Raw genomic sequence first — 57,671 nt, forward strand, 5'->3', positions numbered from 1 at the left:
AGTAATTAGACAGGCGGGTGTGAGTGACGCGGCCTTTTTTATAGGCACGATACAAAGATAACAATGCCTGAACGCCTTCCACCATAGCCCAGCGATCGCGCCGGAAACGCCAGCGTATCCACAAGCTGTTGGCATCTTTATTGATCAGGCTGTCATCAAGGTCAAAGAAAACGACCGGGACATCATAGACCTTCATTCTGTCCTCCTTTGACACAAAGACTACCATACAGCGGCTATGACCATAGCGTCCCGATTGTAAAGGCACGAGCACAAAGAGACTTCATAAATGTGACAAATTACATTTTGCCACGTTTCGAGGATTGACCTGAATCACCACAGGCGTAGTGTAAATAGTCCATCCTTAATCAAGACGGTGCATTAAAGCGACGTCTCGCCACTGTGAAAAGGAGCGACTATGAAAGGTTTGGAAATTTCTTTCCGTGATATCGAACACTCTGACGCTATTGAGTACCAGATCCGCGAAAAAGCCAGCAAGCTGGCATCCCGCTACGATGAAATTACAGGAATTCGAGCCGTTGTTGGCTTACCCCACAATCATAGCCACAAAGGGAATATTGCCCATATCTCTCTAGAGGTCGGACTGCCGGGTGAAACCGTCGCCATCACTCACGACCATCATGACAAGTCCGAACACGAAAATATGTATGTTGCACTGCGCGATGCCTTTGATAAAGCGCAGAGAAAAATCGGCAAGATTCACAATAAGCGCATCGATAATAAACGCAGGGTTCATTAATTCGCCAACAAAAAAGGGGCCTCACGGCCCCTTTTTGTTTCACCAGCCGCCTTTTACAGCTTACCGCTAAGCAGTACCTGAAGCAGACCCGGCCGTGAAAGATCGGCATAGAGAGAGGCTAGCTCTTCCGGGCTTTCGTTAAAGTCTTCACGAATCCAGCGGACAATAACCGCAAATGACGCACCCGCCAGATAATCGATGACGTAGTGAATACGACTGTTGCTGGCAATATTGAGCTTGTGTGCCTCAATGTAGCGTTCGATAGTACGACCCACATAGGTTTTGAACTCGTTCAACAGGATCGCTTCGACATCTTCAGCCACCAAGAGCTTGGCTACTTCAGAGTGCAACTGCCATTGACGGAACATCAGCACCGCGATCTCAGGGTCGACGTTCGGAGAGCGGGTCAGAATCGGGTCAATCTGTTCAGCAAACTCAAGAAACATCTGCTCAATGTAATAACGCAGCAAGTCGTCCTTCGAGCGGAAGTGCAGATAGAATGTCGGCCGGGCTACACCTGAGTGCTCACAGATGTTTGCTACCGATAGCTTCGAGTATGGTTTCTCTGCCATCAGCTTAAGCAATGTATTAACTAACAGGCGGCGAGATCGTTCTACCCGTTTATCCAGTTCCTTCGCAGCGGCCACAGCGCCCCCTACAGATTGGTGAGTTTTTCTTATAAATATACAGATTGGCGTAAGTGTACATGAACTTATCAATGGGAAGAAGATGGCCTGACACTTCGGGCACAAAAAAACCGCCCGAAGGCGGTTTCTTTACGCTCATACTGACAATGTCAGTATCAGGCAGTCTCGAACATCTCGTCGTCCAGACCATAAAGTGACTCAGCACCACCCTTAACAGTTGCAGACAGACCAATGTAACGAGGCAGCAGACGCTTAACGTAGAAACGTGCAGTCTCCACTTTCGCCTTATAGAAGCTGTCGTCCTGCTTAGGCAGAGCAACAACCGCCATCTTCGCCCACATGTAAGCGTACGCCGCGTAGCCAAAGACGTGCAGGTATTCAACAGACGCCGCACCGATCTCGTTCGGATTGCTCTGAGCCTGATCGATAACCCACTGAGTCAGGTCAGACAGATTTTCCATCGCTGCCTTCAGAGGCTCGATGAACTCAGCCGCCGCTTCGTTACCCGCCTGTGACGCAACAAAGTCGTTAACGTCCTGCTCGAACACTTTGTACAGAGAGCCGTTAGTACCGACAATCTTACGACCCATCAGGTCAAGCGCCTGAATGCCGTTTGTACCTTCGTAGATCTGAGTGATACGCAGGTCACGAACGTGCTGCTCCTGACCCCACTCACGGATGAAGCCGTGACCACCGAAGATTTGCTGACCCGCAATCGCGCTCTCCAGAGCTACGTCTGTCATGAACGCTTTCGCAACTGGCGTCAGCAGAGCAACCATCTGCTCAGCGTGCTTCGCCTGATCTGCATTGTCGCTGTACTTAGAAGTATCCAGCCACGCACCTACGTAAGTAGAAAACGCACGCCCCGCTTCGTTGAAGGCACGCATGGTCATCAGCATGCGACGAACATCAGGGTGTACGATGATCGGGTCAGCGGCTTTGTCTTTTGCCACAGCACCAGTTGGAGCACGGCTCTGAATACGGTCACGAGCATACGCCACGGCGTTCTGGTAAGAGTTCTCGGCAACGCCCAGACCTTGGATACCCACACCCAGACGCTCGTAGTTCATCATGGTGAACATGCACGCCAGACCTTTGTTTTCTTCGCCTACGAGCCAACCTTTCGCACCGTCGTAGTTCATTACACAGGTCGCCGAACCTTTAATACCCATCTTGTGCTCAATCGAACCACAAGAAGCAGCGTTACGCTCGCCCAGAGAACCATCTTCGTTCACCATGAACTTAGGTACCAGGAACAGAGAGATACCTTTAGGGCCAGCTGGAGCATCCGGCAGCTTCGCCAGCACGAGGTGGATGATGTTTTCCGCCATGTCGTGCTCACCCCAAGTGATAAAGATCTTGGTGCCAGTAATATCGTAAGAACCGTCAGCGTTTGGCTCAGCCTTGGTACGGATAATACCCAGGTCAGTACCGGCGTGAGGTTCGGTCAGGTCCATCGCACCAGACCATACGCCTGAGTACATGTTTGGCAGGTACTTCTCTTTCAGTTCCTGAGAGCCGTGAGCATTCAGAGACAGGCATGCGCCAGCAGTCAGCATAGGTGCCAGACCGAACGCCATGTTAGAGCCCTGAACCATCTCTTCAACCTGAGCCACCAGCGTCTTAGGCATACCCATACCGCCGAAGTCAGGGTTACCACCCAGACCGTTCAGGCCCGCTTCAACGTAGGTCTGATAAGCATCTTTGAAACCTGGAGCAGCTGTAACTTCGCCGTCGTTCCAGGTTGATGAATTTTCATCACCATCACGGTTGATCGGTGCAAGAACCTGGCTTGCGATCTTGCCGCACTCTTCCAGGATGGCTTCTGCGGTTTCCATATCTACAGCACCCTGCAGACCAGCGAGAGATTCCCACATTGAACCCGCATCAAAAACTTCATTCAGAACAAAGCGCATATCGCGTAACGGAGCTTTATATTCTGGCATGACTCACCTCATTTAAATTGGTACGGAACGCACATCCGGAGCGTTCAGAGAATTCGATCAAAATAGCTTCGTATATAACACAGAAAAACCGCGCCGTGGCGCGGTTCTTCTTAGTCAGACAAATCAGAACGCGAAGTGTTCAGCGTCCAGATCCATCATGCTGTCAGCGCCGGCAACCATAGCTGCTGCGTGACCTTTGGCGCGTGGCAGTACACGTGCGAAGTAGAACTTAGCGGTCTGAATTTTCGCTTTGTAGAAGTCTTCTTCACTGGTGCCTGCTGCGATAGCATCCTGAGCAACCTTAGCCATACGCGCCCACAGGAACGCCAGGGTCGCGTAGCCAGAGTACATCAGGTAATCAACCGACGCAGCACCGACTTCTTCGCGGTTCTTCATCGCTGTCATACCAATCTTCATAGTCAGGTCGCCCCACTCTTTGTTCACTTCTGCCAGAGGCGCTGCGAACTGAGCCATCTGCTCGTCACCTTCAACAGACTGACAGAACTTGTGGACGATCTTAGTGAAGTTACGCAGAGACGCACCCTGAGTCATCAGTACTTTACGGCCCAGCAGGTCGAGTGCCTGGATGCCAGTAGTACCTTCATAGATACAAGCGATCTTGGTATCACGTACCAGTTGCTCCATACCCCACTCAGCGATGAAGCCGTGACCACCGAATACCTGAACACCCAGGTTAGTCGCTTCGTAACCCGCTTCAGTCAGGAAGGCTTTAGCGATAGGCGTCAGGAAGCCCAGCAGCTCGTCTGCAGCTTTGCGCTCTTCTTCGCTTTCCGCTTTCTTAACGATGTCGTTCTGTTGCGCAGCCAGATACACCAGCGCACGACCACCTTCTGCGAAACACTTCTGAGTCAGCAGCATGCGACGCACGTCTGGGTGAACAATGATTGGGTCAGCTGCTTTCTCAGGCGCCTTAGCACCCGTCAGAGAGCGCATAGCCAGACGGTCTTTCGCGTACGCCAGTGCGCCCTGGAAAGACGCTTCAGCCGCAGATGCACCCTGCAGAGCAGTACCGATACGAGCCGTGTTCATGAAGGTGAACATGCAGTTCAGACCTTTGTTTTCAGGTCCGATCAACCAGCCTTTCGCACCGTCGAAGTTCATCACACAGGTCGCGTTGCCATGGATACCCATTTTGTGTTCGATAGAACCACAGACAACACCGTTGCGCTCGCCCGGAGTACCGTCTTCGTTCGGCAGGAACTTAGGCACAACAAACAGAGAGATACCCTTAGTACCTTCTGGAGCGCCTGGCAGACGAGCCAGTACGATATGTACGATGTTCTCTGCCATGTCGTGTTCGCCAGCAGAGATAAAGATTTTAGAACCAGTGATGGCGTAAGAACCGTCAGCGTTTGCTTCCGCTTTGGTCTTCAGGATACCCAGGTCAGAACCACAGTGTGATTCAGTCAGACACATGGTACCGGTCCACTCACCTGAAACCAGCTTGCTCAGGTAGGTGTGCTTCTGTTCTGGCGTACCGTGCAGGTCCAGAGTGTTCATCGCACCGTGAGACAGACCCGGGTACATGCCCCATGACCAGTTAGATGAACCCACCATCTCAGAGATAACAGTACCCAGAGATTCTGGCAGGCCCTGGCCGCCGTGATCTTCTTCGTGCGCCAGTGAAGGCCAGCCGCCTTCAACGTACTTAGCGTAAGCTTCTTTAAAGCCAGTTGGCGTGGTAACAGAACCGTCATCGTGGCGGGTACAACCTTCGGTATCGCCCACGCGGTTCAGAGGAGCCAGCTCCTGCTCACAGAATTTTGCGCCTTCAGTCAGGATGGCGTCGATCATGTCAGGCGTTGCAACCTCAGCGTAAGCCGGGATGTTTGCGTAATGACCTGGCATATCCAGCAGTTCGTTCATTACAAACTGAATGTCACGGAGGGGAGCTTTATACTCTGGCATAGGGATGACCTCGTTGCCGTTATTTGTTAGCGCAGCTGGGCTGCCTGATTATTATCTTGCGGGCCAAAAGCCCACTAAGACGCAATTTCGATCAGGATATACAATCCAGATTCAAACAAGTGTTTGAAACATACGTTCGCACAATGCAATTGTCAAGCCTGTGAGTGGCGCAACAGAAGGGATTGAGCGCATAGAAATTGAAAAGAAAGGGTTATGACTGATTAAGCCAATCAGGCTTCTTCGTCGAAGAGCGTCCCGGAAGTAGGGAGGCTCGGGGAGCTTATACGCAGGAGTGTTTCATTAATCTGACGCAGCCTGGCGTTGTATTCTGCAAAGCGCTCAGCGACCGAAACAAAGCCTGCATCCTCTTCGTCGCTTTCACTGCCTGACTGCGCTTCACGTGCAGATTCAATCTCTGCACGCATATCATCGCGTTTCTGGTCTCGGAGCTCAGCTTCACTGCTCAACGCCTCCCGCTGCTGTTGCGCAATATCGGCCTGAGCTTCAGCCATTTTCTGCGCAGCCATGACGGCAACCTGACGATCCTGGGCAGACGGTTCCGCAGGTGCCAGCGCAGCGCGGCGAACTCTGGCCATCTTTTCGTAGGTAGCAGACGGGTCACCCGGAACATCTGAGACATCAATACTGACTTCCCCCGATACCGCATACCTCTGACCATCCGGCCCCTTGGTAAAGCTATATGTCGGCGCACTCGCTAACTGACCACCAATGGCCTGATGGGCTCTTTCGTGATTCCGGACTTCGATATCGCGACTTTGCAGCTGACGGATTACATCAGCTTCGTTCTGCTGCTGACGAACATCCGCATCGGATTGCGCAACAGGTGATGGTGCGCGCTCACCCGCCGCTACACCTTCTTGAGTCTCACCCGGTGAAGGGGCTTTACTCTGAGGCAGGGCAATACCTGTACCTGTAGAAGAACCAGCTACGACTTGGGCAGAGCCTTCGTTGCTTTCATTTGGGGGGCTTCTCTCAGCCCGCGAAGAAAACGCGGGCTCAGGAGCGGTGAAGAGTACACCTGACGCTATCTGCATATAACGCCCTCAGGGGATTACGCCTGAGTATCGATAAGAGAACCCAGCTGACGGTCCGCTGCCTGCAATACTTTCGCGTTTGCGTCAGTTGCTTGCTGACCCTGCTTCATGTCTGTCATTGCAGACGCAAGATCTCCGGTACCCTCAACGGGACGTTCAGTGGTCGTCTCAACGACGGTCTGGGCAGCCTTGGCAACCTGCTCGGTTCCTTGACTGACGCCGTATGCTGCGGTGGCGAACGTCGAACCTGCTGTTGATCCTATATTCATAACAACCTCTGCTGAACAAATGTTTCTGATCATTATTTAATCAAACCACAAACAAAAACGCCATCCTGAACAGGATGGCGTTTAGACTGATTTCTTATATAAATCAGTGAGTTTGTGCTGACCGCTGAGAAGCGTCATAAAAAAGATCAGCATTTTGCTCTGGCTGCGCCAATATCTCGTCAAGCTCCTGCGGCGCTTTGGTTACGCGATGCTCTGAATTGATCCCAAGTTTACGGAATAGATCCTGATCCTTGTTAGCCGCCGGGTTAGGGGTCGTCAGTAAGCACTCACCGTAGAAGATGGAGTTAGCCCCCGCAAAGAAGCACATTGCCTGCATTTCTTCAGACATTTCTTCTCGTCCAGCACTCAGACGAACGTGAGACGCTGGCATCATGATACGAGCAACCGCAATCGTGCGGATAAAATCCAATGGATCAAGATCACCTTGAGTTTCCAGCGGAGTACCTGCAACCTTCACCAGCTGGTTAATCGGCACCGAATCAGGGTGTGCCGGGAGGTTAGCCAGCTGAACAAGGAGGCCCGCCCGGTCCTTGTGAGACTCACCCATCCCCAGAATCCCGCCAGAGCAGACTTTCATGCCGGCGTTACGCACGTTTGAAAGTGTGTTCAGACGATCTGAATATGAGCGCGTTGTGATGATCTCGCCATAAAACTCAGGCGAAGTATCAAGATTGTGGTTGTAATAGTCGAGGCCAGCTTCCGCCAAGGCATCCGCCTTTTTGTCATCCAGCATGCCGAGCGTCATACAGGTTTCGAGGCCCAGTTCTTTTACACCCTTAACCATCGCGAGTACGTAAGGCATATCTTTGTCGCGCGGCGAACGCCACGCAGCGCCCATGCAAAAACGGTCTGAACCCGCAGCCTTAGCCGCCTTGGCCTTCTCAATAACCGCCTCAACTTCCATCAGGCGTTCACGCTCCAGCCCGGTGTCGTAGCGTGCGCTCTGAGGACAATACGCACAGTCTTCCGGGCAGGCACCGGTCTTAATCGACAGCAGTGTGCTTACCTGCACTGCGTTCGGGTCATGATACTCACGATGAACGGTCTGAGCCTGAAAAAGCAGATCGTTAAACGGCGTATTCAGTAGCTGCTCGACTTCTTCAACAGTCCAGTCGTGGCGAACAGTGCTCATCATGGTACCCTCAGGTTGGTGTCAGTATCACGGATGATAAAGATGAGGCATAACTGGTCAACCCTGATGAAAATCCGGGGTAACCTCAGTACATTTTTTAATCAGATCTTCGAGTGTGAACTCTGTCTTGAACCCGACGGCAGCAGCACAGGAATTTGCGAGGAGTGTCTGAACCGCCTGCCTTATATGGGGCTGGCCTGCCCTCAGTGCAGCGAAACTGTTCTGACGGAGGGAATGTGCGGTCGTTGCCAACGACGCACCCCGGCCTACGACTACAGCTATTGCTCTCTCAGTTACGAACACCCGCTCCCCCACTGGCTACATCGTTGCAAAGACAAACGCGATACTCGCCAGATCAGCCGCATTCAAACACTTATGCTGATGGCGCATCCTGCCTTTGACCACGAGCCTGACGGCTACCCAGATATCGTCACCTGCATACCGACCACCCACCGACGAAGGTTCTGGCGTGGATTTAATCTGAGTGAAGAACTGGCCAGAGCGGTCGCGAATGATCTCGGCCTTCCATTCCACCCTCTTCTGAAGAAAACGAAGCACCAGGAGCAACGTGGACGTACTGCCAGACAACGAGCCAGCGGTCAGACGGATATGAGCATCGAGACCAATCTCGATCTGGCCGGCAAACACATCCTGATCGTTGATGATGTTATGACCACCGGCAGCACACTGCACGCTGCGGCTGCACTTCTGAAAGAATCCAATGCGCAGAGGGTCGGTGCATGGTGTTTTGCCAGAACACCGAAAACCCGATAAACCCAGCTCACCTTCAGGCATAATACCTTCCAAATTCATGTTCCGGATTCCGCTATGCACGCCTACGCCGACTTAAGCCACGACCTGGTCATGGACGCTATAGAATCACTAGGATACCTCTGCGATGCCCGCGTAATGGCATTAAACAGCTATGAAAACCGTGTATTTCAGGTTGGCATTGAAGATGAGCAACCTTTAATCGCCAAGTTCTATCGCCCGGCTCGCTGGACCGACGAGAGCATCCGCGAGGAGCATCAGTTCCTTCTTTCGCTAGCCGCAGAAGATGTACCGGTGATTGCTCCGATCGAAATAAACAACGAAACCTTATTCACCTACGGCGGATTCCGTTTTGCGCTGTTCCCTCGTCGTGGCGGACACGCCCCGGAGTTAAGTAATGATGACGACCTGGAGCTGATTGGACGCTGGCTTGCACGCCTGCATAATATCGGTGAAACCACACCGTTTATTCACCGTCCGCATATCAACGGCAGTGAAGATATCTCCGCTGCAGCGGAAGCCGTACTCGCAAGCGGTTTAATGCCTGAGGATTATCATGCTGCATACACCTCACTCATCAGAGATATCTGTGCCCATACAGATCAGATCAAGCTTTCAAATCACTCACAGATTCGACTGCACGGCGACATGCACACAGGCAATCTGATTATTCGGGATGAAGATCTCTACCTGGTCGACTTCGATGACTGCGCTCAAGGGCCCGCAATGCAGGATATCTGGATGTTACTCAGTGGCAGCCGTGAGGAACATCGTCAACAAATTATGGTCATAGCAGAAGGCTACAGCATGTTTCGCAGGTTTCCTGCAGAGGAACTCCCTCTGATTGAGACACTGTGTACACGACGAATTGTTCGACATGCCGCCTGGCTGAGCCAGCGCTGGGACGACCCAGCCTTTCCGGTGGCATTCCCCTGGTTTGCATCACACCGCTACTGGTCAGAGCATTTACTGGCACTGCGTGAGCAACTGTCCGCACTGCAAGAAGAACCACTGGCATTACCCGTATTTTAAAGAGGATGTTATGAAAAAGTACCTGATCGCTACCGCCATTTCTGCCGCAACTATTACGACCGTTTCTGCGGAGGAAAATACCCTGCGCAACGCGTTCTATGTTGGTGGCGCCGTGAACCACAACGTCATTGATTCACCCTTCGGCGGAGACGAATTAGACGCCAATGGTTACTCACTGTTTGGTGGTTATAAGTTCGACAACTCGGTTGCCGATTTAATGACATCGGTAGAATTCGGCTACAGCGACACGGGTGATTTTTACAACAGCAATGGTAACGGCGATGAAGATATCAATGGCGTATGGGTAGCTGCCGTTGCAGAAAAATACCTGCCTGAAATTGATCCACGCCTCAGTGTTATTGGCCGTGGCGGATTGGACTTAGGTGACGACGACGGTATTTTCCTCGGCGCCGGCGCTGGCTTCAAAGTTAACGAACAGGTTGGTCTACGTGCAGAGTTTATTAACAAAGATGCATCGTCTGTTTATCAAGTTGGAGCCCTGTTTCATTTCTGAATGACAGATGATCCAGCATAAACAAAAATGCCCGGCACGAACCTTGTTCATGCCGGGCATTTTTTCTGAAAGGACACCGCTTAGGTGAATAAAAAAACTCCCCACCCGCAATGGATGAGGAGCTTTCTTAAATCAGGGAGATAAACCTCCCCGTCAGGTTCGCAGTCGGAGTATCAGCGAACACCGCCACGGCGCAGAGCCGCTGGAGTGTAGTCAGAATAAGTACGCTCAAATTCGTACTGGTAGCCTGATTCTTCTTCGTTATCCAGACCAAGGGCCAGATAGCGGCCTGAGTTCAGGTCGTACAGAGTTTCAATCGCGTACCATGGAACCTTGCGATCGAAGTAGTACATGTTGTGTGACTCAGCCACACGCCACAGTTCGCCACGGCCGTCGTAATGATCGATTTCAGTCGCCTGCCAGGTATCTTCATCGATATAGAAGACACGCTTAGCGTATACATGACGCTGACCATCTTTCAGAGTCGCTGTTACTTTCCACACACGGTGCAGTTCGTAACGAGTCAGATCCTGATTAATGTGACCAGCTTTGACGATGTCGTCATACTTCAGGCTGGTGTCTTTCAGCTGATATGAGTTGTACGGAATGTACACTTCCTGCTTACCTTCTAACTTCCACTCGTAGCGGTCCGGAGAGCCGTTGAACATATCGAAGTTATCTGCAGTACGCAGACCGTCAGACGCGGTACCTGGGCCGTCGTAAGCAACCTGCGGCGCACGACGTACACGACGCTGACCAGCGTTATATACCCATGCCTTACGTGGCTCTTTTACCTGGTCCAGTGTTTCGTGAACCAAAAGAACGTTACCCGCCAGACGCGCTGGAGACAGAACATCCTGCTTAAAGTAAAAGAGAACGTTGTCATCTTTATCCGCCTGGAAATCGACCAGGTTATTACGGAAGGTGAACTCGTCTTTAAAACGAACGACGGTGTAATCACCGTTCACCTGCGGCGTCACCTGACCGATGATACGGCTGACCGAACCACCGCGATATCGCGTAATGTGGTTCCAGATCACTTCAACACCTGTCTGCGGGAATGGGAAAGGCACGCCGAACGTGAAGTTCGCGATACCATTACCGTCATTCAGCAGAGAGGTGTTCACTGCGTTCTTCTTAGTCTCGTCGTAGACGTCCTGAGGGTAAGCCGCTGAACGCACAGTTTTGTACACGGGCATACGGTAGGTATCAGGATACTTCTCGAACATCGCTTTCTGACCGTCGGTCAGATTTGCGGCGTAGTCTTTGTAGTTCTCTGCGGTGATCACGAACTCCGGCTTGTCTCCCGCAAATGGGTTACCAAGACGACCATTCTTATCAACGCTGGCTGCGTCTGTTGCCAGACCGCCCGTCCATGCAGGGATATTACCCTGAGCTTCTTTCACTGCGCCCACTGGAGTCAGTTCTGTACCCAGCTTGGCAGCCTGATCAGCGCTCACACCTGCGTGTGCAGAACCCACCAGCATGGAGAGGGCCGCAGCCGCTCCCCAGGTTTTAAATTGTTTCTTCAACATATTCGGAACCTCTGTGTAACTTGTTCAACTGCTCAGAATGAATATTTAGCAGAAAGACTGATGTTGTCGCGGTCTTTCAACTGGTTATATTTGCCACCCGAGAAGTTAGTGTATGACACGTCTACGGATGTCTGGTTCAGATACAGGAATGACACACCCAGACCTACGGTCAGACGATCATCAATAAACTGAGAACCTGGCTCTGGACCGTAACCCTTGTCGTAAGCAATCGACAGGTTAGGCGTCATATTTACACCCGCGAAGGCGTTGTTGTACGTCAGGCCAGAGCGCAGACGGATACCACCTGACAGCTTGGTGGTGTAACCATCGTCGGTACAGTAGTCCGAGTTCACGTTTGCTGACGTGCCACCAAAGATACAATAGTTAGTATCACCGCCAGGTTCATAGACCCCATCGTTGTTACCAATACCGTAGGCACCTGAGCGGCCATAACGGGCATCATCAGTGTCCGGAAGATCCGGGATGTAGGTCGCGCCGACTTCACCAACGAGCGCCAGACGGTCTGCACCTAACACACGATCAAAGAACATGATGTAGGTTGACTGTGCCTGCCAGATATCAAACTCGTCGTAGCCCTTACCAACTTCACCGTACAGGTCAGCAGCATTACCTGCTTCTTCAGCACGTTGCTGATACAGGCGACTCCACGGAGCACCGTTACCCGCCAGAATCAGCTCAAATGCGTTCCACTGAACTGGCATATCTGGCTTATAACTGATCTCACCCGAGATAGATGCACCACTTGCGGTACTACGCGCAAACGAGACACCCGCAATTTTGATGTCTTCTGGATAAGCGATCTGATACAGCGGACGATACGTGTTATATGAAGCATCTTCATTCACTTCCATATCCGGCGTACCGGTCAGAACACCAAGGCGGTCCTGGTTCGTGATAACACCGTTGATGTATGGAAGGCGGCTATGAATGTTCATGTAGTAGAAACCGAATTCGGTATCACCCAGCGCTTCTGAATACCAACGAACAGCCATACCGTACTGACCACTGTCGCTCGGTTCTTCATCTTCGATCCGCTCTGTTACTGGTGCCACGCGGTTTGCCAGCGGCACACCCGTGTCCACTTCCAGATCGCGCAACGCGAGGATATCGCGTTCATCAGCCGTACCACCCAGAATAACCGGGCCACAACCGTCGGCTACGAAATCAACCGTTGAGAAGAATGTACCGCACGGGTCACTGCGTGTGTGATCCCACTCCAACTGATAGAAAGCTTCCAGAGTGATCTCACCCGTCAGGCCAATCGAGGTATAGAACATGTTGACCGGAAGAAGTCCCTCTTTCAGCTCGGCACCCGGCTTACGGAATGCGGAGGCATCCACTGGGTTAACGCTGTTGATGCCACCCTGAATGAAGGTACTTTCACCCCAGCTAAGAACCTGACGACCAAGACGGAAGGTCACAGGCACGTAGTTGATGTCATAGTCTGCCCAGACAAAAGCATCCAAAAGTTCAGCACCACGACCGGCGGCGTTTTCAGTTTCTTCGTTCAACTGTTTGAACTCAGTGTCCTGATCCATAATCGCGTGATCATAGTAAGCACGGGCACGGAAGAAACCACCGTAGTTGCGGTAGCTCATTTCGAGATCGCCGCTCCACTTGAAGACATTTGTATAAATGTCTCCCTGATCGTAGTTAAGCGTACCGTCGTCGTAGTTGTACGATGCACCGGAGGTGTTCTCTCCAATCGCATTCCCATTACCTGGCATAATCTGAGAGCGGTCACGCTCATCAACACGCCAGCCAATACCATAGGACACTGTGTTTGCCAGCTGAATATTTAACTCGCCAACGTTGTACTCAATTGCTTGAGCTGACGTGACTGCTCCCGCCATGGCCAGAGCCAGCGGAGTCTTTTTAAACATCTGATAAATTGCTTTATTCATGATTTTTATTCTCCGCAACTCAATTACCGGTGCTTTCAAGGACAGCCGTATTTTCAATGATCAGACCTTGCTGATCACCCGCAAGACCAGATAGTTTGGTCGCGCCATAAGGGTCAAAGAAAGATCCGATCTGTTGATAGATCTCAGCAAATACCGCCTGAGGGTCTGCCGAAGAGAAAGTCGCGTGTGTACCTTGAGCAACACGTACATTCGCCCTAACGATTGCGTCGTTAGTAGTGCTTGGGTAGTAGTACTGAGGATCAGGACTGATCACACTTCCGGTTTCCGCCTCTTCCTTCGTAATAAGAGTGTCGATACCCATCTCAGCTACCAGAGGATCTGTACCAGCCAGGAAGGATACTGAGGTTGCAAGCGTCGCTGTTTCTGCATTATTCGGCACAACCTGATCCGACGGTTCATCAGCATCACCCGTTACACCTACGTCTTCATAAACAAGCACTGGCACATCTGCAGTACCGGCAGCGAAGTTAATCGGATCAGCTGAGTCCAGCATGGCCTGGAAAACCCCAAAGAAGCTTTCGATGCTGTCCGAACCCTGCTCAACACCACTAGCTGCCAGACCAGCAATGATACGTGGACCAATCTGAGCACTGTTTTCCAGCAACTTCACGACACCACCACCTGGATTACCCAGAGCAGCCGCTTTGATCTGCGGAATGTTTGAGTTGTACGCACGAACGCTAGTGTCGTTAGCAACAGACAGGAAGGTCGCACCGACAATACCGCCCAGAGAGTGACCTACGAAGTACACATTGGCAGGATCAAGATCATCCGCTGTACCATCTGAGTTCACATCCATATCGTCAATGGATGCGGCAACATTCAGCATGTCCAGCACCGTCTGACGAATTGCATCGCGGGTACGCGCAAATTCGTTCAGGTTGATATACAGGTCACCGGATTCACCGACCGAGGCTGCAGTCACTGGGTTACCCTGAGCGTCCAGAGCACCCTGGAAAACCATGCTTACATTACTCTGATCGGCGGCCTTACCTACGTTATTGTGACGCTCAGCCAGAGCAGCGAGGCCAGGAACGTTTTCAGCGCCAACCGCCTGGATAACACCTGCACGTGCTGCAGCAAATGGGCTATTGGTGGCGGCATCAGATGCAGCAACCTGCTCGACGTTAAACAGACGCAGGCTGTTCGCCTCACCGTCGTTCAGTGGAGCAATACCGTGCATTACGTGGTCAATCGCGATGGTAGCGATACATGCCGAAGCCAGAGCGTTACCCACCAGAAGACCTGCAGTACGGTCAACGGTAATGCCGTGCTGATAGATAACTACTGGCCAGCCATCAGCAGGCTTACCAGAAGCCGGCCCCGGACCATCAGGATCACAGGAAGCATCTGGTATCATAGCCAATACAGGGACAGTCACATCGCCCTGTTTGTCTGCGTACGGGAAACGCCAGGTAACGTTGATGCTACCGTCGGCGTCGGCAGGAGCACTTTCGAGCCCAAGTGCCAGGGCAGCATTGTTGCTACCAGACCAGCTACCAAGGTCCGCATCCGCTGTACCTGCTTCAGGAAGAGGCAGGAAGTTAGGTATCGTCAGACCACCCTGAAGAATCGAGCCGCCAGATGAAATTGCTGACACCTGACCTGCGACAATAGCGTCAACAGTTGACTCATCTGCGTCCGGGTTCGCTTCTTCAACGCCCGGGCGCAGTGCCACTGTAAGGAAAGCATCGTAAGAGATCTCTACCGCTGTAGAACCATCCGCCGTAATCGGCGTATAAGTACGGGACGCAGGCTTATCAACAATCGTATCTACGCCTGCTCCGCTACCATCAGCGATCGTAGTAATCAGGCCCTGATAGTAGTTTGGAGAGAAAGTCTCGCTGGCTTTAAGAGCATCACGAGTATTACTGTCTACAGGAATAACCGTCATGCCCGCCTGGGTATTAATGGCAGTTGCCACGCCCTGTGCAATCGTCAGGAGTGTTCCCTCAGCTATTGCTTCAGCTGTTGTTTGATCTGCACCATCTTTAATCTCTTTAGCAATTACAGACGCAGAGATAGTCGCCTCAGCAGCGGCAATACTTGTAATCTGAGTAGTCAGGAAGGTCGCCGGAGCAGCCATCGCATGCAGCACGTCCGTGGTACCAGTCGTTGTGAACGCGTAACTAAGGATGATGTTATCCTGGGTCACCTGGCCAGAGGTCGCGCCATTCAGGAAAGCACCTGCCAGAGATTCCCATGCCTGAACCGCGTCACGAACTGGCTGCAAACTAGGCGCAGGCAGCTCCAGATCGCTTGTAACCAGGTCGTATTCAGCAGACGGACCAACATCTACCCCGCTTGCTGACTCAAGTGCATCAGTCAGAACCACCAGATACTTAGTTTTTGGATCAAGAGGCGTTTTAGGGAGAATCTGAATCGCTGGCGTAGAGCCACCATCCATTGTAATGAACCGTGCTTCGTAATCGGTACCAGCCACCGGCTGATCTGCTGCAAACGGGTTATCACCTTCGTTTTCAACAATAGTACTGATGTCCAGTGGATCAATCGCAGCGTTATCTTCACTGTTTTTCAGTTTCACCAGCAGGACAGTCTGTCCCGCGGCAACAGTGTCTGCATCCAGCTCGGCATTGAACTTAACGTAAATGGCAGCAGAAGTGGAAAAGCCATCAAGTTTGTTCAGTGCGGTAGTTACTGGTGGAGTTGTATCACTGGTATTCGCTGTGCCATCGGTCTCAGCGGCATCCGCGAACAGAAAATCGTTAGCCAGAGGAAGGTTCGCGCCACCCGCAGAGAAAATAGGAGAAACACGCGATACCTCCGACCCCGGAGAACCGGCAGTCACTGCCCCGGTATCAACTTTATAATCACCGCCAGTCTTACAGCCCGCAAGACCTGCGGCTGTGGCTGCGATGGCCAGACTGAGTAAAGTCTTCTTCACCATACATGTACCTGTAATGTGTTGTTATGGTTATTCAAATGCGCTGGTACACACATCCCTTGCGGATATCAGCAATCACCTGACTATAATCCCGTCGACTCATACCCTCATCACTCGAAAGTATGATTCGCCTCCTTAAACCGGGGCATTTTGTATCTGATCGTAATCAACCATAGTCCAGATCGGCCAACCTACCAAACCGGGGGATAGGATTTACGCACCCCTTTGTCATAGAATAGGCGCCCTTTTAAACCAACCCTCATTCCCGAACAGGAGATCCCTATGTCGTCCAATCAGGATTCCGTTGTAATTGTTGCTGGTGCCCGTACCCCAATGGGCGGCTTTATGGGCAGCCTCAGTTCAGTCTCTGCACCCGAGCTTGGTGCTATCGCAATTGAAGAAGCAGTGAAGCGCTCTGGCCTGCAACCAGCTGATGTTCAGGAAGTTATCATGGGTAACGTACTGTCTGCTGGTCTGCGTCAGGGTCCTGCACGTCAGGCGATGCGCAAGGCAGGTCTGCCGGATAACACTGGCGCAACCACCATCAACAAACTTTGTGGCTCTGGCATGAAAGCCACCATGATGGCTCATGATGCAATCAAAGCCGGTTCTGTTGATATCGCGGTATCCGGCGGCATGGAGTCCATGTCTAAGGCGCCTTACATTCTCGAGAACGCGCGCGGTGGCTACCGTATGGGTCACGGTGATCAGGCCAAAGACCACATGTTCTTCGACGGTCTTGAAGACGCTGAGACTGGCAAGCTGATGGGCGCTTTCGCTCAGGACATGTCAGACAAGAAAGAATATACCCGTGAGCAGATGGATGAATACGCGATCCGCTCTCTGAACCGCGCGAAAGCAGCGATCGAAGCTGGTCACAATACGGCTGAAATCGTGCCGGTAACCGTAAAAAGCCGCCGCGGCGAAACAGTCGTTGATCAGGATGAGCAGCCATTCAATGCCAACATTGAGAAGATCCCTTCACTGCGCCCTGCGTTCGCCAAAGACGGCACCATCACCGCAGCAAATGCGTCTTCTATCTCTGACGGTGCATCAGCACTGGTACTGGCGCGTGAATCCGTTGCTGCTGAAAAAGGCCTGACGCCGGTTGCTCGTATCGTTGCGCACAGCACGCACTCTCAGCACCCATCTGAGTTCACGGCCGCACCTTGTGGTGCCATTGAAACTCTGCTGGCCAAAACCGGCTGGAGCAAGGACGACGTTGATCTGTGGGAAATCAACGAAGCCTTCGCGATGGTTGCCATGATGCCAATCGACGCATTCGGGCTGGATGCTGAGAAAGTAAACATCTACGGCGGTGCCTGTGCACAGGGCCACCCGGTTGGCTCTACTGGCTCACGCCTGATCGTGACCCTGATGAATGCCCTGAAAAACACTGGCGGCAAAAAAGGTATTGCAGCGCTGTGTATCGGTGGCGGTGAAGCAGTTGCCGTTGCGATCGAAATGATCTGATAGCAGCTCAAACGAAGAAGCCGGCTTAACGCCGGCTTTTTTGTATCTCGCAGTTCGGGAAGATTATTAACACCGCTGAGACAACGCAGCTATCCAACGGGTTAAAGCGTCAGCGAGGCCGTCACAGCAAGGCAAAAATCTTCGATAAAGCGTAGCTAGCTTCAAAGCTGAGCCGTCGCCGAAGAAGTCAGAGCGCGTCAAAAACGGGCCAAAGAAACGGAGCACTTGTACCAGTTAAAGCGTCAGCGAGGCCGTCACAGCAAGGCAAAAATCTTCGAGAAAGCGGAGTTTACTTTAGTAAATGAGCATTTCGAGAAGGCTTTTAACACCGCTGTGACAACGCAGCTAGCTTTAAAACACAATGGTTTTGTTGCCGTGAAGTAATACTCTATCTTCTAAGTGACTCCGCACCCCTCTCGCCAGCACTGATTTCTCAACGTCTTTTCCTAAACGCACCATGTCTTCAACCGTATCGTTATGACTGATGCGGATTACGTCCTGATCAATGATAGGCCCGGCGTCCAGTTCCTGTGTCACGTAATGACAGGTCGCACCAATCAGTTTTACACCGCGTTCTGCGGCCTGGTGGTAGGGCTTAGCGCCAACAAACGACGGAAGAAAGCTGTGGTGAATGTTGATTACCTGACCGACGTACTGCTCGCAGATTTCTGGCGGCAGAATCTGCATGTAGCGCGCAAGCACAATGGTGTCGGCCTTATGTTCTTCGATAATCGCCGTCACGCGACGGAAGTGCTCCGCCTTGTTGTCTTTATCAACCGGTACATGAAAGTACGGAATACCATGCCACTCGACCAGTGAGCGCAGATCGTCATGATTTGAGATCACACAAGGGATATCACACTCAAGTTCACCACTGTGCCAGCGATGCAAGAGGTCCACCAGGCAATGGCTTTGCTTGCTGGCCATGAGGATGACTTTCTTCGGCGAGCCGCTGTCGCTCAGCTGCCAGTCCATCTCAAATTCGTCGGATATCGGGGCAAAAGCTTCCTTCAGCCCATCAGCGTCAAACGGCAGGGAGTCTGCGCGGATACAGTGACGCATAAAGAAGCGCCCACTAACCGGGTCTGAATAGTGGTTTGCCTGAACAATCCAACCACCATGCCCTGAAAAAAACTGGCCAACTTTAGCCACGATGCCGACCCTGTCAGGACAGGAGATGGTCAGCCTGAATACTCTTTCCATAATGTGATACATCACTCAATAACGATAGCCACCAGCTTGCATCCAGAGGCCTTTCATGGTCAACTCTTTGACGCTCTAATGACTGTTCAGAACTAAACAGAGACGGATCTATGTTACTCCTAAGGACACTTTTACTCAGCCTTTTTTTTAGCTTACCTGCCCATGCTTCAACGCTGGCAGACGAGCTAAGCGTTTTCAAACTGAGTACCAGTGCTAAGATTTTGCTTCTTAAGTATTATCACGTCCAGGCAGATGAGGGGAATCCTCAACTTGTTGAGGAAGTATTGCGTCATCGTGAAGAAGTCCTTCATCAAAAGAATCTGCTGCTGGAAGACTTAGGTGCCAACTACCCTGCCAGAACGCAAGGCATCCAGAGCCACTGGGATGAATTCAATAGCCTGCTCGACGAGAACATCACTGAAATCCGCGAAAGCAATTACCCTGAGCTTCAAGTAGTCACGCTCATGCGCAAAGCCCAACGCGCCATGCTGCAAGAACTTGAACTGCTTTCTGACCAGATATTGGCGGAAAATGAGCTCAGCCTATCAGAGCTCACGCTCTGGCAACGTCAGCAGAAAAACCTGCTGCTCGAGGTGGTTGAACGTTACATCGAACGCGCTGCCTCCTCCATGGGTGCACCACTGACGATTGATAACGTTGATATCCGAGTACTCTGCCAGCAATTTGAACGCGGCATCGCCGACATGAAGAGCCGTGTCTCGGCTGACGAAGCTAAGCGCCAACTTAGCAAAATTCATAGTCAGTGGCTGTTCATCGAAACAGCAGCAACCGATACCAATGCGCGCCTGGTTCCGTTTCTCGTGATGCGCTATGCCGATGGGATTCTTGGCCGTCTGGATGATGTCGCTCACCACATCTGAGACCTGAGTAAGAGGTTTTACCCATCGGACGCGCTATACTTTAAGTTCAGAAGCCTGAAAAAGCAGCCGATGGGATTAATCGTTTTCGACATGGGGCGTCGAGTTGAAACGCCCATTCACAGTCCGCGCCGACGCGTATCTCCTGTAGAGAAAGCGGGCGCAGTTTCCCGGATTGAGCACGAACCCGAGCAGCCAACGTCGTCCGACGATCTGATTTACTCCCCCGAAGGTACCACCGAACGTCAGGAGCACGCTCCCCAGACCGTCGCTTTCGCCGCTGACATCATGAACCGGCATGTTATTACCATTCGTCAGGAAACAACGATCGGTGACGCATACCAACTGATGCGGGAACACGATATCCATCATCTTCCGATCATCGACGCACACGAGAATCTTCAGGCATTGATTTCAGACCGCCGCATACTAAGGGCTCTCGCCGAACAGCGCTCTGTAGAAAAGGACTCTGTAATGACAGTGGCGGTCAGACCCGTGTATTGCACAGCCGAAAGCACCGACATACGACAGACAGCACGACTTCTGACGGAATATCATATCGGTGCTCTCCCTGTGCTCAACAATGAAGAGCAACTGACAGGTATCATCACCCGCAGTGATTTACTGCACCTGCTCAGTGAATATGGCCCGCTTGAACTGTGGGCCTGATATGCCCTTTTGAGGGTATTAAGGAGAATTGACTTGGCTAAACAATATGAGCTGATCCACCCGAAAACGCACCTGCGCGTACTCTCACAGTATGAAATCCAACAACTCAAGGACGTCAGCAGTGGCGCACATGAACTGCTTCGCCGCTGCTCATTTGCTGTGCTTTCAGCAGGTAGCCTTGAGGATGACTACACGCGACTGGAAGAAAGCTATAAGAGCTTCAACATTACCGTAGAGCAGGAAGAGCGCGGCATTGTGTTACAACTCAGTGGTGCGCCAACCAGCGCGTTTGTTGATGATCAAATTATCCGGGGTGTCCGTGAACAGCTTTTTTCTGTACTTCGGGACATCCTTTATGCGGAAGAAAACATCCTGAAAGCCCACCGTTTTGATCTCGATAAAAGCGAAGATATTACTAATGCTGTCTTCCATGTGCTGCGTAATGCCAACCTGCTTCAACCCGATGTAGAACCTAAACTGGTCGTCTGTTGGGGCGGCCACTCTATCCCGCCTAACGAATACCAATACACCAAAGAAGTCGGGTATGAACTTGGGCTTCGCGGCCTTCATATAGGCACGGGGTGCGGCCCGGGTGCCATGAAGGGGCCAATGAAAGGTGCAACGATTGGCCATGCGAAACAACACATTCGTGACGGTCGTTACATCGGTATCACAGAGCCAGGCATTATCGCAGCCGAATCACCTAACCCGATCGTCAATGAATTGGTGATCCTGCCCGATATTGAGAAAAGGCTGGAAGCTTTTGTGCGTATGGCACACGGGATTATTATTTTCCCTGGTGGCCCAGGTACCGCCGAAGAAATTCTCTATATTCTGGGTGTTCTATCGCACCCGGCTAATAAGGATATCCCCTTCCCTCTGATCATTACCGGCCCAGAAGAAACCCGTGCCTACCTTGAAGACATCAACCGCTTTATTGGCGACACTCTAGGTAAAGAGGCTCAGGCTCGCTATGAGCTGGTGATCAACGACCCGGTCACTGTTGCGAGAAAAATGAAAGCCGGGATGGAAGCTGTCCGACAGTATCGCCGTGATAACAACGACGCCTACTTTTTCAACTGGACCTTAAAAATCGATCATGATTTTCAGGTGCCTTTTGAACCGACCCACGCCAACATGAAAACCCTTCGTTTAACGCACGATGCTCCGTTCCATGAGCTGGCCGCAGATCTGCGCAGAGCATTTTCAGGTATCGTGGCCGGTAACGTGAAGGCCGATGGCGTTAAGCTGGTGCGTAAGCATGGGCCTTATGAAATTCACGGCGACGCAGATATTCTCGACGGTATGGACCGTTTACTGCGAGCCATGGTTGACCATGGCCGAATGAAAATCAGTGGAAAATATGATCCGTGCTACCGGATCGTAAAATCCTGAAGGTTATTGTTTTGCGCTGAGGCGTGCTGCTGCCTTTCCGGATAGGTTGGCAGCACGATCCATGACATGGAAAATGACGTTCTGCTCGTTCACGCCAGACACCATTGCGGCCCCCGGACCTGTTGCATAAATCGCCACATCTTCACCGCCATGCGTTTCTGAATCACGTGGAATCAGAGCCTCCTGATGATAACCAGCGGCCTCCGTATTCATACCGGTAATATCTTTACGTCCTGCATTAATTGGCTCTTCGTATACAAGTTCGGCGTCTGTTTCACCACCCAGGTGATGATGTCCGCGACCGTTCATATAACCCAACGTAGTATACGGCAGGCCATCACCGGCCATGGTGGGTTCTGTCTCACCGGGCGCAACGACTTTACCAAGAATAGGATTACCGCGCTTAGGATACCCTGCAATGGTAAATACATGACTGTGATCAGCAGTAACGATAATCAAAGTATCTTCCGGAGAAGTCATAGACTCGGCGAGAGCAACAGCATCAGAAAACTCTCGGGTCTCATTGAGCGCATTAAACGCATTTCCGGCGTGGTGCGCATGGTCAATACGACCGGATTCCACCATGAGAAAGAACCCCTCCTCACTGCCTGACAACAACTTAATCGCTTTTTCTGTCATCTGGCTAAGTGATGGCTCCCCTAATGTGTCCTGGTTGCGATCTGCCTCAAACCGCATATGCGCCTCTTCAAACAACCCCAACACAGGAGTACTGCTCAACTGATTAAACCCCTCTTCATCGATAACCAGTTGACCTTGCGGATTCTGGGCTTTCCATTCTTCCATCAGATTACGGCCATCAGTACGATCACCTTCTACCGTACTTCTGGCATCGGGGGTATTAGACTGAACATCATCAGGAAGAAAATGTCGACGACCGCCACCAAAAGCGAGTTCGATGCCATCTACCGCGACACCATAGTCTTGCAAAGTACGTTGCCTGAAACTCAGAAACTGCGAAGCAATATCCTCGCAGCCTGCTTCAACTGCAGCTTCCGGCATATCCGAAATATCTTCCCAGTTGCGTTCAGAAGAATATGCGTAAGTAGCCGCCGGAGTCGCATGGGTTAAGCGAGCTGTCGTGACTATCCCAGTTTTCTTACCGGCTAACTCAGCGAGAAGCAGAGCCGAAGGGACTTCATCCTCCACACGGTGACAAAGACCACGTTCTGCGCTCTCAGCCAGACCAATAACACCGGCGTCCGTCTTAACACCAGACATCATTGCGGTCATAGTGCCTGCTGAATCAGGAGTCTGAGCATCAACATTGTAGGTTTTACTTAAACCAGTAAAAGGAAATTTCTCAAAACTGAGCAGATTCTCCTCACCACTCATGCCCTGTTGCTGTCCTGCGTAGATTCGGGCGGCTGTGACTGTTGATATTCCCATGCCGTCACCAACAAACAAGATCACGTTCTTGGCAGGTGTAGTCTCTCGTAAAACTTCGCGTTTACTTTTTATGGCAGACCGCCCCTCGACAAACCAGGCGTTATCCTGAGGTAAGAAGTCCAGTGGTGCTTCGTTTTTAGTCTCATAGAGACACCCAGTCATTGAAATAACAAGAGAGATTAGAGTACCAACGTAAACACTGCGCATCGTTATTTCCATTACTAAAAACCTTAGAACATTAACCTTTGGATTTTACATATTTATTAATACCCATGCCTTTTTATCCGCATTTTTTGTAATAAATAATTCACCACCTGGGTTACAGAAGTTAAACATTTCTGTCACAGACCACACTTAGCCAGAGCGCTCCTGAAACCTATAACGAAGCAATATTGGGGAACCGTGATGAAACTGAAATTATTAGCAATCGCTGTAGCATCAGCGTCACTGCTGACTGCTTGTGGTGGAGAAGATGGTGACGATGGTCGCGACGGTCTGAATGGACTGAATGGCCAGAACGGAGTTTCGCCTGACGCAGCTCCGGGCGCACCAGGCTCAGATGGTGCCAACGGTGAAGATGGCCAGGATGGCGCCGACGGTAAAGATGGTGCGAATGCTGACGCCGGTGCAGGTACTCTGACGCGCATCGCGACTGTACCTTCCGGTGCTGAAGTAACGGGGCTGTTTCTGACCGAAGACGGTGATCTGTTCTTCAATGCGCAACACCCAGCAGGTAGCAACATGGAAACTGATAACAACGGTGTCGCTTACAACACAGGTACCGTTGGTGTGATAGAGGGTGTTAGCTTTAATAATCTGCCAAACACACTGATTTCAGTAGCGGTTCCTGAGTCTGACTACGAGCGCCAGACGATTCAGACAGCTTACGGTTCTTACCGTGTTATTGGTCAGACTGGCGACCAATACGAGGGTGAGCTCAGCGAAGGGCTGGGTCATATTTATAATCTCGCTGGTGACGCTCTGATCCTTGAAAACGACATGCCAGACTTCAATGGCTTCGTATCTACAGGTGCAAACACTGGCTACCTCTTCACTAACTGGGAAGAGTATCCGGGTGGTATGAGCCGTATCGGGCTGAGCAAATCCGCTTCTGGCGAATGGTCTGTAGAAGATGCCATGATGGTGAACTTTGCAAACGTAAAAGGTACGGGTGCTAACTGTTTCGGCTCTGTTTCACCTTGGAATACACCACTGACATCTGAAGAGTGGATCGTGAACTCTGATGTTAACTCGACCACTTACGCTAGCTGGAACGACCCTGAAGAAGTGGCCAACAACGATCGTCTGAATCGCTTCTGGCAGCTGATGGATGAGCCTGTTAACCCGTACGATTACGGCTACATCGTTGAGATCACCAACGCTGTTTCACCAACGCCTGTACCGGTTAAACACTTCACCATTGGCCGCTACGAGCATGAAAACTCGGTCGTTATGCCAGACCGTCGCACTGTTTACTCTTCACAGGATGACACGGGTGGCGTTCTGTTTAAGTTCGTTGCTGACACAGCTGAAGACTTGAGCTCTGGTACGCTATACGGCGCTAAGCTGACTCAGGATGCGGGCGTAAATGATCCAGCGGTTACAGGCTTTGATGTTGACTGGGTAGAGCTTGCGACTTCTGACAACTCAACCATCGAAGCTTGGGTTGATGAGTTTGATGGTATCAGCACTGAAGACTATGTCGATGGCGAAACCAGCTATATGACGGTTGCAGACGTTGAAGCCTGGGCAGCCTGGGTAGTTTCAGGTCGCCCTGCGAACACTACTTACCCAACCGTAGAAAACGGTGGCGGCAAAGTCACTGCGGGTCAGCCAATGGATGACCGTGCAGCCTTCCTCGAATCACGTCAGGCCGCTAAGCAATTGGGTGCAACGGCAGAATGGCGCAAGCTGGAAGGTATCAGCATTCATGCTGGTCGAGTTCAGGAAGCCATTGAAGGCATCGACCTGATTCCGGGTGAAGAAGTCGAGAACGCATACATGTACATGGGTATCGCTGATATTGATAACACCATGATCGACGGAGAAGGCGACATCCAACTTTCTGGTCGCGTGAAAGATTGTGGTGGTGTATTCCGTGCATTGATCGATTCAGATTACAGCCTGAGCCGTATTGAACCAGTTGTGATGGGTGCGACCTACCGCAGTTCACTGGATGGTGCAGAGCGTTGTGATGTGGACAACCTGTCTCAACCTGACAACGTTATCGTTATGCAGGACGGTCGTATTCTGATCGGTGAAGATGGCTTCCAGGAAAACAACACTCTGTGGATGTACGAGCCACACCATAAGTAAGACAAAGTATTAGTACAAATATGTAAGACCTTTCAGGGGGAGAGCTTTCTCCCCCTATTTTCTTTCCGGATGTAAGTATGAAAAACCTGATTAGAATCCTGGTACTACTGCCATTACTAAGCGCGTGTAATCAAGACGTAGATACTCATTTCAAAGCCCATTCAGATACCAAAACAATAAAAAAATCTGAAACAGCTTTATCAGACGAAGTTCAGCCTGCCTATCAGCCTGGGGATGACATCCCTGCAACGGCGTACATTGAGCACGATGAAATTTATAACCCTGAGGCCGTCATCCCACCTCAGTGCTATACCCGTACCGATGGTAAGAATAACCCTTGTTATGTCTGTCACCAGACGTACACCGATGATCGTCCGAATGTAATGAAAGACGTTTATCTGCAAGGCCTTTACGATTTCTCAGATGCGGGGATGACAAACAGCTGGAAGAATCTCTTTAAAGACAGAAGCGAAGAAATCAAAAATATTCCCGATGATCAGATTCTCAATTGGGTAAATACAGACAACTACTCTGATTGGATAGAGCGCGAGAGTCAGCGCGAAGAGTCTGCTGCTCCCCCTATGTTCCTGGAGAACCTGGCAGATCCGGTGAAAGCATTTGATGAACGAGGGGTCGCTCGCGACGGTAGTCACTGGATCGCATTTAACTACAAACCATTCCCTAGCGCCTTCTGGCCAACAAATGGTTCTACTGACGATGTCATGATTCGTTTACCCGCAGAATTCCGCGAAATAGACGGAAAATACTCTGAGGCTCTGTACTTCGCGAACCTATCACTTCTGGAGCTGACAATGAAACGGCTCAGTGGTATTTCAATTCCTACGGTGAACGAACGTGACATCGGCTCTGATGTTAATGGCGACGGTGTTCTGACCGAGAATGTCTCTGAGTTGGTTCGTTCAGGTAACTATCTCGGTGATGCCTCAGATATTCCGGTCGAAGATATGCTTTACCCTGAAGGAACAGAGTTTCTGCACACTGTTCGTTATGTCGGTGTAAACAATGATGGTGATATCTTCGTACCCAAGCGTATGAAAGAAGTACGCTACATGAAGAAGCATCAACTCAAGTCTGCTGTTGCGCTCCGCAGTGCTTACTTTCTCGAAGCCAAGGAAAAGCACCTGGGTAACCTTCCGCTGACCGTTCACATTGGTGAACGAGGCATAGATAACCGCTTTGGCTGGACACTGAATGCCTACATCGAAGATCAACATGGTGAACTCCGTAAGCAGAACAAACAGGAAATGGCATTCTGCAATGGCTGCCATAAAACGGTCGGTAGTACGATTGATCAGACATTCTCTTTTGCCCGTAAAGTGGAAGGCGAAGACGGCTGGGGTTACATCGACCTGAAAGCGATGAAAGATGTCCCTACCATCAATGAAACTCAGGGTGAGTACCTGACCTACTTTGAACGTGTGGGCGGTGGTGATGAATTCCGACAGAACAAAGAGATGCAGAAGAAATACTTTGAGAACGGAACGGTTAACAAGGAAAAAGTTAAGTCGGCAGATTCAGTGTATGAGCTGATCACTCCGAGTCGCGACCGGGCGCTGGCTCTGAATAAAGCATACAAGCGTATTGTTGAAGAGCAGAGCTACATCTTTGGTCGAGATGTTGTACTTTCCCCTGCCAGCAACGTCATAGAGAATATCGATGCCGAAATAGCTCCTTTAAAAAATGAATTTCGCTACAGCTATGACATACGGCTGAACTGGGATGAGGTGCAGGAAGTTAATGGGCTGGTCAGTCATTATCACTGACCATCCATAAACAGTTTGCGTGCTGCAGCGTATCCGGACGTTGCAGCACGCTTTTTATTTTCATCAATGTAATCAGTGAGCGTGACCATGCCCTTCAATTGCATGACCGTGCTCGTCGTAGAACCCACTGGCACCATGTTCCACAAAGCCCCAATTGATCATCTTCTTCACAAATGGATTCTCCTCAGAGTCACCGATATCAGCAAAATCTATGAGAGTGTAATCGTCTCTCGAAACCAAACGCTGCTGAAGCCCAGAATCACCTTGCTCAGTCAACGACCATGCGAGAACCGGATTTTCATAGCTTACAACGATCTGCTGGGCAGGTAGCCAGACAAGCTTTTCTTTCTGCGCCTCTGATTCCCAAGTTTCTACCAGCTCACAACCGCTGCCCTGCTTGGATACCAGTGTCATGCTGTCACGAACATCCGCAGGTACTGCCAGAGATATTTCCTGCCAGACCCGATCCTCATTCCCTCTGAAGTCTTCGGCCTGATATTCAATACCATGCTTTTCAGAATCAACGTAGCGAATCAACTTAAGGCGGCCTGCAGGGGAGTGATACCAATACTCAACAACGCCGGTTGTCAGATCTTCACGGACAACTTCCCTGCCAGCTCTGTGAATAGCGATCTCTTTAGTATTTCCTTGTGACGTTACCTGATATTCCAACGAAACTGGAGAAACACAGTCGCTTGCAGTAACTGCAGCTGAGGCCGAAGCGGCTATGGCCGTGAGACTCAAAGTAATAAGTGTTTTCATAATCTTCAATCTGTATTTATTTAAACGGAAAAAGGGGCCAGTAAGGCCCCTTGAACTATTGAGCAGTGTTAAGGCTGATTTACAACAGCATCGGCACGATTAGCCAGATCTCCAGCGAAGTTCATCACGTGGAAAATAATGCTCTGCTCATTCGTACCTGAAACCAGGTGAGCACCAGGTCCTTTCGCATAGATACCGACATCTTCACCTGAATGCGTTTCTGAACTCATTGGAATCAGAGCTTCCTGGTGGAAGCCTGGAGCAGTTGTGTCGACACCAGACAGATCGACACGACCTGTGTTAATGGCAGCACCGTACCCCGCATCCGCATCCGTTTCAGATGGATCAACAGCAACGTGACCGCGACCATTCATATAGTTCAGAGTGGTATATGGCATGTCATCAGATGCGAGGCTTGGCTCGTCAGCACCAACGGCGACTACTTTACCCAGAATTGGGTTACCACGTTTCGGATAGCCTGCAATAGTAAATACATGGCCGTGGTCGGCAGTGACAATAATCAGCGTATCGCGATTACTGGTCAGCTCATCTGCGATAGCCACCGCTTCAGACAGCTCAATCGTATCCTGAAGTGCGTTGTAGGCGTTGCCTGCGTGATGAGCGTGGTCAATACGACCCGACTCAACCATCAGGAAAAAGCCTTCTTCGTTATTATCCAGGATTTTAATGGCTTTCTCGGTCATCTCTGCCAAAGATGGCTCGCCAGCGACGTCGTTTGCACGGTCTGCTTCATACTGCATATGTGACTCGTTGAACAAACCAAAAAGGTGGGTAGTTAGTTCTGGGTCGATAGAGTCAAAGCCAGCCTGATCATAAACGTAGAAGTCTCCCGGAGCATTGTACTGAGCAGACCATTCATTCGTCAGGTTACGACCATCAGTACGATCGCCCTCAACTGCACTGACAGCATCCGGGCTGTTAGCCTCGGCCTGTTTTGGCAGGAAGTGACGACGACCACCACCCATCACAACTTCGATACCATCGATATCGAGCATAGAATCAGCGTGACGCGCTTCCAGATTTCCCTCAAATTCGACGAGCTGCAAAGCGATGTCGGCGCAACCCTCTGCGCCTGTCTCTGGCATATCAGAGTTATCTTCCCAGTTACGGTCAGCAGACTTCGCGTATGTTGCAGCAGGTGTTGCATGCGTAATACGAGCGGTAGAAATGATCCCGGTCGACATACCTGCAATCTCGGCCAGCTCAAGTGCCGTCGCCAGCTCATTACCTGCAACAGATGAGCAATCACCACGTGCGATATCTTCGTCTACACCGATGGTACCAACATCCGTTTTTGCACCCGACATCATTGCAGTCATTGTACCTGCGGAGTCTGGAGTCTGAGCGTCGACGTTATAAGTTTTGGATAAACCACTGAACGGAAAATTACCGAAGCTCAGGCTATTTTCTTCACCCGACATTCCTTTCATCTGTCCTTCCAGAATCCGGGATGCAGTGACGGTTGAAACACCCATACCATCACCAACGAAAAGAATAATATTTTTCGCTTCGCCAGCCTCTTCGATAATTGTATTCACCGCACTCTGAGTGCTTGCTACTTTCTGAGACGCCTGAATGTACCAGTCATTGTTTTTGGTATTTGCCAGAACATCGGAAAGTTTAAACGGCAAATCTTCTACCAGACCAGGTGCACCATCTGCACCCGGTGCACCATCAACACCATTTGAACCATTCACTCCATTCTGACCGTCGACACCATCACGACCATCATTTCCATCTTCACCGGCACAACCAACAAGCGTCATTGCTGCGGCAACGATCGCTGTGTGTAATAAATTAAGTTTCATCATTTTCTCCTCAGTCTCAGTCAGCCAGCAGATTTAAAGAGCGGCCAATAATCTGGAAGACCAGATTCTGTTCAACAACGCCCTGCACCAAGTGAGAGCCTGGGCCTGTCGCGTGCAATGTAATATCTTCACCAGCGTGGGTCTCAGAAGACATTGGAACCAGAGCTTCCTGGTGATAACCCGGCGTTGCTGTATCGATTGCGCTCAGGTCCTGACGACCCGCATTAATTGCTTCGCTATAACCCGCATCCGAATCAGTTTCCTGCCCGAGATCCATCATGCCGCGACCATTGGTGTAGCCGAGCGTTGTGTATGGAAGTCCATCAGATGCCAGCGCAGGGGATTCACCACCTACCGGTACGACTTTGCCCAGAATCGGGTTACCGCGTTTTGGATAGCCTGCGATAGTGAATACATGGCTGTGGTCAGCAGTAACGAGAATCAAAGTTTCTTCTGGGTCAGTGCTGTCAACCGCAGCCTGAACAGCGTCAGCGAACGCCAGTGTATCTTCGAGTGCACCGGCGGCATTTCCTGCGTGGTGTGCGTGATCAATACGTCCCGACTCAACCATCAGGAAGAATCCTTTGTCGTTGTTATCTAGAATATTGATGGCAGCTTCTGTCATCTCAGCAATTGACGGCTCACCGGCGACATCGTTCTCGCGGTCTGCTTCGTACTGCATGTGGGATTCATTGAACAAACCAAGAACACGTTCAGTAGACTCAGTATCAAGCGCGTCAAAACCAGACTGATCGATTACGTAGGTACCGTTCGGATACGCTTCTTGCCATTCAGAGGTCAGATCACGACCATCAGTACGATCACCTTCCGTTGAGCTGACTGCGTCTGCAGAGTTGAATGCAGCGTCCTTAGGCAAGAAGTGACGACGTCCGCCGCCCATCGCGACTTCGATACCATCAACATCTACCCCTGGGTAGCGCTCTTCAAGATTGTCTTCAAAATTGACCAGCTGCGATGCAATATCTTCACAAGCGAACGCTGCAGAAGGCATATCTGAATTATCTTCCCAGTTTCGGTCAGCAGAGTGCGCATAAGTCGCTGCAGGAGTCGCGTGTGTAATTCGGGCTGTTGATACAACACCGGTAGACAGCCCTTTTATTTCAGCAAGTTCCAACGCAGTTACGACTTCGTTTCCGGCAACGCTGTAGCAATCACTACGGATGACATCTTCGTCCACACCGATTGTACCGACGTCAGTCTTAACGCCAGAAACCATGGCCGTCATAGTGCCAGCGGAGTCAGGCGTCTGTGCATCGACGTTGTAGGTTTTAACCAGCGCAGAATATGGGAAGCTTTCAAATGATAGATAGCCTTCCTCTCCATCCTGACCTTCTTTCTGCCCCTTAAGAATACGGGCAGCAGTCAGTGTAGAAATACCCATGCCGTCGCCAACGAAAAGAATCACATTCTTGGCATTAGCAGAAGGTAGATCCATTGAAGATTTAGTCATTACAGAGGATTCTGCATCACTGAACCAGGCATTTTCGGCCTGATGGGCAGGCACTGCGGGCGCCGCCTGGGCTACTGAGCTGACTGCGGAAGCAGCAATTACAGCAGCGAGTAATTTCATTTTAGTGGTCATAACTCACCTGTTCTCAAGTTCAAATCGGACTATCCGAAAATTAAAAGCGAGGTGAGCTTAGGAAGCGTAAATGACGATTTTCTTACGAATAAAAGTTATTCACGACAATTTATGTTATATCATAACCAACAACATATCAGATAAAGACTACAGATTTCTTACGTATTTACTAATTGTGCTACAACCAGTTTTTCTTCGACCAGGCCAGAGTTTACGGGGGCCTCAGCACATCCCCTGATGCAACCAAACGATTCTTGACGTTATACAACCCGGCAAAAACAACAATCAGGACAATTACCAGAAATTAGTCAGTACCGCCGTATAGAGACTACAACACGACGGTTGGCCTTTCGCTGCTCGTTCAGTGGCAGGTCATCCAGCCCCTCCTTTGGGCGGCTGTCAGCATATCCGGATGCTTTCAGTCGCTCTTTCTCGATGCCACTTTCAAGCAGGTACTTCACAACACCGGTTGCACGGGCTGACGATAATTCCCAATTAGAGGGAAACTGCTCATTCGAGATAGGCAAATCGTCGGTGTGCCCTTCGACTTCGATCATGTGTGAACCATGGCTGACATCACGAATAACGCGACTCAGCTCCTGCAGCAGTGGTGTTGCCGCAGGCTTTAATGATGCAGCGCCAGAGTCATATAACGCAACATTCGCAAATTCTACCTGTACCCCACGAGGATCAAGCGTGACCGACACCTGATCCTGCAGACCGTTCTGCTCAATATAGTCATCAATACCCTGGCGAATGTCGGTAAAGGGAGTCGTGGTGGTTTCTGATGAGATAACTTCAGCTAACCCTTCCTTTAACGATTCAATCTTTCCTTCATTGAGATCGGATACCGCGAGAATCATGACGAAAAAAGCCAACAAGAGCGTAATTGCATCCGAGTAGGTCACCAACCAGGAACTGGATGAATCGTCAAAGTTAGGGCGGCGCCGGCGCAACCCCCGCTGGCGGCTGGCGTGACTCATTACAACTCTCCCGAGAGTGCCTGATCACGCACGGAAGGTTTGATAAAGGCGTTCAGGCGATCCTGCATATAGAGCGCAGTCCGCTTTTCACTCAGCAAGACAAAACCCTCAGAGATCAACTGATGGCGGAAATACATGGTTTCCTGCTTTTCAGTGACCTGATTCGCTGCAGGCTTAAAGAATAAATTCGACAGCAGCACACCGTACAGGGTCGTAATCAGCGCCAGCGCTAATCCCTTGCCCAGCCCCGCCATATCGCCGTTCAGGTTATCAAGCATGATAATCAGACCGACAATCGTACCGACCATACCAAAACCCGGTGAGTAAACGGCCATCGTGTTGAGCACTTTGCCTTCCAGAGTTTGGCGCTGCCAGGTGGCATCCATCTGATCAGTGAGCATGGTCCGGATATCATGGTTCGCGTATCCGGCGCCCATCAGATCAATGCCCGCACGAATAAACTCGTCGTTATTTTCCTGCTTCGTCAGTGATTGTTCGAGCGCAACAATGCCCCCCTGACGGTAGATACTGCTCCACTCAACAAATCGTCTCGTTACTTGCTTCAGGTGCTTCTGCGACGTCGGTGGGTGAAAGAAGGTATGGAGCATACTGCGCATCGCATGCAGCACATCGGCCGTCGAATAACTTATCAGCGCGGCCGCCATCGTGCTACCAAACACAAGTCCAAAACTCGACAGACTAATGAAGATAACGTGATTATCAGTGGCACTGGCAACAGCAAAAGCCAGCAGGCCGATACCTGCGCAGAAACCAATGAGCGTACTGAATGAAAATCGAAACACTGACGTTGCCCCTGTTGTTGTCTCTTGATCTGCAGATTTCTGAATCGATTACTGTGCTGGTTTCACATCCGCTAGCTCATCCATAGAGAAACGGCCTTCACGAATGATTTCCCGCATCTTCTGAACCACCTGTCGACGCGCTGACTCGACTTGTTCCTGTGCAGTGTCAGACTCAGATACTTTCAATTCATTAATAATCCCCGCCCGTAACTTTGCTGGCAGCGCAGCCAGTACGTGGCGCTTAAATTCAATGGATGTATTACATAATGACGCGGTCAGGACTCCGGCATCGATAGAGCGCAGCTCATTCGAAATAATGCGATCAGGTGTGCGCGACAGGTCGGCGTATGTGAAGTACACCTGACGCAGCCTGTAATAGGTTTCCGGCTTTTCTGACTTCAGTGTTTTGAGCATGCGTGTCTCTTCACTGGTCGTCATACGATCCAGCATACCGATAAGAACAGACAGGCCATCGGCAGTGATATTCTCGAATGAAGGAACAGTGAGAGAGGCTTTAGCCAAGCGGTCGGCAACATCTTTAAATGCCGACACAGGTAAGCTTTCAAACTGACCAAGCTCAAAGGCAATGGCAGCGAGCTCGCGCTCATCGAGGCGTAAAATAATATCGGCGGAGCGCTGCGCAGGTAGCTGTGACATCACCAGCGCTTTGATGCGGATATCTTCATCCTTAATGAGATACAGAACCTGCGAGTCATTCAGTTTATTCAGAAAAGCAAACGGCTGGGTATTTGACGCATCATCCTGCTGACGCTCAAGCCGCTGAGAAAACTGTTCCATGCCTTCAGAGAGTTGCTCTTCACTCCACTCTCCTTCTTGAAGCAACTCATCAATCTGCTTCCAGTTCGCTGGCGTTAAATGAGGCGCTAAACTGGCAAACAGACTCTTACCCATGGTCGCCGACAAAGAAGCGACCTCGAACGCCTGAGCACTGCCAAGCGCCTGAGACACCGCCTGCTGAAAGCGATGTGGCTGAGACAGGCCCTGGCTGACCAGGCGCTGGCGAGATTCGTTAATCCGGTATCTGAGTGCCGCGGTTTCGCCCTCTGACTGACGCGCTACGGAATGTTGGCTTGCAGATTCGTTTCCACTGGCTCCATTTATCGGTGCTGTGGACACAGGCTGATTAAGCCGACGCCACAATGCCGCAAACGCCAGTACCAACAACAAGCCGATAACCAGCAAGGTCGCCAGCCAGATCCAGGGGTTGTAAGACTCCCAGAATGTGAGGGGTGTTTCTTCTTTCTTCAGGTGACTGAACGCTGTTTTGACGATATTTAATGTATCGCCACGTAGTTCATTAATCTGAGCTTTACGTGTCACCAGGTTTTTAAGAAATTCTATCTGTTCATCTTTCAGTGCATTGTCGACGACCAGCGTAATTTCAAGCTTCTTGATAATATTGCGATAGCCAATCGTCTTTTCTGAAGGCTTGCCACCGCCAGACTGGCTCTGACTTTGCTGTGCTACATTCTTCAACTTGTCAGCGTAAGTAATGATCTCCTGACGCTCTTTCTCAAGTTGTTGCAGCTGACTACGAAGCGCCCTTAACTTTTCATTATTTTCTTTAAGCAGCGGCATTTCGCTGACGGGTAAGCCCGGTAGTTCTTCAAGCTCATCCATGCCAGTTGCATCAATATCCGGAAGAGAAAGAGTACCACTTACCCGAGGCTCAGCAGGCAATTGTGGTGCAGCTGATTGCTGCTGGCCTTCAGAGTTCTCGCGAACAACAGTGCGTGCGCGTTCAATGACAGCATCGACCTGAATAATAAACCGGTTATTACCAAGATAAGATTCAATATCCTGACGAAGACGCGCTTCCAGATCACTTCGGAAACGTGCTTCTTCTACCTCGTCCTTCTTAACCGGAACCTCAAAGGTGTCCTGAGCGATAACGGGCAGTGCTGCAAACAGTGCGATAGTTACCAGCCATGTCATTAGTTCTTTCATCGTCACAGCCCCTTTCATCGCACACGAGCCAGGCTAGCGCGTACCTGATCCAGCTCCGGATCAAGTTCTAATGCCTGCTCCCAGCTTGCTCTTGCCTCGGGTATCAGACCCATCTTGTAGTAGATGCTGCCTTTTAACGCGTGCGCCTGGGCTGAGTCAGGAATCACTTCTAACGCGGCGTTCGTCTGATCCAGGGCTTCCCAATATTCTTTTTTATAGAAAAGACTTTGAGCAGAGAGAATGTGTTTCGTCATTGTCTCGCTGCGTCGCAGTTTTTCAGACTCCTGCTCGCTGATTTTTCCATCCATTTCAGTGTGATTGTCAGCGGCACGATCTTCGGCGGCCAGATCAGACAACCCATTGCTACCGTCAGATTTTTCTTCAGCGCTTTGCGGTAACTCCATTACAAATTTCACATCAGAGTCGCCCGCATCAATGGTCATCAGAACATCGTAGCCTGCACCATAACGATGAATGTGCATCAGGCCATGTTGTTTCTTTGCTTTATCGGAGATTTTTTCGAGCTGCGATATCTCTTCAACAATAACTTCCTCTTCGGTTTTCTGTTCAGCCTCAACCGGCTTGCCTGGATCGACCCAAGGGCTGGGATTAAAGCCTTTCACCAGACGGTTAGAACGTTCATGCGAACACCCCTGAAGCCCGAGAGACACCAAAAGCACTGCTGCAATAATTCCTGCTTTCATACTAACTCCTAAAATCTCAGGCCAAGAGAAAGGTCGTAGCTTGCGCCACCGATTTTTCCTGTATCTTCCAGGCCGGAAACTTCGCTCCATTTCGCTGTGCTTTCAGGGATGTAAGTCACGCCATAATCGATGAATCCATCTTTAAAGAACGGAAATTCAAAACCAAAGCGGAAGACGATGGCATTGGTATCGTTAAAGAATGCCTGGCCCATACCCAGGTACACTTTGGTATCAATCAGATCATCCATGCTTGGAATGTCGGCAATAATCCGACCTTCGAGATTGATGCCTGAAATATCGAAGTTTTCGCGATTAGAAAAGTTGCGGAAATACTCAAAAGCTAATGTGTACTGAAGCTGATCATCCAGACTGGTGGTTTCACGACGGCGAATACCGAAGACGGTCAGACCTTTCACATCTTCAGAGTCGGCACTGGAGAGATGATCACGTTCTGCCGAGATACCCCAGGCGCCAACAAGCAGCTCGTAGTTAACGCTATCGAAGCCCTGTACTTCTTCTTCGAGTGTGGTTTTCTTGGAGTATTCTTTCAGCCACAGAAGCTTGTTATCACGGGCATCCACCATCCGTAAGTTGATAGTGAATTTGTTGTCCTGTACGGAGGCGTTCCAGAACAGAAATGCGTCTGCCCGGACGTGCTGACCAAGCTTACGTAATGCTTGATTGTCGGTAGCAACGTGACTGACCTCCAGGCGGTCAGCACGCATGGCGACCTGCGTAGTACGGCATTCGAGGCACTGAATGATTTCGAAACGACCGCTGTCCAGCATGCGTTTCATCAGTTTATTTTCGATCATCAGGTGCACTTGCTTAGGCACCTTACGATGCATTCTGTCACCGTTGTGATACAGCGCTACACGATTAATCTCTTCGGGCAGATCTATCAGCTCTTCTTTTACCAGTGTCTTATCATCGTCCAGCAATTGCGTGAAACCGGTGTAAAGAGATGAACGCATTTCAGGCGGCTCAAGCCCCGGAAGTGACTCCTGAGCCGACACCATAAATGGTAGGCAGAATATCAATACAGCTGTCAGTTGAGAAAGTGACCGTCGGAACATCAGATGCGTCCTGTATACGTAGCGTAAAGCGAATACAGTCAGCTTAGTTCAGATCCCTTTTTTCACATGGAATGTAACTTACCCAAGTGTTTGATAAACAATTGTTTTTCTAAAAAAATAAATAAATAGAACCAGAAAATGACAGAGATGACTGACTTTTCCGCCAGTTATCCGACTTTTGTAAACCATCATGGCTCACTTTCGCGACAAACTGATGTGGATGTCAGAACATTCACAGTGATCAGGGTGACGAAGGTCAGAACTTCGTCACCCTGTTTTCATTAGTAACAAATTGTTGGGCGGAAGGCGGACCTCAGGTGGACAGATGGTCACAAAGCGCGACCATTTCCAGATCGGCCTGCGTTACGCCGCCAGCATCATGGCTCCACCAAGCTACAGCTAGCTCGCCCCAGGAAACAGTTAATTGGGGATGATGATTATATTTTTCTGCGAGATCAGCCACGCGCCCGGCAAACCGGAAAGCATCGATAAAGTTATCGAAAGTCCAGATCCTGCGGACACAGGCAACACCGCCGACGGATTCACGGTGCCACTCCGGATAGCGAATAAGGTGAGACTTAAGTTCTTCTTCAGTGAGGACATCACTCATGCAAACTCCTTTAGCGTATCGATTGCGTGAACCCACTGAGACAAAAAAAGGGAGCAATTGCTCCCTTCTTTACGCACGAATTTACCAGTCAGTCTCCGCTTACACACAAGTGTCAGCTTTGACTGGAGACAAATCAGACTTCAGTGGCGTTAATGCGCGCAAACCACTCTTTTGGTCCGGTGTTGTGTACCGATTCGCCTTTGCTATCGACCGCAACAGTCACTGGCATATCTTCCACTTCGAACTCGTAGATCGCTTCCATACCCAGGTCATCAAAGCCGACAACTTTCGCGCCTTTAATCGCCTGAGACACCAGATAAGCAGCGCCACCAACAGCCATCAGGTAAACAGCTTCATTGTCTTTGATTGCTTCAATCGCGATTGGACCACGTTCGGCTTTACCGATCATTCCCAGCAGACCCGTTTCTTCCAGAACGGTACGGGTGAACTTATCCATACGGGTTGCTGTAGTCGGGCCAGCCGGACCAACAACCTCTTCGCGCACCGGATCAACCGGGCCCACGTAGTAGATAAAGCGACCCTTCAGATCAACCGGCAGTTCTTCACCTTTGGAGATCATGTCTACCATGCGCTTGTGCGCAGCATCACGGCCAGTGAGCATTTTGCCAGACAGCAAAACTGTTTCACCTGGCTGCCACTCTTTCACATCTTCTGGGGTGACGGTATCCAGGTTGACGCGACGAACGCTGTCACCGACTTCCCAGCTGATTTCTGGCCAGTCTTCCAGTTTCGGCGCCTTCAGAGAAGCAGGGCCAGAACCATCCAGCTCGAAATGCGTGTGACGCGTTGCTGCGCAGTTTGGAATGATAGCGACCGGTTTATTTGCCGCGTGCGTCGGGTAATCAGCTACTTTGATATCGAGAACAGTAGTCAGACCGCCAAGCCCCTGAGCACCGATACCCAGCTTGTTCACTTTCTCGTACAACTCAAGACGCAGTTCTTCTGAACGTGTCTGAGCACCGCGCTCCTGCAGCTCCTGAATGTTCACAGGCTCAAGCAGAGCTTCTTTAGCAATCTGCATCGCTTTCTCAGCGGTACCACCAATCCCGATACCCAGCATACCCGGTGGGCACCAGCCAGCCCCCATCTTCGGCACCTGCTCCAGCACCCAGTCAACGATGGAATCAGACGGGTTGAGCATAGCGAACTTGGACTTAGCCTCAGAACCACCGCCTTTCGCCGCAACGTGTACGTCAACGGTGTTGCCCGGTACGAGCTTCATGTGAATGATGGCTGGCGTGTTGTCTTTGGTGTTAGCTCGCTTGCCATCAGGGTCTGCCAGAACAGAAGCACGCAGAACGTTATCAGGATGGGTGTATGCGCGACGAACACCTTCGTTACACATATCTTCGACACTCATGTCGCCTTCGAACTTCACGTCCATACCGATGGTCAGGAAAACTGTCACGATGCCTGTGTCCTGACAAATCGGGCGCTTACCCATGGCACACATACGCGAGTTAATCAGAATCTGAGCCATCGCATCTTTCGCAGCTTTTGATTCTTCGCGTTCATAGGCCTGGTGGACAGCATCGATAAAGTCTTTCGGGTGGTAATAAGAGATATATTGCAGAGCATCAGCAACGCTCTGAATCAGATCTTCTTGCTTGATCACAGTCATCGGGAGGTCTCTCTCTGGAGTTGCAAACGGCAGTCGTAAAAACGCCCACTGGTCAGTGGGCGTTTACTGATGGCCTTATTGTAGCCTAAGCCGGGCCACTCTTGAATGCGCGGCGTTTAAAACGGCCACCATTCTTCTTCTGTCGAGCGAGGCTTCGCGCGAATACCTTCAGGGGCATCCGTCTCATTGTTATCTTCTTCGATAAAGAAGGTCTGTGGCTCTTGCTGTTGTTCAGATTGCTGAACCTTAGGGGCCGATTTGCTGGCTACGACGGTTTCATCCTGCGCTTCTTCATTGCGAGCTTTCGCGCGAATCAGCTCACGGCCGTGATGATGTAAACGGGTTTCATTCATCTCACGAACGGCAAGATCATGACCAACCAGCTGCAAAGGACCATCACCACCCAGTGAACCGTCTTCCAGCATAACCATGTTTTGAGGATCAACCTCTGAATAGCGGAGGTAATAGACTTTGCCCGCTTCGAGGTTCAGATCAAAATCACTGTAGGTACGGAATACCAGATCACCTACACCCTCAAAACCAAAAATACCGCGACGAACAACAAAGTCATACGTACCTGGCTCCATCTCATACCAGGTATAACCGCCGCCTTTGAAGTTAAACAAACGCTCGTCATTTACGTTAAGGCTCGGTGCTTCGACTTCGTCCATCGACCACTCTGTCGCCGGACGATATATGTATACCAACGCATACTTCTCATAGTCCCAGCGGTAACCAACGGATTTGTAGTACTGCCCTTTCGGCGAGAATAACCACTTAGGGTACGAGCCAAAGTTATCGAACGTTGTAATGTGAACGCTGCTACAGCCTGCGATCATTGCGCTTACGGCGGCGGCAGAAAGAATTCTGATTGCTGTTTTTATCATTATTATGCCCTGTTACCGGCTATTGCATCTGCATCGGGTCGGGAGGTTTAACATCTGACAGCCACGCTACGCTTCTGGCGTAGTGTTACCAACTGTACAGAAAGTAAACCGTCGTGCTATATTGCATTCTACACATAATAACAAAAAGAAACAGCCACAAAGGGAAAGCAAACATGAAGAGTAGTCTGTACACACTTCCCCTCCTGTCGCTACTGGTAGCGATGCCAGCACTGGCCGCTGACAGACCTGAACAGGAAAGCGCCAAACAAGCCTACACCTCGCCTGAGATCGAAGTGGCTGTTGAAGCTGCACGTCGTTTTCCGGTGCAGACCGAATACGTAGGCTACGAATGGTATAACCGCACCACGAGTAAGAGTTTTCCTCTGCCCAAAATGCTCAATACAGAAATGAATGAGCTGATTATTGAAGGCGCGATGGGCCCAACGGCTGCGGGTGTTGCAGCCGCGGAAGATGCCACCCGCCCTGTTCGCCGTGTGGCACTGGGTCAGAGCAATGAGGACGAAGAAGTCATCGAGACCGATGGCAATCTGCAGCCTTCGCCACGTGCGGACGTTAAACTGCCACGCGAAGTTGTGATCAATGAATCCCGTGCTGTGAACCGCACCGGCGAGATGATTACCCGACAGACCCGCTCAGTCGGGACAGTGACAGCTACTGCTCGCTAGGGAGACGCCTCATGACGATGCGTCTTTCCCTTACGGCAGTACTTCTTACCGTCATCGCCTGTCAGGCTTCTGCAGGTGGCAAATCTGCCACCCCAGAAGACTTCCGCAAAGCACAGGACGACTATTACGCAAACGATCTCGATGCTGCAATCAGTGAGGCCCGCGAGCGCACTCACCATTATGATTACAGCAGTGAGTTTCGCTACGAGCGGACAACGTCGCAAAGCATTCGCTTTTCACGGATGCTCAATACCGAACTGGAACAACAGAGAATAGAAACGGCATCACTGGCTCCGACCAGTGCAGGTAGCCATCCAGAATCTAGCTCCCCAGACTCGATCGAGAGCGCCAAGGATGAAACACCCACCGTCGATATCATCAGCCAGAATGAGAAACTGTCAAACCCAGCTCCGATCAGTGCTGCACCTGCTGCAGCACTGACTGTGCCTTCTTCTGGTATATCTGTGCGAGTTAACCAGCGCTGACAACTGTGTCATTGACAGCACTGCCTCTGACACATACGCCGCTGGCCTTTGATCAGGCCAGGCGGCTACGAATGATATCTCTCGCCTTCTGCCCCATCAGCAATAGCTGACGATCCCTGTGCCAGGTCTGCTGGAACTCTTCTGGAATGGAGACCTGCATCAGTTCTTTGAGCAGTGCATCAAACGCATCCAGCTGAGGCTTGTCATAGCCAGCGGCGTTGGCACAGTAGCCCCCAGCCAGAACCTGCATACATTCCACCAGTCTCTGAAGGTAAGTATTCACTTCTGCCACACGTATCACCCACCCTGCAAAAGCAAGTAAAGTCATAACGTCTTCGTGGTAACGAAACGGTTTATTGATGCGCTGGTGAGCATCGTCTACCCGATACGCCGCATCGACAGGGCTGGCGGTAAAGTCGACCACATGGTGCGGTAACTCGGGAATAACGGGCTGGCCGGGCTTAGCAGGGTGAGGTGAAACACCTTCAGCTTTGGAGGAGACCCGCTGACAGATCAGCCCTGAAGATGACCTAGCGATGACATATAGCCAGTCGATGCCATCCATTGCGAGCATCGCATGACTTTTCCGGCCACTGACAGCCCCACCTTCAATGTAGGTTTCCATCTCAGATAATGAACGCAACCTTTTTTCTGACACACACAAGCAAGCCCATTGCTCAGGTGGCAAAGATGGGTCCACAGCTCTCATGGCGATCTGGTAGGCAGAGAGAAACGCCGAAGCGGGAAGATCGGAGCGCAGTCCGGCTATAATGGCTGCCTCAGCGGGTGAGGCAGTACGAAGTAATCGAGCCAGGTTGATCCTTAACGTATATGGCGTCGTCACTGAGAATGCAGGCATTTCTAACGCCCGCATCCAGAGCTCAGGCAACATACAGATCAACCACCACTCATTGCGTTCTGAATTCGATCGAGGCGAATCTGGATGTCCTCAATCTCAAGTTTCATATTAGTCAGGTCATCGTAACCGACTGAGCCACCCGATGACGGGGCGCTCTCAATATTCGACACATCGCTGCGCAAACTTTTGATACTGGAACCCAGCATCTCAATGCTTTCTTTGTTTTGAGCAATGGAGATTTCGAGACCGGATGGTAAGGCTGCTACGGCATTTTCCAGCTCATTCACTTTAGAGCGCAACGCTTTAAGGTCAGAGGCACTGGTACCAGAAGCACTATTCATTGCAGTATTCAGATTACCCAGCTTAGCCGAGTTGGCATCAATGTCAGCGCGGTTTCTCTTACTGGCGAGATCCCACAGTTTACGAATTTCATTATCCTGCTCACGCAGTACAACCTTGAGTGCATCAACCGACAGGTTCGCATTCTCACCGGATGCAGAGAGACGATTTTCCAGTGCCTCAATTTTGCCGCCCTGCTGCAGAAGAATTTCCTGTGCCGCTGCGTATTTCTGATCAGACTTCTGCAGTAGCATATACATATACCCCGCCGCCCCTAACGCTCCAAGTGCAATCACCAGACCCGCCGCAGCCAACCCGGACGATGCAGCAGAGCCTGACGCCTTTTGTGTAGATACTGGAGGCGGTGTCGCTGCTCTCACTGGTGCAGCCTCTGCCGGAGCGCTTCGCTTGGCTGCTCCTGCTTGCGCAAGGCGTTGCTGAGCCTGTCGACGCAGCTGCTGTTGGCGCAGTGCGATTTCTTCCTCAGTCGGTTTCATTTTCTCTACCTTTATTGTTATTGGCTTACTACTGCTTCCCCACAGCACCATCGAAGCCGGACAAACCTACGCCCGGCTGACCGGATCAGTTTGCTCAGTTTGTGCAACAGATATTTCCATCACTCTGGCTACGGAAGTCTGTATCCGGCGCACTCGCGCGCTTCAACATACCCCAAACCCACGTCAGCTGGGAACATGTAGTGTCCATGAATGTCTACCAGTTGGCAATTTGTAAAGAATTGATCAAGAAAACCTCTAGAAACAAAGGGTTATAACAACGTAGCCGGTCATAGGGGCCGGTGTTATTATTTTGAGGAATATAAAAGACGGACCATTGAAAACCTGTGTTGCGCCCCCATGTAGGTCGTAACGGACATTTCAAGAGATCCGGCAATCAACCTGAAAATGGAGAGAGACCATGGCGTTCGAACTTCCTGCACTGCCTTACGAAAAAAATGCACTGGAGCCACACATTTCATCTGAGACTCTGGACTTCCACTACGGCAAGCACCACAACACCTACGTTCAGAAACTGAACGGTCTGGTTGAAGGTACTGACCTCGAAGGCAAAAGCCTGGAAGACATCATCAAGACTTCTTCAGGTGGCGTTTTTAACAACGCAGCGCAAATCTGGAACCACACGTTCTACTGGAATAGCCTGAGCCCTAACGGTGGCGGTGAGCCAACTGGCGCAGTTGCTGATGCCATTAATGCTGCTTTCGGTTCTTTCGAAGACTTCAAAGCTAAGTTTAACGACATGGCTGTGAACAACTTCGGTTCCAGCTGGACCTGGCTGGTTAAAAAAGCTGACGGTTCTCTGGACATCGTTAACACGTCAAACGCTGGTACGCCGATCACCGAAGGCCTGACTCCGCTGATCACTGTAGATCTGTGGGAACACGCTTACTACATCGACTACCGTAACGTTCGTCCTGACTACCTGAAAGGTTTCTGGGCGCTGGTTAACTGGGACTTCGCGAACGAAAACTTCGCTAAGTAATACAGTGCCAGAATGAAAAGGGAGCTCTGCTCCCTTTTTTTGTGTCTGCCCTATCAGGAGCTCAACCATGTCTTTTCATCTGCTACTGGCTTCCAGCTCACCGTACCGGGCAGAGCTTTTAAAGCGCCTGCGTATTCCATTCAGTCAGGCATCGCCAGACATTGATGAGACGCCACTGCCAGACGAAACGCCTCAGGAGTACGTCCTGCGTCTGGCTCGGGAAAAAGCGCGGGCATTGCAACCAAACCACCCTGAAAGCTGGATTATCGGCAGTGATCAGACCTGCGTGGTTAACGGTCAGCCTGTTGGTAAAGCGGGCACCGAAGCAAACGCACTGGAACAGCTAAAGCGAGTGAAAGGACAAAAGATCACGTTTCTGACAGGCCTCTGCCTGCTGTCACCTACTGGTGACGAATACACGCTAACAGAACCCTTTGACGTGCACTTCCATGATCTTTCGGATGAAGCTCTGAAACGCTACATAACCATCGAACAGCCGTTAGACTGCGCCGGTAGTTTCAAAGTAGAAGGGTTAGGCATTACCTTATTTTCGGCACTGGAGGGGCGGGATATGAATGTCTTGATCGGGCTACCCATGATCGGGCTGTGTGAATTAATGCGTCAGGCGGGTTTAGAACCACTGGCGTTAGCGGAGGCCTGAGCCTCCACCTGCCGGTTTTGATTACTTATTCTGCATAGGCAGGCCTTTAAACAGGCGCTGCAGTCGCATGTCGGCTTCATCGATACCGAGTTCTTCAGAAACGGTAAACTCCCAGATGCCGTTAAATTTCTCGCGAGTAAGGTCTTTCGCTTTACCGCCATCACCAACGATCGTTGGGCGCAGGAACACCATCAGATTACTCTTCACCTGATTCACGCTCTTCGAGCGGAACAACCAACCCAGCAAAGGAATATCTCCCAGCAGCGGCACCTTGCTGACAACTTCGCGTACGTCATCACGAATCAACCCACCCAGCACGATGGTTTCGCCATCATCAGACAGAATCATGGTTTTGATTGAGCGCTTATTCGTGATCAGGTCGGCACTGCCCGCGACGGTCGTGTTTGAAACCGACTCCGCAGTTGCTTCAACTTCCAGACGAATCGCTTCACCATCATGAATGTGAGGAATCACTTTCAACGTCACACCCACATCCTGGCGGTCAATGGTCGTGAACGGGTTTGTGTTGGTGCTCGACGCCGTCTGCCCCGTCACGAACGGAACATTCTGACCAACAACAATCTCCGCTTCCTGGTTATCCAGTGTCATGATGCTTGGTGTTGAGAGCAGATTCGTTGAAGAGTTACTCTTCAGCGCCTGGATGATCACACCGAAATCAATGTCGCCGCCAGACTCTTTGAAACCACCAATAGTCAGGCCCTGACCAACAGCAGAAGCATAGTCTCCCGTAGCAACACCGGTCGCGATTGTTGCCAGCCCCGGACCCGCGTTGTTGAAGTTCGTACCAGCAACCGGAGAATCCAGATCACCACGTACCCACTGAACACCCAGAGCGTCGCTGGTATCTCCAGTAACTTCAATAATTGCCGACTCAATAAGTACCTGAGCACGACGCACATCAAGAGAGTTCACCAGTTCCTGAACTTCTTTCAGAATGGAAGGCTCGGCACGAACAACCAGCGCATTCAAATCCTCATCGGCGTGAATACCAATGTCACCTTTTACTTTCGCTTCGTCGCCAGAACCTGACGCTTCTCCCATCAGATTCTTCAACATTTCAGCCAGCTTGGTCGCGTCGGCATATTGCAGGCGTATCACCTGAGCGCTGCCACTGAAATACGATGGTTGGTCGAGCTGTTCGATAAGACCACGGATACGCTCACGCGCCGTCTTCTCACCTTTAATAATCAGGCGGTTACTGCGTTCATCGGCAACCACACGGATGCTGCCTGCCGTGTTGTTGTTATCGGTATTGCCTTGAGACACCTTAGATGGATCAAGGCTCTGGAGCATGGTAACAACATTGCCTACCCATGCTTCTTTCAACTGAACCACTTCCAGCTCTTCTGAACCTGAGCGATCCAGTCGATCAATGATTTCTTCTATGCGATTAATGTTAATCGCATGGTCCGAGATAATCAGCGCGTTGGCAGACTTCACCCCCGCCAGATGGCCATACTTGGCAACCAGAGGGCGTAGAATAGGCACCAGATCGAGCGCTGGCGTATTCTTAATCATGATGACTTTGGTCAGCAGCTCCTGACTGTCCACCGCCGCACGCTCTTCAAGGCTGCGGCCCGCCTGCTTCACATCATTCTGCTGGATAACCAGAGTGACATCGCCCGCTGGAACAGCAGCCAGACCATGAATCTGTAGCACGGAAAGGAAAAGCTCATAAACGCCTTCCTGATTCATTGGCTCGCTGGAGAGCACACTGACCTTACCCTTCACCCGTGGGTCAAGAACAAAGCTTCTACCAGTAATATCAGCAACCTGACTGATGAACGCCTCGATATCGGCATCCTTCAGGTTAATCTGCCAGCTTTCCTCTGCTTGCAGCGGCATGGCCATGCCTGCCATCAGCAACATGGCTATCAGCCAACGTCTGAGCAACATCAGTTCCGAGCTCCAAAACTCTGATTAATCATAAAACGACTATTTCCGCGCTGAACTTCGATCTGTGCGCGGCCTTCCTGCATTACCTGATCAAGTAGCGCCTGATCAGACGATGCGTCTCCTAACTGCTGTCCGTTAATAGAGAGCAGTACATCGCCGGGTTTCATCCCGGCTTTCAATAAAATAGAGCTATTATCGACCCGGTAACCTTCACCGACGCCCACAGATTCAAGGCCAAGACCATCAATGACGGCTTCGGGTGATTCAGTTGCGGCTTCACTGGCGATCCCCATGAAGTCAGACGGACGACGGATACGGCTGAAGCGGTCACGAAGCTGCGATGCGCGTTCCTCCCGAACCTCTCGTGGCGCAGGCTCTGAAGCGCGGGCGGAGACGCCTACGCCTCGTGCTGAAAACTCTTCAAATTTAAGTGTTTCCAACTTGCCAGCGGTATCAAGAATCACTTTATCCGGGTAAACACCACCCAGCTTGGTTCGGCCCTGAACCACATCACCCACACGGTAGAAATCACCCTTCCCGCCTTTCTGAGCAATGATCGCACTCGACATTTCGGCCGTGCTCGACTGCATGACACCGAGAAGCTCGAGGCGTAGGCGGGTATCCGGTGCATCTACTTCTTTTACAGCCACGACGGGCTCGGCACCGACTTCACCAAATAAGTGGTATTGTGCGGCACTGACCTGAGGCGTTTTAGCGGCGGAGGACTGCCCTGCCACAGGTGCTTTCAATATAATTGGCTCGGGTGCCAGCACCATCCAAAAGATCTTCGCCAGTAGCCAGGCCGTCAACAAGGTGAGCACAACGTACGCAAGGCGCTTCGCCCAGCGTTGCCACGGGGTCAATTCAACAGACTGATTCACTACAGCGACCATCGTTTATCAAAGCGCTCAGGTTATAGAAACTTCTGCGACACTTCAAAAATAACCGTGTCTGCATCTGCTTGTTTGTCAGGCCAGCTCTGACCTGCAATATCCACGGCACGACGCAGTACTGTCATGCCCCCCCAACCGTCTTCCTGAAGAAATAGCTGCCCAAGAGGTTCACCATCGGCTGTCGCCACAGGCACAGTCACTTTAGGCCCGTCCATAACGATGTTCGCCACCAGCATCGGGAGTTCAGTATCAATTGACTGGCGCTCTACGCGTGCACGAAGCTGACCGCCCGAATACACCAGCTGTCCGGAAATATCGTTGATGCCCTGATCGGCAATGGAGATATCTGCATTGAGGCGGCTCAATTCAAAGCTGCCATCAAGATTCGCCCGTGCCTGCATTAACAGAGGCGCCAGTGCCGACGAATCCAGATAACCATTCAGATCTTCAATAATGACGCGTTCAGGCAAGCCTGCGTATAACCCTGTTGCCTGTGCTGCACCTGTCAGGCGAATGTTTTCGCCTTCGGCGTTGATAGCCAGGTCTGCGTTGCCGAGCAGCAGCGACAGCGGGCTTAATTCCCAATCAGCGGCAATCGTACCGGCCTGAGGCACACCAACATCCGCGCGACCTTGCCACAATGTGCCAGTCGGATTCTGAATCCGCACAGGCAAGTCCCGGGCGTAGGGCTCGGCGTATTTCCAAAGGAAGTGGATAGGTGTGGTAGCAACCACTATCAGGATGAAAGCCAGCAAACCAAGCAGTATGTACCACTTTGCTGACCATACGGCACGCAGCATAATTTTTATTCTGTCCTTGTTTCCGGTCGGACATTCTACCAGCAGGGGATGTAAATTTAACCTGACTTCAAACAGATGGCGTAAATAATGGTCAACCAGCCTGTGTATTCAGACACAATAAGAGCAGGTTAACAGGGTTTTATGACAGCCGTGTAACAAAAATGTCTTTTTTGATCCGGCTTCAGGAGCCCCCGATCAGTTCAGCCGCGGGGGTTAGTTTGAGCTTAAGGGAGAAGGCACGATCACCACTGATCAGTCGCAGCTTCTGAGGGCGGGACAGTCTCTTCACCTGCCTCTCAGCCCGCAGCGCATCTCCATGCGCACCAGCGACCGCGACGAAACGCAAAGCCAGAGGCCCTTTGCCCCTCAGAAAACGCGCGGTGCGGCTACCATTACTGCAATGCTCTTTGAAGCGACGGCTTACATCCAGCGTGATCCCGCAGTAGAGATGCCCGCTGGCGGTTTCTATCAGGTACAGATACCAGAGGTCGGTTTTGTCGACGCTACCGACTTGATCCATCGTTGTTTTCTCTGCCACCGCTTTACCGTATGGTGTGCCGCGACTCATAAGTTTTTACCGGACAACCGCATGCATTCTGTTTTCCGTGATCCTATCAGTGGCCTTACCCATCTGGCCGGGGCTGTTTTTGCCATTGTTGCACTCGGTATTCTGATGGCAAGAGCCGCGATGTACGGCGAAGTCGTACATATTGTCTCATTCGCAGTTTTCGGCGCAACACTGTTTCTGATGTTTGCAGCCAGCGCTCTGTACCATCTGATTCACGCGTCAGAGCAGGTGATTCTCTGGCTCAAACGCATCGATCATATTGCGATCTTTCTGTTAATTGCCGGCACCTACACCCCTTTCTGCCTGATCCCTTTGTACGGCAATACCGGCCTGATCTTACTTGTTGCCGTCTGGAGCTTAGCGCTTGCAGGCATCGCTCTGAAGCTGTTCTGGATTTCAGCGCCACGCTGGCTATCAACTCTGATCTATGTCGGTATGGGCTGGCTGGTCGTGTTCGCGTTTGAGCCAGCCATGGCGCGCGTACCCGAAGGTGCTTTATGGTGGCTGCTCTTCGGTGGTATCGCCTACTCTGTTGGTGCCATCGTCTATGCGCTGAGGTGGCCTGACCCATGGCCACGCTGGGTCGGTTTCCACGAAATCTGGCATATCTTCGTCATGGCTGGCGCTTTCTGCCACTTCTGGGCCATCGCCTTTCACCTGTCCCATGTTCCGGTGGGGGCTGGCGTATGAACGCGAACGGACTCTACATCAACCACAGAATTACCCTCCCCTGGGCTGAAATCACCCTGAAAGCTATCCGGGCACAGGGCGCCGGCGGTCAGAACGTAAATAAAGTGGCGTCGGCCATTCATCTTCGTTTTGATGTGCGACGCTCGTCGCTGCCTGAAGATGTGAAAGAAGACGTGCTCAAACTGGATGACCAGCGCCTGACACAGGACGGTACTATCATCATCAAAGCACAGCGTTTCAGGACACAGGAGAAAAATCGGGAAGATGCCCTGCAACGGTTACAGCAGCTGATTCGCTTTGCTCTTCAGAAAGATAAGCCCAGAGTAGCAACACGACCAACGCGTGCGTCGCAACGCCGGAGAGTCGATCAGAAAGTTCAACGTGGCCAGGTCAAAGCCTTGCGCGGCAAAGTTCAGTAGCAGGGTTCAGTAGCAGGGTTCAGTAGCAGGGTTCAGTAGCAGGGTTCAGTAGCAGAGTTCAGCAATAGCCCCGCAGGCTGCCATTACTTACTGGCTCGCCGGTGCTTACGAATAATCGCATAGGCGCTCTGGATCTCCTGCGCTTTCGACTTAGCACGCTCAAGCTCTGCCTCCGACACTCCACGGGCGACAAGCTTATCGGGATGATACTCACTCATCAGACGGCGAAATGTCTGCTTCAACTCTTCGTCAGAGGCATCCGGGGCCAGCCCGAGTATATTGAATGCACGCCGCACCTCACGGCTCATCATCAGCTCAGGACGGCGTGGCTGAGCCTTTTCCTTCGCACGCTCTTGCGGCCGCGCTTTTTTCTCCCAGTCCGTTGAGCCCTCTCCGCGGCTTAACCACCAGTAAAATCGAAACGGAGGAATGCCGAAAGCTCTGCCAACCTGCTTCAGCACTTTGCGCTGCGCACGCTTAATAGAGCCGTCAGCACGACCCACTTTAACCAGGAGCGAGAAAAAGACTTCGTATTGATTTGGCGGTAGCCCTGACTCCAGCGCTTTCAAATCACGCTCCAGCCGGTAGCTGCTCTGCTTTCCCTCGCCAAACAGACGAATAGCCAATGCACGGCGCTCGCCCGTCATGCCCAGAGCCTCGATCACGCCCTCCGCAGCAGTAATTTCTTTTTCACTGATGCGGCCATCCGCTTTAGCAAGATGGCCCATAATACGGAACAGAGCACTCATATGCTCCTGAGCCATTGGGCCTGCCGGACCACTGCGTGCCTTCTCTGCCAGTCGGTCTAACAGGTGTCCGGCAATCGCTCCAATAACCAACCCCAACGGTCCACCGGACAGAAAACCGATGGCTGCACCCGACGCTTTTCCTATCCAGACACGATTACTGTTCGCCAAGGGTTTCAATCGTCACCACCACACTCTGGACTGCGTAATTTGCTCTCTAAGCTGTTCAGGCGCTCGGGAGTCCCTACATCGACCCAGCAAGCATTCATCACCTGCCCCGCAAGCTGGTTAGCTGCCATCGCCTCACGCAACATAGGAGCAAGTGGATAAGCCCCCGCCGATGCCGATGCCCACAATTCAGGCTTGAGAACACTGACCCCACTGAACGTCAGCGCGGGTTCGTTTACAACCCGCCCCTCGACTAACGCGAAATCGCCCTGCGGATTATGATCAGGATTATCCACCAGCCATAAGCATCCGAGATCCATTTCACTCAGCTCGCATTCAACGGCCGCAGCGTAATCCCAACTGGTCCACACATCACCGTTAATTAATAGAAAAGGCGCAGCTCCGAGTAGCGACAATGCCTGATAGACGCCGCCACCGGTTTCGAGCGCATCAGTTTCAGCTGAATAGTAAATTCTGAGCCCCCATGCGCTGCCATCACCCAATGCCTCTTCTATCTGTTCTCCTAACCAGGCGTGGTTAATGACCACCTCTTTCACCCCCGCAGCAGCAAGCTTTTCGAGGTGGTGAACAATCAATGGTTTCCCACACAAGGGGATGAGTGGCTTAGGGCAGGTATCTGTCAGCGGGGCCATTCTTGTGCCACGACCGGCAGCCAGAATCATTGCCTTCATGACAGGCCTTTCTCCATCGCCGGTAGAAACCGTTCATCCAACCAGCGACAAAAGTCCGTAAATTCATAATACCGGCCCGCAACTTCTCGCAGATATACACAGGTGTTGGGTATGTCTGCCAGATAACCAGCTTTACCGTCGCGGATATTGAGTCGGGCAAAGATGCCTGCAGCTTTGAGATGTCGTTGCATTCCCATCAAATCAAAGGCTCTTGAGAAGGCGTCAAAGGGCATATCGAGCACACCCGCCAGTGAGGCCTTCTCGTGATAGTAGGCTGTCAGCTCGTCCACGATTTCGTGTGGCCAGCGTACATAGCAGTCGCGCAATAACGACACCAGATCATACGTCACAGCCCCCCGAACGGCATCCTGAAAGTCGATGACGCCCAAAGATCCATCGGAGCAGAGCATCAGGTTCCGGGAGTGATAATCACGATGCACAACGACCTGTGGTTGCGCCAACGCTGAATCAACCAGGATATCCGTAACATCGGCGATCAGCCTGTGTTCATCGGCAGACAACGACAGTGATACCTGACGTTCGCACAACCAATCGCTGAACAGAGATACTTCCTGACGCAGAAGAGCACCATCGTACTCAGGCAACTCATCGGCGTTGAGCTTCTGAATCCTGATCAACTCATCTATCGATTGTTTATACAGTGAAAGAACGCGTTCATGATCAGCACCGTCATGAAGCGCTGGCCAAAGCAACTGATCACCAAAATCTTCCAGCAGCATAAACCCCTGATCGATATCTTCGCTTAACACGGCAGGAACATGCACGCCCTGCTCTGACCAGCTTCGCGCGATGGCAATAAACTTCGGGTTATCTTCTTTCTCTGGCGGAGCATCCACACAGATCCAGCTCGAGTCGGCACCAGTGAGTCGAAAATATCGCCGAAAACTGGCATCACCCGAAACTACAGACAATTCTGCGGTCAGATCTTCACCGGTAAGTTGCTGAATCTGATTTACTGCCCAATGCGCAAGGTGATCCCTTCGCTGATCCATGCTGGCCTCTCGGTGTCAGTCGTTCTAGAATTGGGCCCCAGAATTGGCGCCCTGATAAGCCGCTAAAGATAACACACTTCATTCCGGAATCGCGCCTGCTGCCCTACATGACTGACCTGAACCGAACATCTCAGTATCTGCGCCTGTTACTGCCAGCGCTTACCTTCGGCCTGAGCCAACACGTCTCTGCCGAATCAACGGCGCAATTCAACTATGAAGCGTTGGGCTGGACACCAAGATCCGCTCTGCCGGCAGAGCAGGCAGACGCTCTTCCAGAGTTCTGCACCGGCGCCTACATCGTCAAGACACCCGCCGCTCTCGATACAGACCGGATTGAAGCCGAAGCCGACCAGGGCACACTCACCCGAGCGGGCGACATAGAACTCAGCGGTGACGTTGTGTTTCAGCGCCGCGATCAGCTCCTTAAGGCCGATTATGCGCATTGGTTCCCAGAGAAGCAGATGGCTAATTTCGAGGGTAATGTCTCCGTTACTTCGCCAGGCATGACACTGGGGGGTGAGAGTGCACGCATTGACGACGCCAAAGGTGAAATCGAACTGAACCGCAGCGCCTGGGTTATTGCAGAACGCCATTTACGGGGTACGGCTGAGACGCTGGGCTCTCCTGAAGATCAGGTCCTGGAAATGCAGAGCGCCACACTCACCTTCTGCGAGCCGGGCCATAATGACTGGGATATCGCAGCCAGTGAACTGCGACTTGATCAGAACGAAGGTTTTGGCACAGCGTGGCATACGCGCCTCAGAGTCGCTGAAGTACCAATCCTGTACATACCGTATTACCGCTTCCCGATCGATGACCGACGCTTGACCGGTTTCCTCGACCCATCGCTGTCGGTGAATGGAATGGGTCAGGCGGAAGATATTCAGATTCCATTTTATCTGAATATTGCGCCCAATCTGGACGCAACGATTACCGCGCACCACGTGCTGGATCATGGTTTGTTGTGGGAAAACCAGCTTCGTCACAAGACTGCGCTGCTCGGCGATGGTGAACTGAACTACGGCATCCTGTCAGACGACGAAGAAACCGGCGAAGAGCGCTCCCTCGTGAATTACTCACAAACAGGGCGTTGGGGAAATCACTGGAGCCATGAATTCCTGTATAACAATGTCAGTGACGAAGACTACTTCTCAGATATGAATCCGAGTGCCTCTGTGTACCGGGCTTCCCACCTGCCGAGAAGGGGTCTGGTTCGCTACGATACAACACCGGTAAAAGCGACCTTTCTCGCCGAGAGCTTCCAGACCACGGACGAAGATATATCGCTCAGCAACCGTCCCTATCGTCGTCTGCCTCAGGTCGGCCTGACACTGACGCCGGGCCTCGAATCTGGCTGGACCATTAAACAGACCGTGCAGGCGACCCGGTTCAATCGCGAAAGCTCTGCCGTGATCGATGGTAATCAGCAAACACTGAGTGGTCGTGCCGCGCTCAATGGTGATCGTTTCCTGTCGGACACACAAATCGCCTACCCAATGACACAACCGTACGGTTTCTTCACTCCGGCGCTGGGCTACCGCTATCGCAGCTACCGGCTATACGATGCTGAGCCGACCGACGATGATGAGAGCCCCGCATTCGGAGCACCGCGTCTGACCCTCGACGGCGGATTGTTTTTTGAACGCGAAACCAGCGCTTTCAGCACGAGCTATGTGCAGACACTGGAACCTCGCGTGCTCTACGCCTACAGCCCATACCGAAGTGGTCAGGAAGATATTCCTGCGTTTGATACAAAGGCCACCAGCGTCACCTACTCAAGCTTATTCAATGGTGATCGCTTTACAGGCGGCGACCGCTTAGCGGATCTGAATCAGATCAGTACCGGTGTCACCACACGCTATATCCGCGACGACGGCCTTGAACAATTCCGGGCTGGCGTTGGCCAGATCTGGTATTTCCGGGATCGTGAAGTGAACATCAACGAAACCCAAAGCGACTACCTCGAACGCCATACATCAAGCACTCTGGGCGAAGCTGAATGGAACCCAAGCAGTGACTGGACAGTCTTCTCTTTTCTTGAGTGGGATTCGCACCAGGACTATTTCCGTCAGCAACGTTATGGAACTCGTTTCCGTGACGAGGCTAATCATATGTTGAGCGTCAGCAACACGCGTACCGAGAGCCGCGACCCTGACACCGAAACTAGCTACAATACGCACCAGCTTGATGCCAGTGCCTTCTGGTCTCTGAATGATCGCTGGGCCGTATTTGCAAGGCAGCTGCGTGATCTGAAACACTATGAGACTAATGAACCCCGCCCGGAAGATCCCGTACTGGAATCGCTGGCTGGGTTTGAATACCAGAATTGCTGCTGGCGAGCGCAATTCACCTATCGGGAAAGCTCCCCACGTAGCTCGGGCGAGTTCACAACCGACAAACGTTACGGCTTTATGCTGAGCATTCAGCTAAAAGGTCTGACCACACTGGGCAGCGGCACCGACAGCCTCTTGTCTGAAAGCATTTATGGATACTCAAGACGCCAATACCATGACTATTAAGCACCTGATTTTTACTCTTCTGGCAATGACTGTCAGCGCCGTACTCCATGCAGCCCCCCAGATGATTGATCGCGTGGTTGCCGTTGTTGATGACGACATCATCATGGAAAGCGAACTGGAACAGCGCATCAAGACAGTGGGCGTACAGAATAACCAGAATGAATTGCCAGAGGCCGGCACGCTCCGTGAGCAGGTTCTTGAGCGTATGATCACAGAGAGCGTGCAACTGCAAATGGCAGACCGCGCAGGTATCCGCATCAGTGAATCCCAACTGGATGATGCCATGGGTCGAATTGCAGCCCAGAACGGCATGAGTCTGGCTGAGTTTCAACAGGCCATGGCCAGCGAAGGCGTTTCTTTTGCCTACGCCCGTGAACAGATCCGCAATGAAATGCGCATCAGCCGGGTTCAGCAATATCAGGTCGGTGAGCGTATTCAGATCACAGATCAGGACATTGATTATTTTCTGGCGTCAGATATCGGACGTATTGCCTCTGCAGCGGAATACAAACTTCGTCATATTCTGATTTCCGTTCGCTCAGGCGCCGCGCCTCAAGAGTACAAAGAAGCCGAAGCTAAAGCCGATACGCTGGTTGCTGAACTCCGCAATGGTGCCGACTTCGCCAAAACTGCGATGGCCGAATCCCAGGGCCGGACAGCACTGAACGGTGGCGATATGGGCTGGCGTAAAGATGCTCAGCTGCCATCTATTTTCGCGGATATTGCTCCGAAGATGAGCGTAGGCGACGTTTCCGAGCCGATCCGTACCGCCAGTGGCTTCCACATTATTAAGCTTGAAGACAAGCGCGGAGGTAACTCTCAACTTATTCAGCAGGCTGAAGTTCGGCATATTCTGATCACTCCCAACGAAGTCCGTGATCAAGATCAGGCCCGTGAGCTGATCAACCAGATCTACGAACGCCTGAAAGCCGGTGCAGATTTTGCCGAGCTGGCACGTGAATACAGCGATGACCCGGGCAGTGGCGCCAGCGGCGGTGACCTTGGTTGGGTCTCGCCGGGCGATATGGTGCCGGAGTTTGAGCAAGCCATGGACGCCACACCGACGGGTGAGTTAAGTACACCTGTACGCAGTCAGTTTGGCTGGCACGTCCTTCAGGTGACCGACCGTCGCGAGGCTGACATCGGTGAAGAGGTGCAACGTAATCAGGTCAGACAGATGCTTTACGGACGTCGTTTCGAAGAAGAACTCCCGATCTGGCTGCGTAAAATACGCTCTGAAGCCTACGTCGATATCAAGGAGCAGCCGTGAGCCTGCGTCTTGCTGTCACCGCAGGAGAACCCGCCGGCATTGGGCCAGATCTTTGTGTACAGATCGCCCAGTCTGAACTGCCAACCGACATTGTGGTTATTACTGACCCGGCGGTTCTGAACGATCGGGCAGCGTCGCTGGGTCTGCCCTTGACGCTTCATACCTTCGGTGATGCCGGAGCGTTATCAGGCAATGGTCACCTGACCGTTTTCCCGGTGACTGTGAATGCTCCCGTCAGCGCAGGCGTTCTCAACAAAGAGAACGGCGCTTTCGTGATAGAAACTCTGCGCATCGCGGCTGAGGGATGTGTTGATGGTCGTTGGGACGGCATAGTTACGGCCCCGGTTCACAAAGGGGTCATTAACGAATCCGGCATGCTTTTCAGTGGTCATACTGAGTATTTCCGTGATTACTGTGGCGTTGAAGAAGTCGTTATGATGCTTGCCACCGAAGATCTCAGAGTTGCACTGGTTACTACGCACCTTCCATTAAAAGACGTTGCAGACGCCTGTACGGGCGATCGCATTCAACGCGTCAGCCGGATACTGCACAACGACCTGCGCCAGTATTTTGGTGTCGCATCACCGCACATTCTTGTTGCTGGACTGAACCCACACGCGGGGGAAGACGGCCACCTTGGGCGCGAAGAGATTGATACCATTATTCCAGCGCTGGATACGCTACGCGCTGAAGGACTGAACCTGACAGGCCCTTTGCCGGCAGATACTCTGTTTACCCCAAAATATCTCGCCAATGCCGACGCGGCACTGGCGATGTATCACGATCAGGGGCTGCCGGTTCTGAAGTTTCACGGCTTTGGTCGGGCAGCCAATATTACCCTGGGCCTGCCCATCATCCGCACCTCCGTCGATCACGGCACCGCATTAGACCTTGCTGGCACTGGCAAGGCTGATAGCGGCAGTCTGTACACTGCTATTCGGGTTGCCACACACATGGCAGCCAACCGCAGAAAGGATATAAATCAATGAGTAAACACA

52 protein-coding genes (1 of these 52 only partly in view) are annotated in these 57,671 nt (G+C 51.4%); 20 read left to right on the plus strand and 32 right to left on the minus strand.

The annotated features are described in order from the left end of the window. The coding region (locus B2R29_RS13930; RefSeq protein WP_301181627.1) for a hypothetical protein at positions 1-196 on the minus strand (196 nt) is incomplete at its 3' end. A gap of 219 nt (positions 197-415) precedes the next feature. Between B2R29_RS13930 and B2R29_RS13935 the strand changes: the two genes are divergently transcribed. Next, positions 416-757, plus strand: coding sequence for an HPF/RaiA family ribosome-associated protein (locus B2R29_RS13935; protein ID WP_301181628.1), 342 nt, complete (start codon positions 416-418; stop codon positions 755-757). 53 nt (positions 758-810) lie between these two features. Here the strand turns inward: B2R29_RS13935 and B2R29_RS13940 are convergent, their stop codons facing one another. From B2R29_RS13940 to bioB, 6 genes are all read right to left on the minus strand, one after another. Beyond that, on the minus strand, positions 811-1,404 hold the full coding sequence (locus B2R29_RS13940) for a TetR/AcrR family transcriptional regulator (protein WP_068439156.1): 594 nt from the start codon (positions 1,402-1,404) through the stop codon (positions 811-813). 155 nt (positions 1,405-1,559) lie between these two features. Continuing rightward, on the minus strand, positions 1,560-3,350 hold the full coding sequence (locus B2R29_RS13945) for an acyl-CoA dehydrogenase C-terminal domain-containing protein (protein WP_301181629.1): 1,791 nt from the start codon (positions 3,348-3,350) through the stop codon (positions 1,560-1,562). A gap of 123 nt (positions 3,351-3,473) precedes the next feature. Beyond that, entirely contained in the window at positions 3,474-5,279 is a 1,806-nt protein-coding gene (locus B2R29_RS13950; protein WP_301181630.1) for an acyl-CoA dehydrogenase C-terminal domain-containing protein, read from the minus strand. A gap of 230 nt (positions 5,280-5,509) precedes the next feature. Further along, positions 5,510-6,334 carry a putative metalloprotease CJM1_0395 family protein gene (locus tag B2R29_RS13955; protein ID WP_301181631.1) on the minus strand — a complete coding sequence of 275 codons (825 nt, stop codon included), beginning with the start codon at positions 6,332-6,334 and terminating at the stop codon, positions 5,510-5,512. A 17-nt stretch (positions 6,335-6,351) separates the two neighbouring features. Then, positions 6,352-6,603 carry a flagellar basal body rod C-terminal domain-containing protein gene (locus B2R29_RS13960; protein WP_068439164.1) on the minus strand — a complete coding sequence of 84 codons (252 nt, stop codon included), beginning with the start codon at positions 6,601-6,603 and terminating at the stop codon, positions 6,352-6,354. Positions 6,604-6,706: 103 nt separating this feature from the next. After that, positions 6,707-7,759: a biotin synthase BioB gene (gene bioB / locus B2R29_RS13965; protein ID WP_301181632.1), complete on the minus strand. Its 1,053-nt coding sequence runs from the start codon at positions 7,757-7,759 to the stop codon at positions 6,707-6,709. A gap of 39 nt (positions 7,760-7,798) precedes the next feature. On the opposite strand from bioB, the gene B2R29_RS13970 reads away from it, so the two are divergent. From B2R29_RS13970 to B2R29_RS13980, 3 genes are read left to right on the plus strand one after another with little or no spacing between them, the layout of a single operon-like run. Continuing rightward, positions 7,799-8,530: a ComF family protein gene (locus tag B2R29_RS13970; RefSeq protein WP_301181633.1), complete on the plus strand. Its 732-nt coding sequence runs from the start codon at positions 7,799-7,801 to the stop codon at positions 8,528-8,530. 54 nt (positions 8,531-8,584) lie between these two features. Beyond that, on the plus strand, positions 8,585-9,559 hold the full coding sequence (locus B2R29_RS13975; RefSeq protein WP_301181634.1) for a serine/threonine protein kinase: 975 nt from the start codon (positions 8,585-8,587) through the stop codon (positions 9,557-9,559). 10 nt (positions 9,560-9,569) lie between these two features. Further along, positions 9,570-10,073, plus strand: a complete 504-nt coding sequence (locus B2R29_RS13980; protein WP_301181635.1) for an outer membrane beta-barrel protein — start codon at positions 9,570-9,572, stop codon at positions 10,071-10,073. 173 nt (positions 10,074-10,246) lie between these two features. Here the strand turns inward: B2R29_RS13980 and B2R29_RS13985 are convergent, their stop codons facing one another. From B2R29_RS13985 to B2R29_RS13995, 3 genes are read right to left on the minus strand one after another with little or no spacing between them, the layout of a single operon-like run. Next, positions 10,247-11,608, minus strand: a complete 1,362-nt coding sequence (locus tag B2R29_RS13985) for a DUF1329 domain-containing protein (RefSeq protein ID WP_068439174.1) — start codon at positions 11,606-11,608, stop codon at positions 10,247-10,249. Positions 11,609-11,640: 32 nt separating this feature from the next. Then, positions 11,641-13,533 (minus strand): DUF1302 domain-containing protein, encoded by a 1,893-nt coding sequence (locus B2R29_RS13990; RefSeq protein ID WP_297531189.1) that lies wholly within the window; start codon positions 13,531-13,533, stop codon positions 11,641-11,643. A 19-nt stretch (positions 13,534-13,552) separates the two neighbouring features. After that, positions 13,553-16,462, minus strand: coding sequence for a hypothetical protein (locus B2R29_RS13995; RefSeq protein ID WP_301181636.1), 2,910 nt, complete (start codon positions 16,460-16,462; stop codon positions 13,553-13,555). A gap of 279 nt (positions 16,463-16,741) precedes the next feature. On the opposite strand from B2R29_RS13995, the gene B2R29_RS14000 reads away from it, so the two are divergent. After that, complete coding sequence (locus B2R29_RS14000; RefSeq protein ID WP_301181637.1) at positions 16,742-17,932, plus strand: thiolase family protein; 1,191 nt, start codon at positions 16,742-16,744, stop codon at positions 17,930-17,932. A 351-nt stretch (positions 17,933-18,283) separates the two neighbouring features. Here the strand turns inward: B2R29_RS14000 and purU are convergent, their stop codons facing one another. Continuing rightward, positions 18,284-19,135: a formyltetrahydrofolate deformylase gene (gene purU / locus B2R29_RS14005; protein WP_301181638.1), complete on the minus strand. Its 852-nt coding sequence runs from the start codon at positions 19,133-19,135 to the stop codon at positions 18,284-18,286. A gap of 110 nt (positions 19,136-19,245) precedes the next feature. Here purU and B2R29_RS14010 point away from each other — a divergent pair, with 110 nt between their 5' ends. From B2R29_RS14010 to ppnN, 3 genes are all read left to right on the plus strand, one after another. Continuing rightward, positions 19,246-20,016 carry a hypothetical protein gene (locus B2R29_RS14010; protein ID WP_301181639.1) on the plus strand — a complete coding sequence of 257 codons (771 nt, stop codon included), beginning with the start codon at positions 19,246-19,248 and terminating at the stop codon, positions 20,014-20,016. Between the two features lie 69 nt (positions 20,017-20,085). Continuing rightward, on the plus strand, positions 20,086-20,682 hold the full coding sequence (locus B2R29_RS14015; RefSeq protein WP_301181640.1) for an HPP family protein: 597 nt from the start codon (positions 20,086-20,088) through the stop codon (positions 20,680-20,682). A 33-nt stretch (positions 20,683-20,715) separates the two neighbouring features. Next, the gene (ppnN, locus tag B2R29_RS14020; RefSeq protein ID WP_301181641.1) at positions 20,716-22,077 is read left to right on the plus strand and encodes a nucleotide 5'-monophosphate nucleosidase PpnN; all 1,362 of its coding nucleotides are present in this window, start codon (positions 20,716-20,718) and stop codon (positions 22,075-22,077) included. A 3-nt stretch (positions 22,078-22,080) separates the two neighbouring features. On the opposite strand, the gene B2R29_RS14025 is transcribed toward ppnN, so the two are convergent. Next, positions 22,081-23,703, minus strand: coding sequence for an alkaline phosphatase (locus B2R29_RS14025; protein ID WP_297531181.1), 1,623 nt, complete (start codon positions 23,701-23,703; stop codon positions 22,081-22,083). Between the two features lie 186 nt (positions 23,704-23,889). On the opposite strand from B2R29_RS14025, the gene B2R29_RS14030 reads away from it, so the two are divergent. Beyond that, on the plus strand, positions 23,890-25,800 hold the full coding sequence (locus tag B2R29_RS14030; protein WP_068439188.1) for an alkaline phosphatase PhoX: 1,911 nt from the start codon (positions 23,890-23,892) through the stop codon (positions 25,798-25,800). A gap of 77 nt (positions 25,801-25,877) precedes the next feature. Further along, on the plus strand, positions 25,878-27,584 hold the full coding sequence (locus B2R29_RS14035; RefSeq protein ID WP_301181642.1) for a hypothetical protein: 1,707 nt from the start codon (positions 25,878-25,880) through the stop codon (positions 27,582-27,584). Positions 27,585-27,656: 72 nt separating this feature from the next. Here B2R29_RS14035 and B2R29_RS14040 read toward each other — a convergent pair whose 3' ends face one another. From B2R29_RS14040 to B2R29_RS14090, 11 genes are all read right to left on the minus strand, one after another. Then, positions 27,657-28,346: a hypothetical protein gene (locus B2R29_RS14040; protein ID WP_301181643.1), complete on the minus strand. Its 690-nt coding sequence runs from the start codon at positions 28,344-28,346 to the stop codon at positions 27,657-27,659. 68 nt (positions 28,347-28,414) lie between these two features. After that, positions 28,415-30,178, minus strand: a complete 1,764-nt coding sequence (locus B2R29_RS14045; RefSeq protein ID WP_301181644.1) for an alkaline phosphatase — start codon at positions 30,176-30,178, stop codon at positions 28,415-28,417. Between the two features lie 13 nt (positions 30,179-30,191). Beyond that, complete coding sequence (locus tag B2R29_RS14050) at positions 30,192-31,778, minus strand: alkaline phosphatase (RefSeq protein ID WP_301181645.1); 1,587 nt, start codon at positions 31,776-31,778, stop codon at positions 30,192-30,194. A 308-nt stretch (positions 31,779-32,086) separates the two neighbouring features. Then, positions 32,087-32,761 carry an OmpA/MotB family protein gene (locus B2R29_RS14055; protein ID WP_301181646.1) on the minus strand — a complete coding sequence of 225 codons (675 nt, stop codon included), beginning with the start codon at positions 32,759-32,761 and terminating at the stop codon, positions 32,087-32,089. Then, complete coding sequence (locus B2R29_RS14060; RefSeq protein WP_301181647.1) at positions 32,761-33,564, minus strand: motility protein A; 804 nt, start codon at positions 33,562-33,564, stop codon at positions 32,761-32,763. Before B2R29_RS14060 ends, B2R29_RS14055 begins: the two co-directional genes overlap by 1 nt. Before the next feature lie 48 nt (positions 33,565-33,612). Next, complete coding sequence (locus B2R29_RS14065) at positions 33,613-35,532, minus strand: FliG C-terminal domain-containing protein (protein WP_301181648.1); 1,920 nt, start codon at positions 35,530-35,532, stop codon at positions 33,613-33,615. A gap of 14 nt (positions 35,533-35,546) precedes the next feature. After that, positions 35,547-36,236 carry a tetratricopeptide repeat protein gene (locus tag B2R29_RS14070; RefSeq protein WP_301181649.1) on the minus strand — a complete coding sequence of 230 codons (690 nt, stop codon included), beginning with the start codon at positions 36,234-36,236 and terminating at the stop codon, positions 35,547-35,549. Between the two features lie 8 nt (positions 36,237-36,244). Further along, positions 36,245-37,312, minus strand: a complete 1,068-nt coding sequence (locus B2R29_RS14075) for a hypothetical protein (protein WP_301181650.1) — start codon at positions 37,310-37,312, stop codon at positions 36,245-36,247. A gap of 313 nt (positions 37,313-37,625) precedes the next feature. Continuing rightward, on the minus strand, positions 37,626-37,922 hold the full coding sequence (locus B2R29_RS14080; protein WP_301181651.1) for a 4a-hydroxytetrahydrobiopterin dehydratase: 297 nt from the start codon (positions 37,920-37,922) through the stop codon (positions 37,626-37,628). 133 nt (positions 37,923-38,055) lie between these two features. Beyond that, positions 38,056-39,564, minus strand: a complete 1,509-nt coding sequence (locus tag B2R29_RS14085) for a fumarate hydratase (protein WP_068444614.1) — start codon at positions 39,562-39,564, stop codon at positions 38,056-38,058. Positions 39,565-39,680: 116 nt separating this feature from the next. Continuing rightward, positions 39,681-40,451, minus strand: a complete 771-nt coding sequence (locus B2R29_RS14090) for a DUF2846 domain-containing protein (RefSeq protein ID WP_301181652.1) — start codon at positions 40,449-40,451, stop codon at positions 39,681-39,683. Between the two features lie 173 nt (positions 40,452-40,624). Between B2R29_RS14090 and B2R29_RS14095 the strand changes: the two genes are divergently transcribed. After that, on the plus strand, positions 40,625-41,137 hold the full coding sequence (locus tag B2R29_RS14095) for a hypothetical protein (protein WP_301181653.1): 513 nt from the start codon (positions 40,625-40,627) through the stop codon (positions 41,135-41,137). 11 nt (positions 41,138-41,148) lie between these two features. Next, positions 41,149-41,622 (plus strand): hypothetical protein, encoded by a 474-nt coding sequence (locus B2R29_RS14100; protein ID WP_301181654.1) that lies wholly within the window; start codon positions 41,149-41,151, stop codon positions 41,620-41,622. A gap of 52 nt (positions 41,623-41,674) precedes the next feature. On the opposite strand, the gene B2R29_RS14105 is transcribed toward B2R29_RS14100, so the two are convergent. Further along, entirely contained in the window at positions 41,675-42,514 is an 840-nt protein-coding gene (locus B2R29_RS14105) for a hypothetical protein (protein WP_301181655.1), read from the minus strand. 5 nt (positions 42,515-42,519) lie between these two features. Beyond that, on the minus strand, positions 42,520-43,317 hold the full coding sequence (locus tag B2R29_RS14110) for a hypothetical protein (RefSeq protein ID WP_301181656.1): 798 nt from the start codon (positions 43,315-43,317) through the stop codon (positions 42,520-42,522). 418 nt (positions 43,318-43,735) lie between these two features. On the opposite strand from B2R29_RS14110, the gene sodB reads away from it, so the two are divergent. Next, the gene (sodB, locus tag B2R29_RS14115; protein ID WP_068444633.1) at positions 43,736-44,317 is read left to right on the plus strand and encodes a superoxide dismutase [Fe]; all 582 of its coding nucleotides are present in this window, start codon (positions 43,736-43,738) and stop codon (positions 44,315-44,317) included. A gap of 67 nt (positions 44,318-44,384) precedes the next feature. Beyond that, on the plus strand, positions 44,385-44,978 hold the full coding sequence (locus tag B2R29_RS14120) for a Maf family protein (RefSeq protein WP_301181657.1): 594 nt from the start codon (positions 44,385-44,387) through the stop codon (positions 44,976-44,978). Positions 44,979-44,999: 21 nt separating this feature from the next. On the opposite strand, the gene gspD is transcribed toward B2R29_RS14120, so the two are convergent. The 4 genes from gspD to B2R29_RS14140 form a co-directional block, all read right to left on the minus strand. Next, positions 45,000-46,895: a type II secretion system secretin GspD gene (gene gspD, locus B2R29_RS14125; RefSeq protein ID WP_301181658.1), complete on the minus strand. Its 1,896-nt coding sequence runs from the start codon at positions 46,893-46,895 to the stop codon at positions 45,000-45,002. Beyond that, a complete protein-coding gene (locus tag B2R29_RS14130) occupies positions 46,895-47,776 on the minus strand; it encodes a type II secretion system protein N (RefSeq protein ID WP_301181659.1) in 882 nt (293 codons plus the stop codon). The genes gspD and B2R29_RS14130 overlap by 1 nt, the downstream gene beginning before the upstream one ends. 32 nt (positions 47,777-47,808) lie before the next feature. Then, entirely contained in the window at positions 47,809-48,588 is a 780-nt protein-coding gene (gspN, locus tag B2R29_RS14135; protein ID WP_297531148.1) for a type II secretion system protein N, read from the minus strand. A gap of 181 nt (positions 48,589-48,769) precedes the next feature. Beyond that, positions 48,770-49,156 carry a GIY-YIG nuclease family protein gene (locus B2R29_RS14140; protein WP_301181660.1) on the minus strand — a complete coding sequence of 129 codons (387 nt, stop codon included), beginning with the start codon at positions 49,154-49,156 and terminating at the stop codon, positions 48,770-48,772. 21 nt (positions 49,157-49,177) lie between these two features. Between B2R29_RS14140 and trhA the strand changes: the two genes are divergently transcribed. Beyond that, on the plus strand, positions 49,178-49,846 hold the full coding sequence (gene trhA / locus B2R29_RS14145; RefSeq protein WP_301181661.1) for a PAQR family membrane homeostasis protein TrhA: 669 nt from the start codon (positions 49,178-49,180) through the stop codon (positions 49,844-49,846). Continuing rightward, entirely contained in the window at positions 49,843-50,265 is a 423-nt protein-coding gene (arfB, locus tag B2R29_RS14150; protein ID WP_068444646.1) for an alternative ribosome rescue aminoacyl-tRNA hydrolase ArfB, read from the plus strand. Before trhA ends, arfB begins: the two co-directional genes overlap by 4 nt. An 83-nt stretch (positions 50,266-50,348) precedes the next feature. Here the strand turns inward: arfB and djlA are convergent, their stop codons facing one another. Genes djlA through B2R29_RS14165 form a run of 3 tightly spaced genes read right to left on the minus strand, consistent with a single transcriptional unit; the run spans position 50,349 to position 52,884 of the window. Continuing rightward, entirely contained in the window at positions 50,349-51,191 is an 843-nt protein-coding gene (djlA, locus tag B2R29_RS14155) for a co-chaperone DjlA (RefSeq protein ID WP_301181662.1), read from the minus strand. After that, positions 51,188-51,871, minus strand: coding sequence for an N-acetylmuramate alpha-1-phosphate uridylyltransferase MurU (gene murU, locus B2R29_RS14160; RefSeq protein WP_301181663.1), 684 nt, complete (start codon positions 51,869-51,871; stop codon positions 51,188-51,190). Before murU ends, djlA begins: the two co-directional genes overlap by 4 nt. Then, on the minus strand, positions 51,868-52,884 hold the full coding sequence (locus tag B2R29_RS14165) for an aminoglycoside phosphotransferase family protein (RefSeq protein WP_301181664.1): 1,017 nt from the start codon (positions 52,882-52,884) through the stop codon (positions 51,868-51,870). Before B2R29_RS14165 ends, murU begins: the two co-directional genes overlap by 4 nt. Before the next feature lie 107 nt (positions 52,885-52,991). Here B2R29_RS14165 and B2R29_RS14170 point away from each other — a divergent pair, with 107 nt between their 5' ends. The 4 genes in view from B2R29_RS14170 to rsmA are tightly spaced (each overlapping or abutting the next) and all read left to right on the plus strand, a layout consistent with a single transcriptional unit that may run on beyond the window. Beyond that, entirely contained in the window at positions 52,992-55,403 is a 2,412-nt protein-coding gene (locus tag B2R29_RS14170; protein ID WP_301181665.1) for an LPS-assembly protein LptD, read from the plus strand. Then, positions 55,369-56,673: a peptidylprolyl isomerase gene (locus B2R29_RS14175; protein ID WP_301181666.1), complete on the plus strand. Its 1,305-nt coding sequence runs from the start codon at positions 55,369-55,371 to the stop codon at positions 56,671-56,673. The genes B2R29_RS14170 and B2R29_RS14175 overlap by 35 nt, the downstream gene beginning before the upstream one ends. Continuing rightward, a complete protein-coding gene (gene pdxA, locus B2R29_RS14180; RefSeq protein WP_301181667.1) occupies positions 56,670-57,662 on the plus strand; it encodes a 4-hydroxythreonine-4-phosphate dehydrogenase PdxA in 993 nt (330 codons plus the stop codon). The genes B2R29_RS14175 and pdxA overlap by 4 nt, the downstream gene beginning before the upstream one ends. Beyond that, positions 57,659-57,671, plus strand: the 5' end (the start) of a protein-coding gene (rsmA, locus tag B2R29_RS14185) for a 16S rRNA (adenine(1518)-N(6)/adenine(1519)-N(6))-dimethyltransferase RsmA (protein WP_301181668.1). It continues 818 nt past the right edge of the window; the window shows 13 of its 831 coding nt (coding positions 1-13); the start codon lies at positions 57,659-57,661; its stop codon lies beyond the right edge, outside the window. Before pdxA ends, rsmA begins: the two co-directional genes overlap by 4 nt.

Source organism: Thalassolituus sp. UBA3500 (genome assembly GCF_002377545.1).
Classification (GTDB): domain Bacteria; phylum Pseudomonadota; class Gammaproteobacteria; order Pseudomonadales; family Oceanobacteraceae; genus Thalassolituus.

Coding starts and splice junctions, on each gene's coding strand:
- B2R29_RS14165 (WP_301181664.1), bottom strand. CDS start 52,884: ATGGATCAGCGAAGGGATCACCTTGCGCATTGGGCAGTAAATCAGATT.
- arfB (WP_068444646.1), top strand. CDS start 49,843: ATGAACGCGAACGGACTCTACATCAACCACAGAATTACCCTCCCCTGG.
- B2R29_RS14055 (WP_301181646.1), bottom strand. CDS start 32,761: ATGAGTCACGCCAGCCGCCAGCGGGGGTTGCGCCGGCGCCGCCCTAAC.
- B2R29_RS13970 (WP_301181633.1), top strand. CDS start 7,799: ATGAGGCATAACTGGTCAACCCTGATGAAAATCCGGGGTAACCTCAGT.
- B2R29_RS13950 (WP_301181630.1), bottom strand. CDS start 5,279: ATGCCAGAGTATAAAGCTCCCCTCCGTGACATTCAGTTTGTAATGAAC.
- B2R29_RS13980 (WP_301181635.1), top strand. CDS start 9,570: ATGAAAAAGTACCTGATCGCTACCGCCATTTCTGCCGCAACTATTACG.
- B2R29_RS14045 (WP_301181644.1), bottom strand. CDS start 30,178: ATGATGAAACTTAATTTATTACACACAGCGATCGTTGCCGCAGCAATG.
- gspD (WP_301181658.1), bottom strand. CDS start 46,895: ATGTTGCTCAGACGTTGGCTGATAGCCATGTTGCTGATGGCAGGCATG.
- B2R29_RS13960 (WP_068439164.1), bottom strand. CDS start 6,603: ATGAATATAGGATCAACAGCAGGTTCGACGTTCGCCACCGCAGCATAC.
- B2R29_RS14025 (WP_297531181.1), bottom strand. CDS start 23,703: ATGGAAATAACGATGCGCAGTGTTTACGTTGGTACTCTAATCTCTCTT.
- murU (WP_301181663.1), bottom strand. CDS start 51,871: ATGAAGGCAATGATTCTGGCTGCCGGTCGTGGCACAAGAATGGCCCCG.
- gspN (WP_297531148.1), bottom strand. CDS start 48,588: ATGCTGCGTGCCGTATGGTCAGCAAAGTGGTACATACTGCTTGGTTTG.
- B2R29_RS14050 (WP_301181645.1), bottom strand. CDS start 31,778: ATGACCACTAAAATGAAATTACTCGCTGCTGTAATTGCTGCTTCCGCA.
- B2R29_RS13935 (WP_301181628.1), top strand. CDS start 416: ATGAAAGGTTTGGAAATTTCTTTCCGTGATATCGAACACTCTGACGCT.
- B2R29_RS14040 (WP_301181643.1), bottom strand. CDS start 28,346: ATGAAAACACTTATTACTTTGAGTCTCACGGCCATAGCCGCTTCGGCC.
- B2R29_RS14015 (WP_301181640.1), top strand. CDS start 20,086: ATGGGATTAATCGTTTTCGACATGGGGCGTCGAGTTGAAACGCCCATT.
- B2R29_RS14065 (WP_301181648.1), bottom strand. CDS start 35,532: ATGAAAGAACTAATGACATGGCTGGTAACTATCGCACTGTTTGCAGCA.
- B2R29_RS13995 (WP_301181636.1), bottom strand. CDS start 16,462: ATGGTGAAGAAGACTTTACTCAGTCTGGCCATCGCAGCCACAGCCGCA.
- B2R29_RS14175 (WP_301181666.1), top strand. CDS start 55,369: ATGGATACTCAAGACGCCAATACCATGACTATTAAGCACCTGATTTTT.
- B2R29_RS14075 (WP_301181650.1), bottom strand. CDS start 37,312: ATGTTCCGACGGTCACTTTCTCAACTGACAGCTGTATTGATATTCTGC.
- B2R29_RS14105 (WP_301181655.1), bottom strand. CDS start 42,514: ATGTTGCCTGAGCTCTGGATGCGGGCGTTAGAAATGCCTGCATTCTCA.
- sodB (WP_068444633.1), top strand. CDS start 43,736: ATGGCGTTCGAACTTCCTGCACTGCCTTACGAAAAAAATGCACTGGAG.
- B2R29_RS14030 (WP_068439188.1), top strand. CDS start 23,890: ATGAAACTGAAATTATTAGCAATCGCTGTAGCATCAGCGTCACTGCTG.
- B2R29_RS13975 (WP_301181634.1), top strand. CDS start 8,585: ATGCACGCCTACGCCGACTTAAGCCACGACCTGGTCATGGACGCTATA.
- B2R29_RS14000 (WP_301181637.1), top strand. CDS start 16,742: ATGTCGTCCAATCAGGATTCCGTTGTAATTGTTGCTGGTGCCCGTACC.
- B2R29_RS14100 (WP_301181654.1), top strand. CDS start 41,149: ATGACGATGCGTCTTTCCCTTACGGCAGTACTTCTTACCGTCATCGCC.
- B2R29_RS14095 (WP_301181653.1), top strand. CDS start 40,625: ATGAAGAGTAGTCTGTACACACTTCCCCTCCTGTCGCTACTGGTAGCG.
- trhA (WP_301181661.1), top strand. CDS start 49,178: ATGCATTCTGTTTTCCGTGATCCTATCAGTGGCCTTACCCATCTGGCC.
- B2R29_RS14085 (WP_068444614.1), bottom strand. CDS start 39,564: ATGACTGTGATCAAGCAAGAAGATCTGATTCAGAGCGTTGCTGATGCT.
- B2R29_RS14070 (WP_301181649.1), bottom strand. CDS start 36,236: ATGAAAGCAGGAATTATTGCAGCAGTGCTTTTGGTGTCTCTCGGGCTT.
- bioB (WP_301181632.1), bottom strand. CDS start 7,759: ATGATGAGCACTGTTCGCCACGACTGGACTGTTGAAGAAGTCGAGCAG.
- B2R29_RS13955 (WP_301181631.1), bottom strand. CDS start 6,334: ATGCAGATAGCGTCAGGTGTACTCTTCACCGCTCCTGAGCCCGCGTTT.
- B2R29_RS13945 (WP_301181629.1), bottom strand. CDS start 3,350: ATGCCAGAATATAAAGCTCCGTTACGCGATATGCGCTTTGTTCTGAAT.
- purU (WP_301181638.1), bottom strand. CDS start 19,135: ATGGAAAGAGTATTCAGGCTGACCATCTCCTGTCCTGACAGGGTCGGC.
- B2R29_RS14110 (WP_301181656.1), bottom strand. CDS start 43,317: ATGAAACCGACTGAGGAAGAAATCGCACTGCGCCAACAGCAGCTGCGT.
- B2R29_RS14090 (WP_301181652.1), bottom strand. CDS start 40,451: ATGATAAAAACAGCAATCAGAATTCTTTCTGCCGCCGCCGTAAGCGCA.
- B2R29_RS13990 (WP_297531189.1), bottom strand. CDS start 13,533: ATGAATAAAGCAATTTATCAGATGTTTAAAAAGACTCCGCTGGCTCTG.
- B2R29_RS14140 (WP_301181660.1), bottom strand. CDS start 49,156: ATGAGTCGCGGCACACCATACGGTAAAGCGGTGGCAGAGAAAACAACG.
- B2R29_RS14120 (WP_301181657.1), top strand. CDS start 44,385: ATGTCTTTTCATCTGCTACTGGCTTCCAGCTCACCGTACCGGGCAGAG.
- B2R29_RS14010 (WP_301181639.1), top strand. CDS start 19,246: ATGTTACTCCTAAGGACACTTTTACTCAGCCTTTTTTTTAGCTTACCT.
- B2R29_RS14170 (WP_301181665.1), top strand. CDS start 52,992: ATGACTGACCTGAACCGAACATCTCAGTATCTGCGCCTGTTACTGCCA.
- B2R29_RS14080 (WP_301181651.1), bottom strand. CDS start 37,922: ATGAGTGATGTCCTCACTGAAGAAGAACTTAAGTCTCACCTTATTCGC.
- B2R29_RS14035 (WP_301181642.1), top strand. CDS start 25,878: ATGAAAAACCTGATTAGAATCCTGGTACTACTGCCATTACTAAGCGCG.
- B2R29_RS13985 (WP_068439174.1), bottom strand. CDS start 11,608: ATGTTGAAGAAACAATTTAAAACCTGGGGAGCGGCTGCGGCCCTCTCC.